Raw genomic sequence first — 57,671 nt, 5'->3', positions numbered from 1 at the left:
GCCCGGCGAGAACCTCACCGAGCGCGTCGACGGCAAGGTTCTCCACGTCGGCGATCACCGGCACCGCACCGGTGGCCGCGACGTCGGCGGCATGGTCGGGATTACGGATGATCCCGGTGACCTCGTTTCCCGCGGCGGTCAGGATCCGCGCCGCACGCAACGCGATCTTGCCGTGTCCACCGATGATCGCTATCCGTGACAACAGTTCTCCTTCGGTCAATCGTCGATGCCGTCGAGGTGCCCAGTCACACTTTGCTGCGACCGCGGACCAGCCCGACGATCCAGATGAGCAGGCAGGCACCCGCGAGGCAGGTGACGAAGCTGAAGATCCATCCACCGCCACCGACGTCAACCCCGAACAGTGCGAGCAGCCAGCCACCGATGAGGCCGCCGATCACGCCGACGACGATGTTGAGGATGATCCCCTGCTGCTCATCGGTCTTCATGATCTTCGAGGCGATCCAGCCGGCGAGCCCGCCGATGATGATCCAGCCGATGATGCTCAGTGACAGCATGATTCCTCCACTCGGACGAGATGTGTACCGATTCCAACGCTACGCGGCGACCTCCGGTCCGGACCGGAGTTACACCGCCGAGACGGACACGATTCCCACTCTGTGACATTACCGTTCGATTACTTAGTATCTAGCAACTAATAATCGGGCACATGCCTCCCGAGCGTTCGACAGCTACCGCCGACGCCGCGCTGGTCTACCACCGGCTGGCGCAGATCACCCGCGCGCTGCGTACCCGCGGCGGTCAGGGCGGCCTGACCGCCGGCGCAGCCGCGACCCTGTGGACCATCGTCAAACACTCACCGATCCGGCTGTCCGCACTCGCCCAACGCGAATCGGTGACCCCGCCGACGATGTCCCGCATCGTCGCCTCACTCGAGGAACAAGGCCTGGTCGAGCGGACCGTCGACCCCGACGACGCCCGCGCCCGGCTCTTCTCGGCGACCGAGGTCGGCGTCGAACTGATCGGGAACGCCCGGTCGGCCCGGGCATCGCTGGTCGCCGACGCCCTCGAGCGGCTCAGCGAGGCCGATCGCACCACCGTCGGCAAGGGGCTCGCCCTTCTCGCCGACGCCTTCGGGCTGGACGAGGCGTGCATCTACGACATACCGGCCGGGGACGCGCCAGCGGAGAAGACCGCAACCCCGGAAAAGACCGCAGCGGCTCCTTGAGCGCCGCAGGCAATCAGTACGGGACGCGCCAGAATCAATCGAACCAGGACGAGATGACAACGACACCCGCCTCCACCGCCACGGCTGCTGCCACCCACGACGACAGCTACAAGTGGATCGCCCTGTCCAATACGACACTCGGCATGCTGATCGCCACCATCAACTCGTCGATCGTGCTCATCGCACTGCCCGACATCTTCCGCGGCATCCACCTCAACCCACTGCTGCCGGAGAACACCAGCTACCTGCTGTGGATGATGATGGGTTTCCTGGTCGTCACCGCGGTGCTGGTGGTGAGCTTCGGCCGACTCGGCGACATGTTCGGCCGCGCCCGCATGTACAACCTGGGTTTCCTCATCTTCACCATCTCGTCGATCTTCCTGGCCATCACCTGGTTCGACGGCTCACCGGCCGCCATCTGGCTGATCTTCTGGCGTGTCGTCCAGGGCGTGGGCGGTGCATTCCTGATGGCGAACTCGTCGGCGATCCTCGCCGACGCCTTCCCCGCCCATCAACGCGGACTGGCACTGGGGATCAACGGCGTCGCCGCCATCGCCGGATCCTTCCTCGGCCTGCTGGTCGGCGGCATCCTCGCCCCCATCCACTGGCATCTGATCTTCCTGGTCTCGGTCCCCTTCGGCATCGTCGGCACCGTGTGGGCCTACCTCAAACTGCGCGATACCGGTGTCCGCACGCGCGCCAAGATGGATTGGTGGGGCAACGCGACCTTCGCCGTCGGCCTGGTCGCGGTTCTCGTCGGCATCACCTACGGCATCCAGCCATACGGCGACCACGCGATGGGATGGACGAGCCCGTCGGTGCTCACCTGCCTCATCGGCGGCACCCTGGTCCTGGCCGTCTTCGTGATGATCGAGACACGCGTCGAAAGCCCGCTGTTCAACCTGTCCCTGTTCGCCAACCGCTCTTTCACGTTCGGCAACGTCGCCAACCTGATGGCCTCGATCGGCCGCGGCGGTCTGCAGTTCATCCTGATCATCTGGCTGCAGGGCATCTGGCTGCCCCAGCACGGGTACAACTTCGAACAGACGCCGCTGTGGTCGGCCATCTACATGGTGCCGATGACGATCGGCTTCCTCCTCGTCGCACCGGTGTCGGGGGCGCTCTCCGACCGGCTGGGCACCAAGTGGTTCACCACCATCGGCATGCTCATCACCGCGGGCACCTTTGCCGCGCTGATCGCGATGCCGGTCGACTTCTCCTACCCCGCCTTCGCAGCGGTCCTGGCGCTCAACGGCATCGGTATGGGCCTGTTCTCCTCCCCCAACCGCGCCGAGGTGATCAACAGCCTGCCCGTCGACGCCCGCGGTTCCGGCTCGGGCATGATGACGACCTTCCAGAACGCGGCGATGGTGCTGTCCATCGGCGTGTTCTTCAGCCTGATGATCAGCGGCCTGTCCGCACATCTGCCGGACACCATGAACGCCGGACTGACCGCGCACGGAGTGCCGGCCGATCAGGCGGCGGAGGTCGCATCACTGCCGGCGGTGGCCGTGCTGTTCGCCGCGTTCCTCGGCTACAACCCGGTCAAGGAGTTGCTCGGCGATCACCTGTCAAGCGTGCCGCCGGCCGACCAACATGCCCTGACCGGACTCGACTTCTTCCCGCACCTGATCAGCGATCCGTTCGCCGACGGACTGTCCGCGGCGTTCACCTTCGCCATCGTCTGCTGCATCGTCGGCGCGATCGCGTCCGTGTTCACCAGCCCGAACAGGACCGCGCCGACCGGGCCGGCTGTCGCACCGGACCCGACCGGCGAGCCGCAGGCGGGCGCCGCGTCCCCACATGTCTCCGTCGGCGAGAATCTGGCCGCGGTGGCCGCCGAGTCCTCGGGCGAGTCGCCGAGTGAACTGATCGACTACAGCGGGTCACGGCGTCCCTGAACTGCGGGTCCCTGAACTGCGGGTCCCTGAACTGCGGGTCCCTCACCCACGTGCAGGGTCAGGGGCAGGTCACCTTCATCTCGAAGGGTTTGGTGAGCTGTTGGGTCGGGTTGGCGGGATCAATCCCGGTGAGCTGTCCGGTCAGCGTGTAGGTGCTGCCGTCCTTGGTCGCCGATGCGTTGGCGCCGGGCGCGGCCTTCGCATAGCCGTACAGGATGCCGTTGGTTGCGGCGATGCCGACCGACACCACCTCCGGGTTGTCACCCTCGGTGACCACCGCGCCGATCCCGGCGCGCCCGGTCTGCGATCCGACCGCGATGTTGACGTTGCCGCCGTTGCTCACACAGGCGACCTTGTTGTCGGTCAGCTGCACCGGTTCGCCACCGAGGCTCACCGACGCATCACCGCTGGCCGGTGAACCGCCGCTCGAATCGTTGTCATCGTCGGAACATCCCGCGACCGCGAATGCGATTCCCACCGCACCGATAACCGACACCGCTTGCATCATGCGCTTCATAGCCAACTCCACAGGTGAATCGGATCAGTCCCGCCGGGCGACGCGACCATGACGGAAAGTAGTCCGTCCACCTGCATCGATACCGCCGATTGGGCAATCAGACACCATCTTGAGATCAATAGCCCGCGCGGCGCGCCTATCCCGATCGCGAGCGCAACAGGGTGAACGCGCCGTAGGCGGCGAGTGCGATGAGAGCGATCCAGAACAGACCCTTCAGCAGCGGCACGATGATCGTCAACGCGAGGATGACGAGCACGATGATGCCGAGGATCTTCCAGAAACCGAGTCCGTTGGAGGTGTTCGTTGTCGTGGTCATGACTCCACTGTGAACCCGATCGCGACGTATTTCACCAGCCCAGAGCCGATCTCCGGCAAAGTTCAGGGTTCCCCCTGAGGCACCGGCCACCAGGTGTGCTGCGAGATCGGTGGATGCCAGGATGACCCCATGCCGATTCCCGAATTCATCCGTGATCTGCGCGCCCACATCGGCCACGCACCGCTCTGGCTGTCCGGGGTCAGCGCCGTCGTCACCAACGCCGACGACGAGATCCTGCTGACCCGTCGGGCCGACACCGGACAGTGGGCCGTGGTGTCCGGCATCCTCGAACCCGGCGAGGAACCCGCACCCGCCGCACTGCGCGAGATCGCCGAGGAAACCGGTATCCACGCCGAGATCATCCGCCTGACCAGCGTCGACGTCACCGGACCGATCGTCTACCCGAACGGCGACCAGACTCAATACCTCGACGTCTGCTTCCTCGCCCGGCATCTCGACGGCCAGGCGATCGTCGCCGACGACGAGAACACCGCCGTCGGCTGGTTCAGCCCGGATGCCCTTCCGGCCGACCTCGCCGACACCTCACGGCTGCGCATCGCCAAGGCCCTGCGCGCCGAACCCGAAGCCTGGTTCCGGCCCGCCTGAAACCCGGGGATGAACAACCCGTCCCCCACTTTCGGCACGATCCACCCCGCCACCGGCCGCGCAGGACGCAACGGGAGAAGATGGATTCATGAGGATCTCCCGACGGGCCGAACGCGTCGCCCCCTTCTACGCCATGGAGTTCGCGAAGAAGGCTGCCGCGCTGCAGCGGCAGGGGCATCACGTGATCACGCTGAACATCGGCGAACCCGACTTCGGGGCACCACCCGCATTCCTCGACGCCGCGCGCGAACTCACCGACGGACGTCCGCTCGCCTACACCGGTGCGCTGGGTCTACCGGAACTGCGCGCTGCGATCGCCGACTTCTATCAGCATCATTTCCGCGCGCAGGTGACACCGGACCGGATCGCGGTGACCTCAGGCGCGTCGGCCGCCCTGCTGCTGGCCTGTGCGGCGCTCGTCGATCCCGGTGACGGCGTGATCATCGGCGACCCCTCCTATCCGTGCAATCGCCAGTTCGCGGAGAGTTTCGGCGCGCAGGTGACCCTGGTCCCCACAACCGCCGACACCCGGTTCCAGCTGACTCCGCGCGCGGTCGCCGACCACTGGACCGCAACCACCCGCGGCGTCGTCGTGGCCACCCCCTCCAACCCGACCGGCACCTCGATGCCCTACGACGACCTGGTCGCCATGTGTGATCTCGTCGCCGAACGCGACGGCTGGGCGATCGTCGACGAGATCTATCTCGGCCTGTCCGATCCCGGCCCGGACGGGCATCCACCCCGCAGCGTGCTCGCAGATCCCGGTCCAGGAGCATCGAATGCCGTTGTCATCAACAGCTTTTCGAAATACTTCGGACTCACCGGGTGGCGGCTCGGCTGGTGTATCGTGCCACCCGACCTGGTCGACGTCCTCGAACGACTCGCCCAGAACTACTACGTCTGCCCGTCGACACCGGCACAACTGGCCGCATTGAGTTGCTTCACCCCGGAGTCGCTCGCCGTGACCGAACAGCGCCGGATCGAATTCGCCAACCGTCGCGAACTCGTCGTCGAGGGCCTGGCGAGTATCGGACTCGACGTCCCGGTGGTCCCCGACGGCGCCTTCTACGTCTATCTCGACGTGTCCTCGACCGGCCTGACGTCGGCCGAATTCTGCGACCGCGCGCTGCAGGAGGCACATGTCGCGCTGACACCCGGGAAGGATTTCGGCGTCCACGGCGCCGACCGGTATGTGCGACTGTCCTATGCCGCATCGACCGCCGAGCTCACCGAGGCGATCGACCGGCTGGGCACCTTCGTCGCGAGCACCCGCTGACGCCGACCGGATAGACGCCGACCACCCAAACGCCGACACCCAAACGCCGACCGGCGAGAGGAAATCAGATGTCCCCCAAGATCATTCACCCCGACCGAATCGCCGAGGCCGCCCAGTCGGCGTTGGACGCCGCAGTCACCGGCACCGACCGGGTACCGGGCGTCGTCGCCGGCATCACCACCGCCGCCTCGACCATCCATCTCGGCGCGGCGGGCCGCAACGCGATCGGCGCCGATACCCCCATCGGCACCGACGCCGTCTTCGGGATCTTCTCCACGACGAAGGCGCTCACCGCCACCGTCGCACTGCAACTCGCCGAACAGGGACACCTCGACCTCGACGCCCCGGCCCGCGACTACGCCCCCACCCTGGGCGATGTACAGGTCATCACCGGCTTCGACGACGACGGCGCCCCCCGCCTCCGACCGCCGGCGTCCCCGCCGACCACCCGCCAATTGCTCACGCATACCGCAGGTTTCGGCTACGCATTCTTCAACGCCACCTATCGTCGATACGCGAAGGCGGTCGGCGTGCCGCCGGTGGATCGCGCGACGATGGCCGCGCTGCGGACCCCGCTGCTCTTCGATCCCGGCACCCGCTGGGAGTACGGCGCCAACCTGGACTGGGTGGGTCTGGTCATCGAAGGGGTCACCGGACAGTGCCTGTCGGCGACCATGACCGAACGCCTGCTCGCCCCGCTCGGTATGTCCGACACCGGTTTCACCCTCACCGGGGACATGGGTGTGCGCCGCGCGATGATGCACACCCGCCGCGACGGCGAGCTCGTCGAACTGCCCGGCTGGGCGCAACCCGCCGAACCCGAGATCGACATGGGCGGACAGGGTTTGTACTCGACGGTCGGCGACTATCTGAAATTCATCCGGATGTGGCTGCGCGACGGAACTTCGGATTCGGGCATCCAGATCCTGTCGCCGCAGACCGTCGCGAACGCGGCCACCAACCAGATCGGCGATCTGCGCGTCACCAAGCTGCCCGGCGTCATTCCCGCCGTCTCCCATGACATCGAGATGTTTCCCGGCATCCCCAAGTCGTGGGGGTTGTCGTTCATGATCAATGAGGCCGACGCCCCCACCGGACGGCCCGCCGGTTCGCTCGGCTGGGCGGGGCTGGCCAACCTGTACTTCTGGATCGACCGGCGCAACGGGATCGGCGGATTCTGGGCGACGCAGGTATTCCCCTTCGGTGATCCCGGCGCCTTCGCCCATTACACCGACTACGAGTCCGCGGTCTACCGCGCTCTCGCCTGACTCGCGGCTCAACCAGGTAGCGTCGACCAGGTGCGTTTTGCAGAGCAACGGACCGCGCTGGCCAAGGCGGCCGCCCGCCTCGCCGCCGGTGGCCTGACCCACGGCAGCGGCGGCAATCTGTCGGTCCGCGCCGACGATCTGGTGATCCTGACACCGTCGGGCTGCGCACTGGAGACGGTGACCGCCGAACAGATGGTCGTCGTCGATCTCGACGGCCGCGTCGCCGAGCCGACCCCGTATCGTCCGACCTCTGAACTGCGTATCCACCTCGACATCTACCGCACCACCCCCGCCCGGGCAGTCGCTCACGCCCACCCGGTCGCGTCGATCGCGGTGGCCAACACGGCCGACGAACTCCCCGCGGTCCACTACACCGCGGCGATGCTCGGCGGTGCAATCCGGGTCGCCCCGTACGCCGTCTTCGGCAGCGACGAACTGCGTGACGCGGTCCGCGACGCACTCCGCGACCGGACCGCTGCCCTGATGCGCAATCACGGGTCGGTGGCCTACGGCGATACCCTCGACATCGCCTGCGCCCATCTCGAACTCGTCGACTGGCTGGCCCGCATTCACCTGGCCGCACCGGGCGGCGCCACCCTCGACGCCACTGCGCTCACCGAGGTCGTGCAGACTGCGCTCGCCCGCCACTACACCCCGTTCGGCCCCGAATCGACAACCCCAGCCGGGAGCGACCTATGAGACTGGTGACCTTCGGCGCGCATGTCCTCGACGTGCTCGCCCACCCCGTGGACACGATCCCCGACGGCCAGGGCGCGGCCCTCGTCGGGCAGATGCGGATGTCGGCGGCCGGACCGGCCGGTGGCACGGCGATCACGATGGCCAAACTCGGAGCCGAGGTGTTCACCGTCGGCGCGATCGGCGACGATGACGCCGGCACCGTGCTGACCACGGCGCTGAATCGGTTCGGCGTGGTCACCGACCATCTGCGGCGGGTCGAGGCGGCCACCTCGATGAGTGTGCTGCCGATCCGGTCCAACGGCGACCGGCCTGCGCTGCACATGCCCGGAGCGAACCTCGCCTACCCGCTGCCGGACGCCCCACTGGAGTTGTTCACCGGCGCCGACCACGTCCACCTCGGTGCCCCGGAACTGCTGAATCCGCCCGAACTCGCGCCGCTCCTCGACGACATCCGGGCAACGGGGACCACCATCTCCGCCGACCTGCTCGCCGACGGCGATCCCGGCGTCCTCGCCTGGCTGAGCCCGATCCTCGAGCATCTGGACTACCTGCTGCCCAACGCCGCCCAGGTGTACGGGCTGACCGCGCAGCCCGATCTGATCTCCGCGTGCCGCAGCCTCATCGACCTCGGTGTCGGCTGTGTCGCCGTCACCGACGGTGGCGACGGCGCCCACGTCGTCACCGCCGACGACGCCGAACACGCGCAGGCAACCGCGGTAGACGTCGTCGACACCAGCGGCTGCGGGGATGCCTTCTCCGCCGGTTTCCTGGTCGCCCGCGGACATGACCGGTCCCTCCTGGAGTCGGCCCGCATCGGCTGTGCGGTCGCGGGCATCGTCGCCGGTGGACTGGGCAGCGATCACGGCGACTTCACCTGGGGTGACGTCGCACCCGATCATCCGACCGCGGTGGTCTGACCCCGGTCATCCCGAACCCTTACCCAGTCCGACCACCAGGAGGAACCGTGGCCACCCCGATGTCCCGACGCGATCTCGACTTTCTGCTCTACGAGTGGCTGGACGTCGAGGCGTTGACCTCGCGCGAACGTTTCGCCGAACACTCCCGCGAGACCTTCGACGCCGTGCTGTCGCTGAGCGCCGATATCGCCACCAAGGTCTACGCTCCCGGCTACAAGATCGGCGACCAGCAGGAACCGTCGATGAATGCCGACGGCTCGGTGACATTGCCACCCGAAACCGCCGCCGCGGTACACGAATACCGCAAGGCCGGGCTGTTCGCCGCCTCCTTCGACGAGGAACTCGGCGGAATGCAACTGCCGACCACGGTCACCCAGGCGAGCAACGTGTGGTTCCAGGCCGCCAACGCGGGCGCGTCGTCCTACTCCTTCCTCACCATCGGCAACGCGAATCTGCTCGCCGCCTACGGCAGTCCCGAGCAGATCGACACCTGGGTTCGGCCACTCGTGGAAGGCCGCTGCTTCGGCACCATGTGCCTATCGGAACCGCAGGCCGGGTCGTCGCTGGCCGACATCACCACCAAGGCCGTCCCCGCCGGTGACGGCACCTATCGGGTCACCGGCACCAAGATGTGGATCTCGGCGGGCGAACACGATCTCGCGGAGAACATCGTCCATCTGGTGCTGGCCAAGGCCCCCGGCGGTGGACCCGGCGTGCGTGGCATCTCGCTGTTCATCGTGCCGAAGTTCCTGCCCGACGGCACCCGCAACGACGTCGCGCTCGTCGGCCTCAATCACAAGATGGGGCAGCGTGCCACGACCAACACCCTGCTCAACTTCGGCGACGGCACCCATTCCCCGGCAACCGAATCCGGTGCGGTCGGCTACCTCGTCGGCGAGGAGCACCGCGGCCTTTCCTACATGTTCCACATGATGAACGAGGCCCGCATCGGTGTCGGGATGCTGGCCACCGCGCTGGGCTATGCCGGCTATCAGGCGTCGCTGGAATATGCCAGGGTGCGCACTCAGGGACGCCCGGTCACGACCAAAGACCCGTCCGCGAAGCCGATCCCGATCATCGACCACCCGGACGTCCGGCGAATGCTGCTGGCGCAGAAGGCCTATGCCGAAGGCGGGCTGGCCCTCGGGCTGTACTGTTCGCGGCTGGTCGACGAGGCCGACACCACCACCGGACCCGATCACGACCGGGCCGCACTGCTCCTCGATGTGCTGACCCCGATCGCCAAGAGCTGGCCGTCGCAATGGTGTCTGGCCGCCAACGACCTCGCCATTCAGGTGCACGGCGGCTACGGATACACCCGCGAGTTCGACGTCGAGCAGCTCTACCGCGACAACCGGCTCAATCCGATCCACGAGGGCACCCACGGCATCCACGGTCTGGACCTGTTGGGCCGCAAGATGATCATGAACGACGGTGCCGGACTACGACTGCTCGCCGAGACGATCACGGCCACCGTCGTCGCAGGTGGCCAGGCCGGCGGCGCGGCGGCGGACTACGCCGCGAGTCTGCAGGCGATCCTGGACCGGCTCATCGAGACGACCACCGCGGCCTGGTCCGACGGCGATCCCACGACGGCACTGGCCAATGCCACCGCCTACCTGGAGGCCACCGGACATGTGGTGGTGGCCTGGTTGTGGCTGGCCCAGCTGCTGGCGGTCGGGGAGCACACCGGCAACTTCTACGACGGCAAACGTGCTGCGACACAGTATTTCTATCGCTACGAGCTGCCGAAGGTCGGACCGATGCTGGATCTGGTGTCGGCGCGCGACCGCACCACCCTCGACCTGAACCCCGATTGGCTCTGAGAGTCCTGGCAAGGGAGAGGACACCATGGTGATGACGCTGCGCGAACCCGCGCATCTGGTCGACTCGCGCGCGCGGACACTGTGGCGCATCCCTCCCCTGGTGGTCGGGATCCCGATCGTCGTCGCCGCGATCGTGATCGCCGCTGTCCTCGCGGACCTCCGCTGGCCGATGGTCGCCGTCGCGCTGCTCGCCGCGGCGGCCTGCGCCCTCGGCGCGGGTGTGGTCCCGCAGTGGCGCTACCGTTTTCACCGGTGGGAGGTCGGCGAGGAGGCCGTGTACACACAATCGGGATGGTTCACCCGGCACCGGGTGATCATCCCGATCGCGCGTATCCAGATCGTCGACACCGAGGCCGTACCGCTCGATCAGCTACTCGGACTCGCCACGCTGACCGTCACGACCGCATCCTCGGCGGGCACCGTCCGGATCGTCGGACTCGACGCCGAGGTGGCCCGGCGCGCCGCCGCCGACCTCACCGCGCGCACCCAGGCACATACCGGCGATGCGACCTGACGAGTGGCGGCGGCTGTCGCCGTGGATGATGGCGGTAAAACCGGTCGAGCAACTCCCCCAGCTCGTCCCGGTGCTGATCGCGCTGGTCTTCGCCGGTCAGGGTGCACCGTTGTTCAGCCTCGTCGCCACCGTCGTCATCGTGCCGATGGTCACGGTGGTGCCCTGGCTGACCACCCGCTACCAGGTCACCGACGAGCATGTGCGGGTCCGCAGCGGCCTGCTCACCCGGAAGGTCGCGACGGCCCGGCGCGACCGCATTCGCGGCGTCGACCTGACCGCCTCCCCAGTGCACCGGATCCTGCGGCTGCAGAAGGTCACGATCGGCACCGGCGGCGACAAGGGGTCGACGGTCGAACTCGCCGCCGTCCCCACCGCCGAGGCCCGGGTACTGCACGGTGAGCTGATGGCCGCCGGCGCGGCGGCAGGCCCGCGCCCCTCATACCCGGGCACCCCGTCGGAGTATCGGCCCACACCGCCACCGCCGGTACTCATCTCGCGCTTCGACACCTCCTGGTTGCGTTTCGCACCCTTCTCGGCGGCCGGCTTCGCGACCGCCGCCGCCGCGATCGGGCTCGCCACCCAGAGTGCCAACGAGGCAGGAGTGTTCGACCGTGGCGTGGGCGGCGCCGAACAAGTCGCCGACTCGGCGCGCGAGGTTCCCGTCGGACTGGTGGCCGCGATCGCGCTACTCGTCGTCCTGGCCATCGGCACCACCCTGTCGGTGGCCGGATATGTGTTCAGCTATTGGGGTTTCACCCTCAGCCGCCACGGCGACGGCACGCTGCGCACCGAACGCGGATTGCTGACCACCAACGCGGTCAGCTTCGACGAGGCGCGTATTCGCGGCGTGCACCTGCACGAGCCGCTGCTCATGCGGCCGGTGCGCGGCGCCCGGCTGCACGCCATCGCCACCGGATCGCACAAACATCCGATGCTGCTGCCACCCGCGCCGCGCGCCGAGGCGCTGCGGGTGGGCAACACCGTCGCCGGCGAGGGCGCCGAGCTGACCGCGCCGCTGGCCCGTCATCCGCGGGCGGCATTGCGGCGCAGACTGACCAGGGCGGCCTGGCCCGGTATCGCGATCGTCGCGGTGGCGATCGTCGCGGTGATCGCCGGAGCGTCCGCCTGGTTGCTGCCGCCAGCCGCGGTCCTCGCGGTGGCACTCTGCCTCGTCGGCATACCCCGATACCGCAACCTCGGCGGATTGCTCACCGCCCGGTCGGTGGTGATCGCGCCGCCGCGCGTCGCCCGACATCGCCAGGTCGTCGGGCGCGACGGGATCATCGGCTGGACCTCACGCACCTCCTGGTTCCAGCGCCGCGCGGGCGTGACCACCCTGACCGTTGCCACCGCCGCAGGCGCGCAGGGCTACGCCGCCGTGGACATCGACCCCGACGACGCGACCGCCCTCATCCGCTCCGTCAGCCCGACCTGGATCGGCGAGTTCCTCGTCGACCCGGACCACCCCGTCTACCCGAACCACGCTGGGACACCGGCCGACTGACACCTCCCGCCGGGATGTCCGAGTGGGACGGCCATGTGGGACGTTTGGCCGAATTCGTCTACCTGGCCCATTGTGACGTGGTACACATCACAGTCATAAGAGTCAGACCTGACCGGTTTGGGATGAGTCGAGGGGGACACTATGACCGAGCACGGCCGTCACACCACCAGCATTCGCAGCCGGGCAGATCACGACGGGGCAGATCAAGACGGGGCAGATCACGACGGGGCAGATCAAGACGGGGCAGATCAAGACGGGGCAGATCAAGACGGGGCAGGGCGCGAGAGCGGCCGTCCGAGTACCGGCGACGGGGTGGCTCGACGATCGGTGCTGACCGGAGCAGCGGCCGCCGCCGTCCTCGCCGGCTCCGCCGTCGCCCTGCCCGGTGTCGGGGTGCCGAGTGCGCGGGCAGTTCCCCCACCGCCACGCCGCCGACGGGACGTCGCGGTCTTCGGCGGCGGCATGGCCGGCCTGGCGACCGCCCACGAACTGGTCGAACGCGGCTTCGAGGTGACCGTCTACGAACCCGCCTACCTCGGCGGGAAGGCGCGCAGCCACGACGTCCCCGGTACCGCTCGGGGCGGCCGCAAGGCGCTACCCGGCGAACACGGCTTCCGCTTCTTTCCCGGCTGCTACCAGCACGTCACCGAATCGATGCAACGAATTCCGTTGTCCGGCGGGGGAAATGTCAAGGACCGCCACCTCGTCAACGTGGAGACTGCGGTGGTCGCCTTCGACGACGCAGGCTACGCACCTACTGTCGCACCCGCGTCGATCATGGGATTCGTCGAACATGCCGGCGCCATCGTCACCCTGGACAACCTCCGCAACGCATTGATGACCGGGCTGAAGTTCGTCGTCGATGTACCGCCGTGGGAGTTGGCCTACTTCGTCAACCGCGAGCTCATCATCGCGACCAGCTGTACCGAACGAAGGCTGGGCCAATGGGAGAACCAGTCCTGGATGCAGTTCGTGAAGGCGAAGGGCAAATCCCCGGCGTATCAACGCTATCTGGCCGGCGCCCTCACCCGCGCGCTGGTCGCCGCGAAATCCCACACCGCCTCCGCGCGCACCATCGGGCAGATCGGACTCGCGCTGGCGACCTCGGCCACCGGCCTGATCGGACACTACGACGCGGGCCTGGTCACCGGCGGCGTCGATCGGATTCTCAACGCGCCGACCAACCACGCCTGGATCGATCCGTGGGTGGCCTATCTGCGCGCGCGCGGCGTGCGGTTCGTGATGGGCGAAGGAGTGTCCAGCTTCCAGGTGTCCGGCCGTCAGATCACCGGCGCGACACTCGCATCGGGTCAGTCGGTGTCCGCGGACTGGTATGTCGCGGCGATGCCCCTCGACCGGCTGCGCCCGCTCCTCTCCCCGGATCTGTTGCGCGCCGACCCGTCCCTCGGTGGAATCCGCCGCCTGCAGGACGACTGGATGGTCGGAATCCAGTACTTCCTCAACCGCAAAACCGATCTGCCACCGGGCCATATCGCCGCACTCGGTACACCGTGGGCACTGACCGGCCTCTATCAGGCAGGCGCGTGGGGCGGGAATTTCGCCCGCACCTACGGCGACGGGAAGGTGCACGACGTGCTGTCCATCGACATCTCCGACTGGGAGAAGCCGGGCATCCTCTACGGCAAAACTGCCAAGCAGTGTTCGAAACAGGAAGTCGCGCGCGAGGTCTGGGCGCAGATGAGCCGCGCGATGAACTCCGGCGGCCGGCGGTTGCTGCGCCGCGAGGACATCGTCACCTGGTCACTCGATCCCGGCATCACCTGGTCGCCGACGATCGCCAACGCCACCCCGTTGATGGTCAACACCGCGGGCAGTCATCGGCATCGACCGACCGCCGACACCGCGCTAACCAACTTCTTCATCGGCGGTGACCACGTCCGCACCAACATCGACCTGGCAACCATGGAGGGCGCCAACGAATCCGGGCGTCGCGTGGCCAACGCGATCATCGCCGCATCCGGGTCGTCGGCGCAGCCTGCTCCGGTCTATCCATTGTGGGAGTTGCCGATGCTCGAACCCTTCAAGGCCAACGACCGCGACCGCTACCGGGCAGGGCTACCCCACTTCCTCGACTTCTGAGCGCCAGCACGAGTGCCGGACCAATGCGGGACAGTGCTTCTGCGAAAGGAACAGGCTTCTGCGGGAAAGGAACAGGCTTCTGCGAGGACACATGACGCATTCCGGACCGCACCGCTTACCATTCCCCCGGTGAGTACCGTGCCCGCCGGGAACGCCACCATCCGCACTGCTCGCCAGCAGCGCAGCGACGTGACCCGGACCACCGTGCTCGACGCCGCCATCCGTGTCCTCGTGGAACGCGGCTATGCGGGTGCGAGCACCGTGGCCATCCAGACCGAGGCTGGGGTCAGCCGCGGGCGGATGCTGCATCATTTCCCCAATCGCGACGCCCTGCTGATGGCCGCGGTCGGGCACCTCGCCCGCACCCGGATCGAGGAGTTGCCCGCGCAGGTGCGATGGCCCGACGACCCGGTCGAGCGGATCTCGATGGCCACCGACATCGGCTGGTCAACCTTCCACCAACCGTATTTCGTCGCGTCGATGGAACTCTGGATCGCGGCCCGCACCAATCCACGGTTGCAGGCGGCCCTGCTGCCCACCGAACGGGAGATCGGTCAGACCGTACGGCGGGCCGTCGCCGGCTTCCTCGGCCCGGAACTGACCTGGCGACCGCGCTACCCCGAGCTGTACCCGATTCTGCTGACCAGCATGCGCGGGACGGCGTCGACCTATCTCATCGACCGACGCGATCCCACCACGGACCCGATGCTCGACCTGTGGAAGTCGATGATCGCGACTTACCTGCTCGACTGACCGGCCAGCGCGTCGAGCAGGCGGTCCACAAAGGGGGTCTGTGCCGGGTTGAGTTTGCGGCGGGCCGTGTCCGGATCGCACCACTGCACGCGGTCGATCTCCGGAAAGGACTGCATCCGACCCGAGCGCGGCGGCCACATCATCTCGAAGGTGTTGGAGTGGACAGCCTCGGCGTCGAGGTCACCTTCCACACCGAAACCGTGCACCCGCTTGCCGCTCTTGAGCCGCACCTCACCGAGATCGAGATGGACGAGATCGAGATGGAGGGGGTCGAGACCGGGGTCGGCGATGTGCGTGCCGGTCTCCTCGGCGAACTCGCGGAGCGCGGTCGTCCACTCCGATTCCCCGGCCTCCACGAGTCCCTTCGGAACGGACCAGACCCCGTCATCCTTGGCCGCCCACAGCGGGCCACCGGGATGAGCGACGAGCACTTCGACGGTATCCGGTGCGCGCCGACGGTAGAGCAAGATGCCCGCACTCCTCCGACCGGTCGGCGCCATGGCTCCATCATCACCCGAAATCTGGCGTCGATCGGCTTATCGTGGAGGTATGTCGCCCAGCCCGGAGTACATCCCCGCCGAATCCACCGACGATCCCGACGTCCCGCACGACGAGCCGCATACGCCAGCCTTCGCCTTCGAGGACAGCCAGCCCATCGGCGAGACCGACCGGATCATCCGGGAGAAGGCCGTCTACGAGGCGGCCGGACACGGCAACGATCTCAACCGGGGACATGCCCTCGGCGGCAGCAGCGGGACGACCGAGGGCCAGTAGATCATCGTGGAGGTCCTCACCAGTCGGGTCCTGTTGCGCTCCGCCGACCCCGAACGCCTTCAGAACTTCTATCGCCATCAGCTGCGACTCGCGGTGGCCCGCGAATATCCGGGTGGCATCGTCTTTCACGCGGGCAACGGGCTGATCGAAGTCCCGGGCCATATGGATGCCGAGGTCGACGGCGCACCGTCGGCGGTCATCTGGCTGCAGGTCCGCGACGCCCACGCCACCGAGCGGGAGCTGCGCTCGGCCGGGGTGCGGATCGCCCGCGAGCCGATGACCGAGCCGTGGGGCCTGATCGAGATGCATGTGACGGACCCGGACGGGCGGCTGCTCATCGTCGTCGAGGTCCCCGGCGACCATCCGCTGCGTCTCGACAATCGGTGAGCGCCTCGTCGGCGCTCCCCACCGGCCATGAAAGACTGGTGCCCATGAGCACCTGGAGTGCCCCGGTCGCCGAGGGCCCCGTCGACGCGACGGTGGAATTGCCCGGTTCCAAGTCGATCACCAACCGCGCCCTGGTCCTGGCCGCGCTGGCGGACGGTCCGTCGACCGTGCGCGGCACGCTGCGCAGTCGCGACACCAACCTGATGCTGGACGCACTCGGCGCACTCGGCGTGGGGGTCCGCGTGGATCCGGCGCAGGACACCACCGTCTCGATCGAACCGGCTCCCCTGCACGGCACGGCCATCGACTGTGGACTGGCCGGCACGGTGATGCGCTTCCTGCCGCCGCTGGCCGCACTGGCGAACGGTCCGGTCACCTTCGACGGCGACGCGCAAGCTCGCCTCCGGCCGCAGACCACGATCCTCGATGCACTGCGCGAACTCGGTGTCGGCGTCAGTGGTGACGCATTGCCGTTCACCGTGGACGCCGTCGGCTCGGTCCGAGGCGGCGAGGTCACGATCGACGCATCCGGATCGTCGCAATTCGTGTCCGGACTACTACTCTCGGGCGCACGTTTCGACGACGGCCTGACGATCCGCCACGTCGGCCCGCCGGTGCCGAGCACCCCGCACGTCGACATGACCGTGGAGATGCTGGCGACGGCCGGCGTCACCGTGGACACGTCCGAACCGAATACCTGGCGCGTCGGTCCCGGCCCGATCCGGGCGGTGGACTGGACCGTCGAACCCGACCTGTCCAATGCGGCTGCTTTCCTGGCCGCGGCCGCCGTCACCGGCGGTGAGATCCGGGTCCCCTACTGGCCTGCCGTCACCACTCAACCCGGTGTGCAGATCGCCGATGTCCTGGCTGCGATGGGCGCAACGGTCGAACTGCTCGACGGCACGCTGTCGGTGCGCGGGCCGCGCACCTTGTCGGCGGTGTCGCTGGACCTGCGTGACATCGGCGAACTGACCCCGACCATCGCCGCGTTGTGCGCGCTGGCCGAGGGCACCTCCGAACTCAGCGGGATCGCGCACCTGCGGGGACACGAGACCGATCGGCTGGCCGCGCTGACCACCGAGATCACCCGGCTGGGCGGTGACTGCACCGAAACCGAGGACGGCCTGCGCATCACCGGCGGCGCGCTGCACGGCGGTCACTGGGAGTCCTACGCCGACCACCGGATGGCGACCGCAGGCGCGATCATCGGACTGGTCGTCGGCGATGTCACCGTCGACGACATCGAGACGACCGCCAAGACCCTGCCCGATTTCCCCGGGATGTGGGCCAGGATGCTGGGCCGTTCGTGAGCGGCACCCGACACCCGCGACGGCGCCGTTGAGCCGGCGGCCCCAGAGCTATGACGAATCCGATGTGCGGGTTCGTCCGGGTAAGGGCAGCCGTCCACGGACCAAGCAGCGGCCGACCCATGACGACGCTGCCGACGCCATGGTCGTGTCGGTGGACCGCGGCCGATGGGGCTGCGTGCTCGACGGCGACCCCGAACGCCGGGTGGTCGCGATGCGTGCCCGCGAACTGGGCCGCACGCCGATCGTGGTGGGGGACAAGGTCTCCGTCGTCGGCGATCTGTCCGGGCGGCCGGACACCCTCGCCCGTATCGTCCGGGTCGCCGAGCGGACCACCGTGCTGCGGCGCACCGCCGATGACACCGACCCGTATGAGCGGATCGTCGTCGCCAACGCCGACCAATTGCTGATCGTGACCGCGATGGCCGATCCGCCCCCACGCACCGGCTTCGTCGAGCGAGCCCTCGCGGCTGCTTATGTCGGCGGATTGTCGCCGATTTTGTGCCTGACGAAGTCCGATCTCGCCGACGCCACCGAGTTCGCCGCCGCTTTCGCCGATCTCGATCTGCCGATCGTCGCCGCCGGGCGCGACGATCCCCTCGACGCGGTATTGAGAATCCTGGACGGGCACCTCACCGCATTGATCGGCCACTCCGGGGTCGGGAAGTCGACGCTGGTCAATCGCCTTGTGCCCGAAGCGGATCGGGCGACCGGTGTGGTATCGGGTGTCGGCAAGGGACGTCACACCTCCACCCAGTCGGTCGCGCTGCCGCTGCCGGGCGATTCCCGGCCGCGCACCTGGGTGGTGGACACCCCGGGCATCCGCTCCTTCGGCCTCGCCCATGTCAGTGCCGACGACATCGTCCACGCCTTCGGCGATCTACGCGACGCGATCGAGAACTGCCCGCGCGGTTGCACTCATCTCGGCCCGCCCGCCGATCCCGAATGTGCCCTCGACGGACTCGACGGCCACTCGCACCGGCGGGCGATGGCTGTCCGCGGACTGCTCGCCGCGGTGAGCTCAGGGGCCGCGCCCACCGACGCCCCAGTTGCCGACACCCCAGCCCCCGACACCCCAGCCGACCCGGAAACCGACCCCGCCGGCTGAGCGGGGCGTGGTGGCACCCGCCATCGGCCACTGCCTCATGCTCCCCTCCGCATCTCCCAGGACATGTTGTACTCGGCGGCCAGGTTCATCGCCGCCAGCAGCACCGGAATGAGCCGTTCCAGCACACCAGTCCGGTGCGGGTCGGCAACCGTTGTGCCCAGCGCGATCTGGTGATGACAGATCCGTGCGTAGCGACGCAGCAACGGAGCGTTGGCGTGGGTACGGCGCATGAGTTCCTCCGGGGTCAACACACCCGGGCGGGCGGCGAACTCATCGGCCAGAACGGCGAGTCCGTCGGGTATCGCACCGTCGGGTGAGTCGTACTGTCCTTCGAGATCGGGATGCAATTGTTCGACGATGTCGACAGCACCCGCGCCGCAGAACAGGTTCCACGCGCGGATCGCAGCCATCAGGTTCGCCGGATGGTACGTGGAACATTCCAGTGCACGCACCGCGAAGACATGGTTCTTGGTGACGACGATCGACACATCCGGCCAACGCGACGAATGCTCGGCGACCACCGCACCGAGTAGGTCCATGTCGGGAATACCGTGCCCGACAACGGTGCAGAACTCCAGCCGCATCGCATCCGGCGACACCAGACACTTGGTGTACAAACCGTCCGCCGTCCAGAAGGAGATCACCCCGTTCTCGATCTCGACCTTCTCGGCGGTGACGGCCGCAAACGTCTGGCGCACCAACTCCAGGAGATGCCCGGCGTCATCGGGAACGATACCGGGAGAGGCGATTCCGCCGAGCGCGACAACTCCCTCCAGCTGATCGCCGGGGCGGGAGTGGTCGGTGTCCAGGACCGCGGGATGGCCGATCCCCCATACCTCGCGCAGGGCCCGCGTCGCGGCGGCGGCGAGTTCGTGAACGCCGCGCTTACCCGATTCCCGGATGTAGACGCCGGAGCGCAGGCGCCGCCAGCCGAGGCGCCCGAGTGCGGCCCGCTCGGCCCGGGCGACCGGCCCCTGCTCGGGCGGCCAGTACGCGGTGAGCGCGGCGCTCTCGACGGTTGCCCGCACCCGGCCCGAGCCGGTCACCGTGATGGTCAGTGCCGGGAAACCGACGCCGCCGGGCCGGGCGATCTCCACCGCCTCGCCACGGTGAAGCGCCGCGATGCGGATCGTCAGGGCGTCGGTGAAACTCGTCCAGGCCTCCGAACTGCTCTGTGCACCACCGCCGTCGCCCGTCGCACCACGTGCTGGATCGTCTGCTGCCATCTCGTCTCCCCGTGCCGTCGGCCATCGTCGATGACCTTGTGCCGCCCACCATAGGAAGGTGCCCTGACAGTCCGCGGGTGCCCGTCCCGGGTTGTCCACAGGCTCCCGGCCCCTGCGCCATGTCCGATTCGCAAACCCGCCCCGCGGCGCGGCCATGGATGCAACGATCGGTCTGAGCGACGGCCGTCCAGAGGCTGGGCGGACATGACTGAGGAGTTTCTCGATGCTGAGCACCATGCAGGACGCACCATTGTCCATCGCCCAGTTGCTGCGCCACGGCAGCACGGTCCATGCCGACGCCGAGGTCGTCACCTGGACTGGTACCGCGTCCCGCCGCCGCACGTTTGCCGAAGTCGGGCAGCGCTGCGCGGCACTCGCTCATGCACTCCGCGGCCTCGGTATCACCGGTGACGAACGGGTCGCGACCTTCATGTGGAACAACGCCGAACACCTCGAGGCGTACCTGGCGGTGCCGTCGATGGGTGCGGTGCTGCACACCCTCAACATCCGACTGTTCCCCGAACAGCTGATCCACGTCGCCAATCACGCCGAGGACCGGATCATCATCGTGGACCCGACCCTGCTCCCCCTGCTCAATCCGCAATTGGGAGCACTGACCACCGTCGAGCACATCATCGTCACCGGAGACTCGACAGACGGGGTGCAGGCCCCCGACGGAGTTCAGGTGCACGCGTACGAGACGCTGATCGCCGGGCAATCCACCGAATTCGACTGGCCGGCGACCGACGAACGGTCGGCAGCCGCGATGTGTTACACCTCCGGCACCACCGGTGACCCGAAAGGCGTTGCCTACTCCCATCGTTCGATCTACCTGCACTCGATGCAGGTGTGCATGACCGAGGGGCCCGCACTCAAACAGGGTGACCGCGCATTGGCGATCGTGCCCCAGTTCCACGCCATGTCGTGGGGGCTGCCGTATGCGGCGTTCATGATCGGCGCTTCCCTGATCATGCCCGATCGCTTCCTCCAACCCGAGCCGCTGGCCGCGCTCATCGCCGCCGAACGCCCGACCTTCTCCGCCGCGGTACCGACCATCTGGCAAGGGCTGCATCAGTATCTGGAACAGCATCCCCAGGACATCTCATCGATGAAGGAGGTGCTGATCGGCGGATCCGCGGTGCCGCCGTCACTCATGCACACCTTCGCCGACGATCACGGCATCCAGATCCTGCAGGGCTGGGGCATGACCGAGACGTCCCCACTGGGCGCGGTGGCGCGCCCGCCGGCGGGCACCGAGGGCGAGGAACGCTGGCGCTACCACTACACGCAGGGACGGTTCCCGGCATCGGTGCAGACACGGCTGGTCGACGACCTCGGCGACGAGGTGCCCAAGGACGGCAAGAGTATCGGCGAGTTGGAGATCCGTGGCCCGTGGATCACCGGCGCGTACTACGGCATCGACGCCGCCGACAAGTTCCACGACGGCTGGTTGCGCACCGGCGACGTCGGATCCATCACGCCCAACGGCTATCTCACACTCACCGACCGCACCAAGGACATCATCAAGTCGGGCGGCGAATGGATTTCGTCGGTCGACCTGGAGAACGCCGTCATGGCGCACCCCGACGTACTCGAGGCGGCGGTCATCGGCGTGCCCGACGCCAAGTGGGATGAGCGCCCCCTGGTTGCGGTCGTCCTTCGCGAAGGGTCCACCGCAGGCGTCGAAGATCTCCGGGAGTTCCTGTCCGACAAGGTCGCCAAGTGGCAGCTGCCGGAGAATTGGACGATGGTCAACGAGGTCCCGAAGACCAGCGTCGGCAAGTTCGACAAGAAGCGCCTGCGTTCCCAGTACCACGACGGCGATCTGTCGGTCACCCGGATCTGAGAGATCCAGTACTCGCCTTGCAATTCCCTCCGGCCCGACCTAGTATCGAACATACGTTCGATACTAGGTCGGGGGTGAGTTCATTGACAGGCGTCTCGTTCGACCCAGACCATGCCGGTGAGCTGTATGCGCAGTTGCACGTGCTCCTCGACCAGATCGACGCACTCGACACGACGCCGACCTCCGATGTCGGCGTGGCCCGGATCGCCACCGAACACGAGCGGGCCGCCCGGCGTATGGCGTCGATCGGGCACCGGCGGGTGATGGACGTATCCGACCGTGCCGCATACCGATCGGTCGGTGCCGCGTCGTTACGGCAGTTCATGGACGACCAGTTACGCATCACCGATATACGACGGCGCATGGAGCAGATGTCGGCCGTGTCGACGATGACGTCATTGCAGGGCGAGACACTGCCGCCACCGCGACCACATCTCGCGGAGGCGATGGCCCAGGGCGCCATCGGCCCCGGACACGTACAGGCGGTCCTGGACGTACTGAAGAAGATCCCGGCAGCCGTTCCCGCGGATATCCGGGACGCCGCCGAAGCCGAGATCGTCGGGCACGCACGGGACTACAACCCGAAGATCATCACCCAGCTGGGTGTTCGCCTCCTCGCCCACCTCGACCCGGACGGCTCGCTGACCGACGATCGCGACCGCGCACGCCGACGTGGAGTGTCACTCAACGATCAAGACCCGCAACTGATGTCAAAGATCAGCGGCCAGCTCAATCCACTCACCCGAGCCATGCTCGACACGGTGCTCGCCGCCTGGGCCGCGAAGGGTATGAACAATCCCGACGACGAAGCACCCCTACACGGATCCGCCGACGACATCTCCTCCGAAGAGCTGACCGAAGCCGCCGAACGCGATCAGCGCAGCACCGCGCAGCGCAATCACGACGCGCTCGCCGCACTGTTGCGTGCCGCTCTCGACGGTGGGCTGCTCGGCGCCTCCAACCACGGACTGCCACCGCACGTCATCGTGAAGATCACCGAGCACGAGTTGCACGAACGAGCCGGCATCGGTCGCACCGCAACCGGAACCGACCTGCCCATCAAGGATGTGATCGAACTGGCCGCGCGGGCACAGATGCACCTGGCCGTCTTCGCCGGTCACACCAACCAGCCTCTGTATCTCGGGACCGCCCGGCGATTGGCTTCGCGCGCACAACGATTCATGTTGTTCGCCCACCACGACGGCTGCACCTGCCCAGGCTGCACCGTGCCCGCCGTATTCGTGCAGATTCACCATGCCCTCGCCGACTGGGCCGACGGAGGCACCACCGACATCGACACACTGACCCCGGCGTGCGGACGCCACAACCGGATGGTCGGGCCAGAGCCGGGGCAGTACACCACCACGGTGATCACCGACGGCCCCGATGCCGGACGGACCGCCTGGACACTCAACAATCAAACCGGCGCGCCGGCAAATCCGGCTCGCATCAATAGGGCCCACGATCCCGGTGAACGGCTGAAACGTGCCCGCCGAAAACTCGATTCGCCAGGACCGGCCGAGAAGACCGAACCACCCCCACCCGACGATCTGCACGATCTGCACGATCGGCGGCTGATCGCGGCGGGCTGGCGCGTGAACCGCCTCCACCTACCCCAGAGCGCCTGAGGCGCAACTGCGGACACACCGGAGGACTACCAGTCGTAGGCGATGTCCCCCAACGGAATAGGCTGCGGATTGTCGTCCACCCAGGCGACGACCAACTCACTCAGTCGATACATCTGCGGTTTCGACGCCCGCCCGGCGCGCAGAGCTGACCAGACGACGTACCTCGGCACTGGTTGCGTCCGTTATCCGCCCTGTCGCGAGATGGCCCGGGACGGCATCGGCCATGTCACGAAAGTGGCTGTCCCAGTTCATCGCAGACAAGTCCAGGATCTCGTGCGACAGCTTGCCGCAGATCCGGATCACCTCACCCTGCACGGTGGCCGCAGGACCGTCGATCGGCACCAGTAGATGCCACAGCGCATCGAACTGCTGTCGCCAGCCGCCGGCCGGAACCTCGATCGGCGACTGCCCATCATGGATGCGCCGAGGCTCGACCGGAGTCACATCGAACAGCCGGTACAACGTGGCGAGTCCGGCCTCACAGTCGGACAAACGATCCGGCGCGATCGCCGCCCGGCCGAATTCGAAGCGTGCCCCGACCCTGGTCACCACCTCGGCCATCTCCGGAAATATGCTCGCGCCCGCGCCGATCAGCATGGTGGAAATCTGCGCTGCCCGTGTGATCGTCAGGTTTTCGGCACTGTTGATCGCGCACCTCAAGGGCGTCGTATCGAAACGGTCGAGCACATCGACGTCGGCGCCCGCGTCGATGAGGAGCCGAACCCCCGCCACATTGAGTGTCCGAGCCGCCTCGTGCAACGGCGTCCGCCCCCAGCCGTCGCGGAGATCCAGATCAACCCCCAGCGCGACGAAGGTCGCGAGTTGGCCCTGCCCGTTCGCTTTCGCATGCCGGTGGATCGGCGGGGCGCCCCACCGATCGGGTGCCGCCACGTCTGCACCCGCCTGCACAAGCCAGCGGACCAGGTCTTCCGGACATTCGACGAACCCTAACGCCGTCCGCCCGGTAGACGGGTCGACCGCGTCGAGACCTACACGATCGACGACCTCAGTCAGCGTTGCCAGGTCGCCGTCGACCAGCATCTCCGCAAAGTCCGCAGGCAACGTCCGGCGCCTACGCCGCCACATAATCCCCACCCCCAGCCGCGGCCGAGTCAGCGCCGGCGGCGACGTGCGCGCAGTTCGGCGATCGCCGTCTTGAGTCCGCGGGTGCGCGGCATCCCCGCGAAGCGTCGTTCCGAGGCGGTTTCCGGTGCGTCATCGGCGGTATCCCACAGAAGCTGATCGGGCAGCGCGAGCTTGTTGATGGTCCGCAGCGTCTGCAGATACTGCACCACGATCGACCCCGTCGTATACGGCAGGTCGTACTTCTCGCACAGCTCACGCACGCGAACGGAGATGTCGGCGTAGCGGTTGCTGGGCAGATCCGGGAACAGATGATGCTCGATCTGGTAGCAGAGGTTGCCCGACATCAGCGCCATCGCGGGACCGGCGTTGAAGTTCGCGGTACCCAACATCTGACGCAGATACCACTGTCCCTGAGTCTCGTTCTCCAACGATTCGACGGTGAACTTCTCCGCACCGTCGGGAAAATGCCCGCAGAAGATGACGACATACGCCCACAGATTGCGGACCAGATTGGCGGTCAGGTTCGCGGTCAAGGTGTGTGTGAAGTTCGGTCCGGTGAACGCCGGGAACAGGACATAGTCCTTGGCGACCTGCTTGCCGATCTTGCGCAGGAACTCCTTGACCTTGGGGACCGCCTCCTCCTTCGGGATCTCGCCTTTGATGACCTCTTTCAGATTGAGGTCATGCAGGCCGATACCCCATTCGAAGGTGGCCGCGAGCATCACGTTGAAGAACGGCTGCAAGATGCGCCGCGGCTCCCACGGTTCGTCTCGCGTCACGCGCAGGATCTTGTAGCCCACGTCGTGATCCATGCCGACGACGTTGGTGTACTTGTGATGGATGTAGTTGTGCGAGTGCTTCCAATGCGGCGACGCGCACACCATGTCCCACTCGTAGGTGGTCGAATGCACCTCGGGATCGTTCATCCAATCCCACTGGCCGTGCATCACATTGTGGCCGAGCTCCATGTTCTCGATGATCTTCGAGAGCGAGAGCGCCCCGGTGCCGAGTAGCCACAGCGACCGCTTGTTGCTGCCGAAGAGCGCCGCCCGACCGATCACCTCAAGGGTGCGGTGGGCGATGAGCGTACGACGCAGGTAGCGCACATCCCGAGGGCCGCGATCGGCTTCGATCTCGCGACGCAGCGCATCCAGCTCAGCGCCGAGCGCCTCGACGTCCGCCTCGGTGAGATGTGCGTACTCATTGATGTCAGTGATGGCCATTGCTACCCATTATGCCCGTCACCCGATAACACATACCGGCGAGGACCGACGACACCGGATCCCGCCGAGTGGACGGACCGCCGATCTCCTCCGGACACGCCTCAGGCCGCGCGATCGTCGCCCCCGACCACATCCCTACCGACCACAGTCCGCGCGACCACATCCCGGCCGGCACCGGCGCGCCCACCCCGACGTCGGCGCCCGAGCCCGGCGATGGCCGAGACCAGTCCACGACGACGGCCGGTGGCCGGATCGAGGGTCGAGTGCAGACGGCCATCATCGGGCAGCCCCTGCTTGAAGCGACGCTCGGACGCGGTCTCGGGCGCGTCGTCGGCGGTCGCACTCAGGTACTTGTTCGGCAACGACAGCTTGGCGATCGTGCGCCACGACTTCGCGTACTGCATCGGGAACGACCCGGTCGTGTAGGGCAGATCGTATTTCTCGCACAGGGCCTGCACCCGCACCGAGATCTCGCGCAGCCGGTTGCTCGGCAGGTCCGGGTAGATGTGGTGCTCGATCTGGAACGACAGGTTGCCGCTCAGGAAGGCCAGTACCGGTCCGGAACGGAAGTTGGCGCTGCCCAGCATCTGTCGCAGATACCACTGCGCCTGGGTCTCGCTGTCGATGTCCTGCTTGGTGAACTTCTCCGCACCGTCGGGGAAATGCCCACAGAAGATGACCGCGTTGCTCCACACGTTCCGAATGACGTTGGCGGTCGCATTGGCCGACGCCGCCTTACCGAAGGCACGCAGGTAACCGGTACGGCGACCGGTGGTCGCGGCGACCATCGCCGGGTAGACGACGTAGTCCTTGCCGGCTTGCTTACCGATCTTGGTGGCGACATCGCGCAGGTCACGGCGGAACTGCTCACGGTCTTCTTCGGTCCGGCGCTTCTTGCCCAACTCGAGGTGCTGCACCGCGACGCCGTACTGAAAGGCCAGCGCCAGCAGCGTGTTGTAGGCGAGATTGCCGAGGTTGAAAGGACGCCACCGCTGGTCACGCGTGACCCGAAGCAGGCCGTAGCCCACATCGTCGTCCATCCCCAGCACATTCGTGTACTTGTGATGGACATAGTTGTGGGTGTGCTTCCAATGCGCCGAGGGGTCGGTGTTGTCCCACTCCCAGGTCGACGAATGCACCTCGGGATCGTTCATCCAGTCCCACTGGCCATGCATGACGTTGTGGCCGAGCTCCATATTCTCGACGATCTTCGCCACACCCAGGGCGCCGGCGCCCGCCAGCCACAGCGGACGCTTCGTCGAACCGAAGATCAGGCCGCGTCCGACGAGTTCCAGTGCTCGCTGGAATCGGATCGTATTGCGCAGGTAGCGAGCGTCGCGCTCACCGCGGTCGGCCTCGATGTCGGCACGGATCGCATCGAGTTCGGCGCCGAGAGCCTCCACGTCGGAGGCAGACAGATGCGCATATTCGGGGATGTCGGTAATCGCCATCGTGGAGAGCTCCCTTTCGCCGCGTTCCGTTTCCTACGTTTCCGTAACTTACGCAAGCGTAGGTTGGTGCGCACCGACCTGTCCACCCGTTCCCCGAATCGCCCATGTGATCCACAACACTCTGCGGTACGGACCCAGAATTCCGGCGCTCGCGTGAATGCCGACGCCCGGTAGTCGAAGTCCGCCCGTCAGCGATCAGCGAGAAGTTCGTAACCGACGAGATCCTCGAAGACACCACCGGTACGGGCCGCGCTTTCCTGCACCCCGATCACGCGGAATCCGGCGGCACAGGCCAACGCCTTACTCCCGGCATTGCTGTCCGCGGCGAACATCGTCAGCCTGCGCAGCCCGAGCTCGCCGAAGCAGTGCGGCACCACCGCGCCGAAAGCCTCGCGCAGCACACCGCTCCCGCGGGCGTCGGGATGCGTATAGAAGCCCGCCTCAGCGCCGGTCACGTCGTCGATTCCGAAGATCGAGATGTCGCCGAGATACCGGTCGGTGTCCTTGTCGGCGACCGCCCAGGTACACGTCTCACCGCAGGCCGCCGTCCACCACTTGCGGGTCCGTTCGGCACCGGCATCGGCGAGGGTGAGCGGATCGGGCCGGCCGAAGAGGTACCGCCGCGAGATCGGGTCGTCGAGTGTTTCCCGGATCCGCGGGTCGTCCGCCTCGACCAATGGCCGGAGCCGGAATCGTTCGGTGCTGAACGTCGTGGCCCGCCACGTCGACTGCGGGCTACCGAGGTGCTCCGGTCGCAGGGTCCCCACCCAGGCATCGCGCAGTTGTTCGTGCCACGACAGCCCGTCCCGGATACGCGCCTGCAGGGTGAACCCACAGGCATGAGCGACGCGCAGACTCCCAAGATTGCCCTCGAACGCCCGCCACTCGACCACGCGCACACCGAGCACCTCGAACGCATGGCGCGCAACCATTTCCACGGCTCGACGCATCACGCCCCGGTCGCGAGCGGCGGGATGCAGGCCGAATCCGATACCCGCGCGCGGACCGTCGAGCCGCAGATCGACGTTACCGGCGAAGTGACCGTCGACCTCGATCGCCCAGCGCAGATCGCTGCGGCTGCGCCAGCCCGCAGGCACGGTCTCGAACACGAAGCGGCGCGCATCAGCCCGGCCATACGGATGCGGAATGGTGGTCCAACGCAGAGTGTCCGGGTCGGCGGCGAATTCGACGATCCGGTCGAGGTCGTCGAGTTCATGCGCTCGCAGCGTCACCACGCCGTCGGTCAGCACCGGGACTTCCCGCGGGAAGTCGAAGTCCCGTTCGTCCTCTGTCAGCCCGGCCGCGGTGGACATGTCGACCAGACTAATGGCCGATCCGCTTCCCTTCGACCCGATTTGGTCACACCGCAGCCCGCCGACGCCGGATCAGACGTCGAGCGTGCAATCTCCGGCCGCCGCGCTGATGCACGTCTGGATACGTTCGCCCTCGACATGTTCGACACCCGAACGAAGGTCGCGCACACACCCCTTGTCGACCATCACCACGCAGCTCTGGCAGATACCCATCCGGCAGCCGAACGGCATGATCACCCCGGCAGCCTCGCCCGCCTCCAACAGCGTGGTCGCGCCATCGATCTCGGCCGTCTTGCCGGTCCGGCCGAAGGTGACCGTACCGCCCTGCGCGCCGACCAGGCCGCGTTCGAGCGCGAACCGCTCGATATGCACCCGGTCCTCCAGACCGGCGTCGCGGTAGAGGTGATGGATCAGATCCAGGAATCCGCCGGGACCGCAGGCCCAGGCCGTCCGCTCGCGCCAGTCCGGGCACAGCTCGCCGATCCGCACGGGGTCGAGCTTGCCATCGGTGCGGGTGTGCTGCACATGCAAGTCGATCAGCCCGTCGGCCGCCATCTCCGCCAGTTCGTCGGCGAACAGCAGGTCGTCCGGCGTCGGGGTCGAGTGCAAAACCCGAATATCAGTGCGCTGCTTACGGTGTCGCATCATCCGTAGCATCGAGATGATCGGGGTGATACCACTGCCCGCGGTGACGAACAGAATCTTGGCCGGAACCGGGTCGGGCAACACGAACTCGCCCTGCGGCGCCGCCAGCCGGACCACGGTGCCCGGCTGCACACCGTTGACCAGGTGGCTGGACAGGAAACCCTCCGGCATCGCCTTCACGGTGATGTCGATGGTCTTGTCCGCGGAACTGGTGTGCGGCGTAGAGGTGAGCGAATAGGACCGCCATGTCCAGCGACCCTCCATCAGCACACCGATGCCGATGTATTGGCCGGGCGCGTAGTCGAAGGAGAAGCCCCAGCCCGGCCGGATGCGGATCGTCGCGGTGTCCTCGGTCTCGCGCTCCACCGCCACGACCTTGCCGCGCAGCTCCCGCGCCGACCACAGCGGATTGGCGAGATGAAGATAGTCGTCGGGCAACAGCGGGGTGGTGATCCGGGTCAGCGCTGCGCGCGCCCACTGCGCCCCTTTGCTCCGTGCCGCGACATCCGCGACCGGCGCCTCGAAACGCTCCAGGAATCCCATGCCGATACCGCCTCGTCTGCGCACCGGCAGCGCCCGTGCGGCCTGCCGTACCAACTCTCCGCAACGATAACCTACGGAACCGTAGGTTATCCAGACCCGCAGGTCAGTAGACCGACTGAGTCACAAGAGTTCTAACAAAAAGGGTAGTTCCTGCGTCGCATACCAGGCGAGGTCGAAATCCTCTATATCCCCGATCGCGAGCTCGGCGTCGAGATCACCCATGTCGGCCGCGTCGACCACCACGACGGCGGCGCGCACCTTGTCCTCCGCCTCGGCGATGTCGACGTGCACCGATGCGATCGCCGCCCGCGTCACCGGCGAGGACACCTTGACCACCGCATCATCGAGGTCGGGCCGCAACGTCACCTCATCCACATCTGCGGCGACCACCACCCGACGCGGCGGCAGGCGTGGGGTATCACCAGGCTTCGTGACCTCGGCGTCGGCAGCCAGGTCGGCCGCGGCGGCACGGTCGCCCGCCTCGGGCGCCTCACCGGCCAGCAGACGCAGCGACGCCCGCGCGGCCTCCCGCATCGCGACCTCGGCGAGTTCCTCGTCGTCCCCGGCCAGAAAGGACTCCCGCAACGCCGGGGTCAGCGCGAAGGCGGTACCCCCGATCGGCCGGAACTCGCCGGTCTCGTTGAGTTCCATCAGCATCGCCAGGGTCGCCGGTAGATACACCCTCATCGTGCCGCTCTCCTCATAGATATCCCGCACCCGCACCAGGGCTGATCCCCCGCCGGTGCTGCCGTCGACAACTGTACGCAGAAACCGCGTCGGCCCCTGGCGTCCGGCGCGTCCGGTCAGGAAGTCGTGAGTTCGTTGTAGGACTCCAGCACGTAGTCGGCCATCGCAGGCAGGTCAGCGATCACGCCGCGGTCGGCGACGAAACCGAAGTGCAGGTGGTCGTCGTAGTCGACGACACTGATCGCCAGCGCCCGCTGATCCACCAACACCGGCACCGTGTACAACTCCTCGACCGCGTGACCGGCGACATACCGGTCGGCGACCGGACCGTCGCCGATCGACACCGGCACGTTGAAGCCTCGGGTGTTCAGCGACCGGAAAGCCCGCGAACTCAGTTCCGGGAACGGCACAACGCCCAGTTCGGGAAACAGCGGTCGGGCCCCCATCGACACCCGGCGCGGGGATTGCGCGTAGCGATTCGCCAGACCAGCAACCTGCGCGAGCCGCACGGTCGGATTCGCTTCGCCCACCGGGAGGTCGGTGAGGAAGCTGGGCTTGCCGAGGCCGAACCAGCCCGGGTCGGCGACGATCAGGTCGACGCCCGGATCACGCGCACCGAGCGGGACGGCAGCGCGAACGGTGTCGCCTGCGGCCACCGGATCCACCGACAGAATCCATTTGCGCATGACACCGGTGATGATGGCCAGTTCGACGTCGTTGACGGTGCAGCCGAAACGGTCGGCCACCTTCGCGCACCCGCGGCGGGGCACCCGCGCTGCGGTGAACATCCGCGTCGACGTACTCCCCGAATTGAGTGGGCTCTGCGGGGCCGAGTCGGTCAATTGCTGCACCACACCGCCGACTCGACGGGCGGAGGTCTCCACCATCGAGCGAATCCCCGCGACGACACCGTTGCCGTTGACCATCGTGTCGACCAGGTCGCCCGGACGGGAGAACGCCTCGGCCATGGCGTCGATGAGCAGGCCGGTCCCCCGCACCGGTGGCCCCGGCATCCAGACGTCGTCGGGCAGCCGCGTCGCGTCGGGCACCTCGTCGCAGATCACCTGACTGATCTCGCGAACGTCGGAGATCTCCTCGTCGGCCAGCAGGCAGCGGTGGGATTTGGTCAGGATGGCCAGCTTGCCGTCCGCGAGGCCCTCGATCAGGTACATCTCCCACAGCGGACGGGTCCGGTCGAGCGGCCGCGACATGATGCGCGACACCAGATCGGCGAGATCGTCGGCAGTACCCGGTCGGGGCAGGCCGGAACGGCGGATGTGGAAGTTGATGTCGAAGTCGAGGTCGTCGGCCCACACCGGGCGGGCCAACCCCAACGTCACCTCGCGCACCACCTGCCGATAGCGCGGCGCCAGCTGCAGGCGATTCTCGACGAGGTCGACCAGTCCTGCGTAGTCCAGCGTCTGCCGGTCCGATGAATCCTGATCCGACGCATCCGGCCCGGCCGGGGAATGTGGGGTCGGCTCGAGAATCAACAATGCACCCAGATGCGTCGTCGAGTGCGACTCGTCCAGGAAGTAGAACATCGCGTCACGCGGAGACAGGCGATTGACCACGGAACCGATCCTAGTGCGCGTCGGCCCCATTCCAGGCCCGCATCACGCGAGCGTCACCTCGACGAGTTGCCAGCGATACTCCACCCTGCCCAACACCGGAGGTCGGGGCCAACCCGCCGCACCCGCGCGTCCGGAACGGCACCCCTCGTCGACGCGGACTCGGCGGGGCAGACATTCGATGCGGGCGGCGAAGGCCCGCACCCGCTCACCGGTGGTGTAGCTGCCGAACACTTCGGCGGCCGTGGCGTCACACAGTTGCACATGCACTCGCCGCAATGTGGTCACCGACAGTCCGCTGCCCCGAAAAGCGTTATGCCGCACCAATCCGGCCACCTGGTCGACCACCGCCGCCGACGCGGTGCCGGTGAGCTGACCGATACCCCGGCGCCCTTCGACCACCTCGAACAGCACGCGGCACGCCCCGATGGCGAAACAGTGGGCGTCACGAGCGGCCCCCGCCGTCGAGGAACGCCCCGGACCCGGCGACGTGGGCCCGCGAGGGGTCTCCGGTACCCGCCGCGCAGCGTCTGGCCCGCGCACCGATGCGGCCAGCGGCACCGGCACGCGCATACCTGCGGGATGTTCATACGGCGGCGCCGGCCGGACCCGGACTTTCGTGATCTCCATGTAGAACCGACGCAGCGCATCCCGATCCGGTTCCACTTTCGGCGATCACCGCAACGCCCGACGCCCGCGACAACGCCTGACGCCCACCGCCGGCGAACGGCGGTGGGCGTCAGGAGCGTGGATCGGGATTCGTCAGACCACGGCGACGGTCGCGGTCAGCGACGCTTCTTCTTCGCCTTCGGCGGCTTGGGTCCGCTCTGCCTGGTGCCGGCCCGGGCCGCGGCACGGCGTTCACGCCGAGTCGCCGACTCGGCGGCGCCGAGTTCTTCCTCGGCCGAGTGCACGACGCGTTCGCCCTGCTCGCCGGGACCGGAAAAGGTCATCGGCACCTCGCCGTCGGCTGCCCCGGACGCCCGCAGCGCGGCCGGGACCTTGGCCCGTTCCGCGGCGGCGGCCTCATCGGCGGCCGACGCGGCGGCCGCCGACCGGACCGCCTCCTTGAGCGCCGCGGCGGTCGGCAGGGGCGGCTGCTCGGCGGGCTGCTCGGTCTGCACCTGAGCGTTGAACAGGATGCTCAGCGTCTCTTCCTTGAGACCGTCGAGCATGCCGGTGAACATGTCAAAACCCTCACGCTGGTACTCCACCACCGGATCCCGCTGGGCCATCGAACGCAGGTGGATACCTTCACGCAGGTAGTCCATCTCGTAGAGGTGATCACGCCACTTACGATCGAGTACCGACAACAGGACGCTGCGCTCGAGTTGCCGCATGGCGCCCTCACCGGCCATCTCGTCGATGTCGGCCTCACGCTTCTCATAGACCCTGCGCGCGTCCTCGATCAGCGTGTCCTTCAGCTCTTCGGCGGAGATGTCGTCGCGCTCCCCGTATTCGGTCTCACCGACGACCTCCTTGGCGTCCAGATCGATCGGATACAGCGCGCGCAGCGCGGTCCACAACTCGTCGAGATCCCAGTCCTCGGCATAACCCTCGGCGGTCGCACCGTCGACATAGGCGCCGACGACGTCATCGACCATCTCCTTGACCTGGTCATGATGATCCTCACCCTCGAGGATCGTGCGGCGCTCGCCGTAGATGATCTTGCGCTGCTCGTTCATGACCTCGTCGTACTTGAGGACGTTCTTGCGGACCTCGAAGTTCTGCTGCTCGACCTGGGTCTGCGCGCTGCGGATGGCCTTGGTGACCATCTTCGCCTCGATCGGCACATCGTCGGGCAGATTCACCCGGTTCATGATCGCCTCGAGTGCGGCACCGTTGAACCGGCGCATGAGTTCGTCGCCGAGCGACAGGTAGAAGCGGGATTCGCCGGGATCGCCCTGACGGCCCGAACGGCCGCGCAACTGGTTGTCGATACGGCGCGACTCGTGACGTTCGGTGCCGAGCACATACAGGCCACCGGCCTCCTTGACCGCCTCGGCTTCCTCGGCAGCCTCGGTGCGGGCGAGGTCGATCGCCTCCTCCCACGCCGCCTCGTATTCGTCGGGCGTCTGCACCGGATCGAGACCGGCCTTGCGCAGCCGGGTGTCGGCGATGATGTCGGGGTTGCCGCCCAGCACGACGTCCGTGCCTCGACCGGCCATGTTGGTGGCGACAGTCACCGCGCCCAGCCGGCCCGCCTCGGCGATGATCTGCGCTTCCTGCTCGTGGAACTTTGCGTTCAGCACGTTGTGCGGAATGTCGCGCTTCTTCAGCTGACGCGACAAATACTCCGAACGCTCGACACTGGTCGTACCGATCAGTACCGGCTGCCCGAGCTCGTGCCGCTCGGTGATGTCGTCGACGACCGCGGCGAACTTCGCCTCCTCGGTCTTGTAGATCAAGTCGGTCTGGTCCTTGCGGACCATCGGACGGTTGGTCGGGATCGGCAGCACGCCGAGCTTGTAGATCTGGTCGAACTCGGCGGCCTCGGTCTCGGCCGTACCGGTCATTCCCGACAGCTTGTCGTAGAGGCGGAAATAGTTCTGCAGCGTGACGGTCGCCAAGGTCTGGTTCTCGGCCTTGATCTCGACATGTTCTTTGGCCTCGATGGCCTGGTGCAGGCCCTCGTTGAACCGGCGTCCGTCGAGCACACGGCCGGTGAACTCGTCGACGATGAGCACATCCCCGTTGCGGACGATGTAATCCTTGTCGCGCTGGAAGAGTTCCTTGACCTTGATCGCGTTGTTCAGGTAGCTGACCAGCGGCGAATTGGCCGCCTCGTACAGGTTGTCGATGCCGAGCTGATCCTCGACGAATTCGACACCGGCCTCGTGCACGCCGATGGTCTTCTTCTTGATGTCGACCTCGTAGTGGACGTCCCGCTCGAGCAGCGGGGCGATCCGCGCGAACTCGACGTACCACTTGCTCGATCCCTCGGCCGGGCCGGAGATGATCAGTGGCGTACGAGCCTCGTCGATGAGGATGGAGTCGACCTCGTCGACGATGGCGAAGTTGTGCCCACGCTGGACGAGGTCGTCGAGCGAATGCGCCATGTTGTCGCGCAGGTAGTCGAACCCGAACTCGTTGTTGGTGCCGTAGGTGATGTCGGCGGCATAGGCCTCCCGACGCTGGTCGGGGCTCTGCCCGGTCAGGATCACCGCGGTCTCCAGCCCGAGGAAGCGGTGCACGCGCCCCATCCACTCGGAGTCGCGCTTGGCGAGATAGTCGTTGACGGTCACCACATGCACGCCATCGCCCGACAGCGCGTTCAGATACGCGGGGAGCACACAGGTGAGGGTCTTGCCCTCACCTGTCTTCATCTCGGCGATGTTGCCGTAGTGCAGCGCCGCACCGCCCATGATCTGCACGTGGAAGTGTTTCTGGTCCAGGACGCGCCAGGCCGCCTCCCGGGCGACCGCAAAGGCCTCCGGCAGCAGTTCGTCGAGCGTCTCTCCGTCGGCAAGACGTTTCTTGAACTCGTCGGTCTTCGCACGTAGTTCGGCGTCGGAGAGCGCTTCGATCTCGTCGGACAGCGCCTCGACATGCGAAGCGATGGCGTCGAGTCGCTTGACCATGCGGCCTTCACCGACACGGAGCAGCTTGTTGAGCACTGGGCAATCCTCTTGGTTGTCGACACAGGGTTACCGGCTGCGACAGCCCCCGCTCTCCCGCGGTGACCGACAGACCTCTTGACATGGTACGGGCACAAACAACCAGGGGTTGCAGCCGGAGCCGCGAGCGGGGCGGCGACGGGCCGCGACTGCATCGCAGTCGCGGCCCGTTGTCGGGAGATGGGGCGGCCGGTCAGGCCAGCCGGATCAGCCCATAGTCGAAGGCGTGCCTGCGGTACACCACCGACGGTTTGTCTGTCTCCTTGTCGTGGAAGAGGAAGAAGTCGTGGCCGACGAGTTCCATCTCGTAGAGCGCGTCGTCCACGGTCATCGGGACCGCCGGATGCTCCTTGATACGCACCACCTGGCCGGGGGCGTAGTCGGCGACGCCGTCGTCATAGGTCTTCTCGGTGATCGCCGAGCGTCCGGGATCGCCGACGAATCCGTCGACCGACAACTGGTCCTCACGCAGCGGGGGCGCACCGATCTCGGTCGCCTCGGCCACCGAGATCGGCCTACGGGTGCCGTGGTGCACCCGCCGACGGTCTTTGACCCGACGCAGCCTCGCCTCGAGACGAGCCAACGTATTCTCAAGTGCGGCATAGAAATTCTCACCGCAGGCCTGCGCACGCACGATCGGCCCCTTGCCGGTCGCGGTGATCTCCACCTGCTGGCAGGCCTTGGCCTGCCGTCGGTTGCGTTCGTGATAGAGCTCGATGTCGAAGCGGTAGATCGACGGATCGAATCGTTCGAGACGGGCGAGTTTGTCGCCGACGTACACGCGATAGTGGTCAGGGATCTCGACGTTGCGACCGCTGAAGTTGAGGGCGGCATCGGGTTGAGCGGGATCTTCCGACTCAACGGTGCCGGGCGGGAGGACGAACGCGAACTCCGGATCGTAGGAGTCCTCGGAACCCTGCGAATCGGGGGAAGCCTGCGCATCGGGCAGGTCTGCGGCACGCACGTCGCCGACCTTGGACTCGCGCTGGCCTTTGCGGTGGATGACTGTCGACATTCAACTACCTCCTGGAAAGAACTCCCCGACCCCGATCGGTCTGCCGTGATCTTTTGTCGCACTGACAAATCCGTCGACATCGGGAAAAGTGGCCATGCCAACCGATGGCTGGCACCCAGTTGCAGGGGCATCACCTCCTCGCCGGCCGGTCCGCCTCTCGCGAGAACCCTGAAGTCGAGAACTCCGAGTCGAGATGAACTCCGAGTCGAGATCGACCTTGTAGTCGCGGGCAACCGGCTATACCCCCGACCGTAGCCGGAAGTTCGCCGCGCGGCCACGTTTCCACGCACCGCGCGCCGAGATATTCGATACAGGTCTTTGGTCCCCCGTGCTCGCGCGATTTCCCTGTGGACAGCCGTGCGCCGATCCCCCGGCCGGCGGCTACCGTCGGCAGCGATGGACGAGGACCGAGGACCACGCGCACTGTTGAGTGCCACCATGCGGGCGGGCGCCGACCTCGTCGTGCCAGTGACCTGTGGTGGTTGTGGGCGTGCCGGCCGACACTGGTGCGCCCGCTGTGCGCGCCGGTTGTCGGATACCCCGATCGAATGTGTCCCGCGCGTGTCTCCGCATGTGCCGGTGTGGGCGCTCGGACGCTACCGCGGACCGCACCGGCACGCAGTCATCGCGCTCAAGGAACACGGCAGGCGCGACCTCGCCGAACCACTCGGGCTCGCCCTGGCCCGCGCCATCACCACCCTCGCCCGGTGGGCCGAACTACCCGATGCCGCCCGGCTGCTCGTCGTCCCCGCCCCCACCCGACGTCTTGCCGCCCGGCGCCGCGGTGGCGACCCGGTGCTGACCATCGCTCGGCACGCGGCCGAGGCCCTCGGAGCCGGGGTACGGCTCCAGCCGACGTTGATGATCGCCGCCGGTACGCGCGATTCGGCAGGCCTCGACGCACGAGAACGGGCCCGTAACCTACGCGGTGCGGTACGGCCGAGCCCGTCGGCCCGAGCGCCGGGGGCGGACGATGTCACCATCGTCGTCGACGATGTGCTGACCACCGGGGCGACCGTCGCCGAATCGGTGCGGGTGCTCACCACAGGCGGTCACCGGGTGGCGGCCGCGGTGGTGATAGCCGTGGCGTGAGCGGCCGATGGTGAACCGATCCGCCCGGTCAGGGCAGCAGCGGGACCGCACCGGGGATCATCGCCGGTTCCACCTCGGTCCAGTACTGGTCGGGCTGGCCGTTGGTACTGCCCAATCGCAACACCCCACGCTGGTCGCCGACGTACACCGTCGTCGAATTCGCCGCGACCGCTCGCACCGGCGGAGACACGTTGCCGCTGAGCAATCCCACCGCGGGAGTGCCGTTGACGGACAGTTGCACAACCGGAGAATCCGGGGCTTCGCGCGCCACCATCAAAGTGGTCGACGACGCCCAGGCGATCGAGACCACACGATTGCCGATGTTGTAGGCGGCGATCCGTGGACTGGTCAACGACACCTGACCGTCGGCATTCATCGACACGACCGCGAAGACGACCTGCCCGGCAACCAGGAGCGCCGCTCGCACGCCGTCCGGCGCGATCTGCAGCTCGCCGATGTCGCCGCGCACGGCACCGGCGACCGCCGAGGTGTCGACCGGCACCATCGAGGTGCCCTGGCCGTCGCGCAGCCAGCGCATCGGCCGCCCGTCGACCACCGCCCACACCGTGTCCGGACCGGCGCCGAAGGACGGGCGGGTGATACTGCGCCCGGCGATCACCTCCGCGACGTCGCCGCCGTAGTCGCCGATGGACAACCGGTATCGAGGTGTGCGCCCGGGGACCCCCGACACCGCGGCGACGCGTGTGCCGTCGGCCGAGATGTCGGCCGAGACGACATCGCGTGCGACCCCCAGCGGCCCCGGAACCGGTGTCGTCGCGCTCTCCGCGACCGCGAGTAGCGCACCGCCACTGACGATGTCGAGACCGACCTCGGTGGCCGGTACGGCCGTCGGGTCGAGTGCACTGACGTCGGCCGTCTGCCACCCCGACGCCCGCTCGGCGACCAGCGGCGCGCCGTCGGCGTTGATCACATAGGGGCCGCTGACCTCGGCACCGGACAGGGTCCAGACGATCTGTGCGGCGAGCGTCGTCCGATCACGGTTGGACGGATTGCCGAGCCCGGTCAGCTCGATCCGGACACCGCCACCGGACAGCGGCGTCACCGGTCCGCGCAATGCTGTTCCCGGCGGGAGCGCGTTGCCCACCGCGCCGGCCAGGTCGGTCGACGGGCCGGCGATCAGCCGGTTGACCAGAACTGTCGGATCACTGTTCTCACCGGCGTACAGCCACCGCGGATCGGGCACCAGGTGCTGAGCAGCCCGATCGGCGAAGTACAGCGACACCGGTCGGTATGACGCCTCGAACTGATCACGGTCGACCATCGAGCCCCGCGGGAGCGCGCCGTCGATTCGCCACTGGCCGCGCACCCGCACCAGGCTGATGCTGGTTTCCACCCGACCGTCCGCGGGGATGAGCTGACCGTTGGCGTGCAGGGTGCCGTAGTTGTCGCCGATCACGCGCATCCGCACCACATCTTCGTTGCGCTGATCGACGAAAATGCTGATCTCGTCGAGAATCAGGGCATCACCGCGGTCGTCCCACAGCTTCGAGGACGCCGGTGTCAGGAATTTGCGGGCCGCGCGATGTCCCGACTTCGGGTCCGCGGTGGCCTTGAGGAAGGACCGGACCAACGCCTCGGGATCCATGTCGGATTGCGGTACCGGGACCGCGTCGGTCGGTCCCTCCCGCTGGAACGACTTGATCGGCTGCGGCGAGGAGTTGTTGGGGACCGCACCGCAACCGGCGACCAGCATCGCCACCACGACGATCACCCATCCGACACCGGTGATGCCGAAGGCGCCCCGTCGCGCTCGCGGCTCACACATCGTCGGCCCCTGTCGACGGAGACCCCGACCGCCCGGCGCGGGTACCGGGGTTGCGGGTGGCCGAACCGACCGGCTTGAGCGGCAGCGGTGAACCCAGCACCTTGTGTCCGCGTACCAGCGGCAACGTCAGCCGGAAGCAGGCTCCGTTGCCGGGTTCACCCCACGCCTCCAGCCTGCCCTGATGCAGACGTGCGTCCTCGATACTGATCGCCAGCCCGAGGCCGGTGCCACCCGAACGCCGGAATCGCGACGGATCCGAACGCCAGAACCGGTTGAACACCAACTTTTCCTCCCCCGGACGCAATCCGATGCCCTGATCGCGGACCGTCAGCGCGACGGCATCGCCGTCGGACCGCATCGTCAGCGTCACCGGTCGGCGTTCCCCGTGGTCGATGGCGTTGGCCAGCAGATTGCGCAGAATACGTTCGACGCGACGCGGGTCGATCTCGGCGATGACCGGCTCGTCGGGCAGGTCCAGCACCAGCTCGGTGCCGGTGTCTTCGGCCAGATGCCGGACGGTTGCGAGTGCTCCGTCGATCGGGATCCCCATATCCATCCGCTCGGCGGCCAGTTCGGCCATACCCGCGTCGTGGCGGGAAATCTCCAGCAATTCGTTGAGCAGTGTCTCGAACCGGTCGAGTTCCTTGTCCAACAGTTCCACCGACCGCTTGCGCACCGGGTCGAGATCTTCGCGGCCCTCGTAGAGAACGTCACTGGCCATCCGCACCGTGGTCAGCGGCGTACGCAGCTCGTGACTGACATCGGAGGTGAACTGACGCTGCAGACCACCGAACTCCTCGAGGTGGGTGATCTGTTTGGACAGGCTCTCGGCCATGTCGTTGAAGGACATCGCCAACCGGGCCATGTCGTCCTCGCCACGTACCGGCATCCGCTCCTTGAGCCGGCCGTCGGCGAAACGCACCGCGATCCGGGATGCCGACCGCACCGGCAGCACCACCTGCCGGGACACCAGCCAAGCGATCGCGGCGAGAAGGCCCAGCAGCACCACGCCACCGGTCAGCAGGGTGCCGCGCACCAGGTCGACGGTGTTCTGCTCGTTGGTCAGCGGGAACACCAGATACAGCTCAAGTCCCGACACCGACGCGTTGGTCGGCGACCCGATGATCAAGGCCGGCTGATGCCCACCTCGACCGTCGGAGACCGAGGTGTACTGATAGGCGACCTGTCCGCCCTGCACCATGTCGCGCAGCGTCGCGGGCACCTCGTCGATCGGCCCCACCCCGGACGCCGCAGACGCATTCGATCCGTTCAGCAGCAGCACCGTGTCGAAAGTGCCCACCGCACCAGAGCTCTGCGCCGAGTCGGCGTCCCGGTCGGTCAGTAACGACCGGGTCTGCCGTAGCCGATTCTGCACCGACATGTTCCGGTCGGCGGTGGACAGATCGCGTTCGACGGCGACGCGCGCACGATCGATCTCCTCGGTCGCGGCGGCGAGCTTGACGTCGAGCAGGCGATCGGTGATCTGACTGATCAGCACGAAACCCAGGATCAGGAGTACGACAAACGACAGCACCAACGTCGAGACCACGACGCGCAGCTGAAGAGATCGGCGCCAGATGTGGCCGAAACTCCGGCCGAGGGCGCCGGCCGCGCGGGTGAACCGTCCGAAGGTGCTGTTGACGCGTCGCCGAGATCGACCGATCACGGCGGGCCGGCCTTGTAGCCGACCCCCCTCACCGTGAGGACCACTTCGGGATTCTCCGGGTCGGTCTCGACCTTCGCCCGCAACCGCTGGACATGCACGTTGACGAGTCTAGTGTCCGCCGGATGCCGATAACCCCAGACCTGCTCCAACAGCACGTCGCGGGTGAAGACCTGGCGCGGCTTGCGCGCCAGCGCGACCAGCAGATCGAATTCGAGCGGGGTCAGCGAGATGGGCGCGCCGTCCCGGGTGACCTTGTGCGCGGGGACGTCGATCTCGACAGGTCCGATCGACAGCAGTTCGGCAGGCTCCTCGTCGGTCCGGCGCAGCCGGGCACGCACACGCGCCACGAGTTCCTTCGGCTTGAACGGCTTGACCATGTAATCGTCGGCACCCGATTCCAGGCCGAGGACGATATCGACGGTGTCGGACTTCGCGGTGAGCATCACGATCGGCACACCCGAATCTGCACGGAGCACCCGGCAGACGTCGATCCCGTTCATGCCGGGCAGCATCAGATCCAGCAGCACGAGGTCGGGCCGGATCTCACGGACCGCGCTCAACGCCTGCGTACCATCACCGACCACGAAGGGCTCGAAACCCTCACCGCGCAACACGATCGTCAGCATCTCGGCGAGAGCGGCGTCGTCGTCGACGACGAGAATGCGGGGCTTCATACCTCTTATGGTGACACTCCCGTGATCGAACCGTGGTGATCGACGCGCCCAGAGCTGCGGATGTCGAGCCTGCGGCAGGTCGCAACCACCCCCGTCGACCCGACGTGGATATGCTGCCCTGCGTGGGAGAGCTGATCGCGGTCGAAGGGCTCGACGGGGCGGGGAAGAACACTTTGGTGACCGGTCTCGTCGACCGGTGGCGTGGCGCGGGGGCGGTGGTGACGACGCTGACCTTCCCGCGTTACGGCGCCTCGGTCACCGCAGATCTGGCCGCCGAGGCCCTGCACGGTGAACACGGCGATCTGCGCGAGAGCGTGTACGGAATGGCCCTGTTGTTCGCCCTGGACCGGGCAGGCGCTGCCGCCGACATCGAAAAGGCCCGACACACAGCCGATGTGGTGATCCTCGATCGCTATGTGGCATCCAACGCCGCCTATAACGCCGCCCGACTCGGGCAGGACGCCGACGGCGAGATGACCCGGTGGGTCGCCGATCTGGAGTTCGGCCGCTTCGGCATGCCCGTCCCAGACCGTCAGGTCCTCCTCGGCGTCCCGGTGGAACTCGCGCGGGCGCGTGCCGCCGCGCGCGCCGAGGCCGACGCCGCACGGACGCGGGACTTCTACGAACGTGACGACGACCTACAGACCCGCGTCGACGCCGTCTACCGGCAACTCGCCGCACGTGGCTGGGCGTCACCGTGGATCGAGTTCGACGGCCACGACATCGCGGCACTGGCCGCCGATCTCCTGCCTGAATGACTGGCGGGGTGATGTACCCGAACAGCACGACTAGCCTGGAAGCGATGACTTTCGCGGAGGTGGAGCGATGACCTATCAACCCGGCCCAGGGGGCGGTATGACGCCCGGTGGGCAGCCGGGCGGATATCGACCGGCTCCGCGGCCTTATCCCCCGCAGTACCCCACCGCGCCACCGAACCCGGGCCACCGTGCACAACCCGGACCTGTTGCCAACCAACCGGATCCGCGTCTGACAGGTCAGTACCGACCGGGCACTCCCCCGGGCGGCGGCTACTACAGTGCAGGTGGATACGGTGCAGGCGGGTACGGCGGCGGTGGGTACGGTGGCGGTGGGTACGGTGGCGGTGGGTACGGTGCGCCACAACCTCCGCGCCGCAAGGGACCGAAGGTGGCCGCCGTCGTCGGCGGACTGCTGGCCATCGGCGCGATCGTCGCGGTCGTGGTGACACTGTTGGTGACCAACTCCGGGTCCTCGGACGACTCCACCGATACCGCCGCATCGTCGACGACCCCATCGAGCCTGTCCGACGACTCCAGCACCCTGACCTCGCCGTCGGACACCTACACCTATCCGTCCACGCCCGGCACCTACCCGACCGTGCCACCCGGCGGCAGCACCGACTCGATTGCCATCCGCCAGGCGCTGCAGAACTACGTCGATGCGATCAACTCTCGCGACATCACCCGCATCCGGGCCACCGTGTGCAGTGAGAACCGTACGCAGGCAAAGGCACCCACCCGCGAGGGCAACATGGTCATCGACGCGGTCCTCGCCCCGACGATCGACGGCAACTTCGCCAAGGCACGGGCCCTGGTGCATCTGGAGGCGGGCAGTCGCCGATCCGAGGCCGAGCCTGCCGACGTCCGGTTCCTCAAAGAGAACGACCAGTGGCTGTACTGCCAGGGGGCAGAACCCGACATCGGAACCTGACATCGGGACCTGACATCGGAACCTGACGTCTGAACCGAACTGCCGGAAAAGCGACAGCCGGGCCCGAACGGATGATTCCGTTCGGGCCCGGCTGTTCGTCAGTGCTGTGCGTCGGCGCTGTTTGTCAGCTCAGTACCGGTAGTGCTCGGGCTTGTACGGGCCGTCGACGTCGACGTTGATGTACTCGGCCTGCTCCTTGGTCAGCTTGGTGAGCGTGCCGCCGAGCGCCTCGACGTGGATGCGCGCAACCTTCTCGTCGAGGTGTTTGGGCAGACGGTAGACCTCGTTGTCGTATTCGTCGTTCTTGGTCCACAGTTCGATCTGGGCGATCACCTGGTTGGAGAAGCTGTTGCTCATCACGAACGACGGGTGACCGGTCGCGTTGCCGAGGTTGAGCAGACGGCCCTCGGACAGCACGATGATCGAGTTGCCGTTCTCGAAGATCCACTGATCGACCTGCGGCTTGACGTTGATGCGCTTGGCACCTGAACCCTCCAGGCCGGCCATGTCGATCTCGTTGTCGAAGTGACCGATGTTGCCCAGGATGGCCTGATTCTTCATCTGCCGCATATGTGCGAGCGTGATGATGCCCAGGTTTCCGGTCGAGGTGATGACGATGTCGGCGTTGCCGATCGCCTCCTCGACGGTCACCACGTCGTAGCCGTCCATCAGCGCCTGCAGCGCGTTGATCGGGTCGATCTCGGTGACCTGGACGCGTGCGCCCTGGCCGGCGAGCGACTCGGCGCAGCCCTTACCGACGTCGCCGTAACCGCAGATGAGGACCTTCTTGCCACCGATGAGGACATCGGTGCCGCGGTTGATGCCGTCGATGAGCGAGTGGCGGGTGCCGTACTTGTTGTCGAATTTGGACTTGGTGACCGAATCGTTGACATTGATCGCCGGGAAGGCGAGATCGCCGGCAGCCGCGAACTGGTACAGCCGCAGCACACCGGTGGTGGTCTCCTCGGTGACGCCCTGCACCGACTCCGAGATCGCCGACCACTTACCCTTGTCCGCCTCGAAGCTGTTACGCAGCAGTTCCAGGAAGACCTTGTATTCGGCGGAGTGGTCGTCGTCGGTGGGCGGAACGACGCCGGCCTTCTCGAATTCGGCGCCTCGCAGCACCAGCATGGTGGCGTCGCCACCGTCGTCGAGGATCATGTTGGCAGGCTCGCCCGGCCAGGTCAGCATCTGCTCGGCCGCCCACCAGTACTCCTCGAGCGTCTCACCCTTCCAGGCGAAGACCGGCACACCCTTGGGCTCGTCGATGGTGCCGTGCGGCCCGACGACGATCGCGGCCGCGGCGTGGTCCTGGGTGGAGAAGATGTTGCACGACGCCCAGCGGACCTCGGCGCCCAGCGAGACCAGGGTCTCGATGAGGACTGCGGTCTGCACGGTCATATGCAGCGATCCGGAGATCCGCGCCCCCTTGAGCGGCGCGACGTCGGCGTACTCGCGACGCAGTTCCATCAGACCGGGCATCTCGTGCTCGGCCAGCTCGATCTCCTTGCGGCCGAAGTCCGCGAGGGACAGGTCGGCGACCTTGTAGTCGATACCGTTGCGGTTGTCTGCCTGCGGTGTGGAGGCCGGCGCAGTCGTCATCTGATCCCCTTGTCATTCCCGTTGATCAAGTCATTCACGTTGATCAGTTCATTCACGCTGATTGGTCGTTCGCGTTCGTGTGGTGGGTGTCGTTCGCTGCCCAGCAGCACGCCATACGTTCGGACTAGAGGCTATCGGACCGCGAACATGACGCGGCACACACCACCGGTGTGGGGATAAGGGCAAGCTAATAATGCCTGGGTGTCAACTATCGTCGGCACCGGCGGCAGCCACCGTCGACGTAGAACCGCCGACCGCTTCGCGCTCCCGTTTCCCGACCATGGAATGACGCATGCCGTACAGGAAGTAGACGCACACCCCGATCACCATCCAGACCAGGAACCGAATCCAGGTCAGGGCACTGAGGTTCAGCATCAGCCACAGACAGGCGATGATCGCCAGCACCGGGATGATCGGCCCACCCGGCACGACGAACCCGCGTTTGAGGTCGGGCCGGGTGCGTCGCAGCACCATCAGACCACCGGCGACCACCACGAAGGCGAACAGGGTGCCGACATTGACCATCTCTTCGAGCCGGTTGATCGGGAAGAAGCCTGCGACGACCGCCACCACCACCCCGATCCCGATCTGCAGCCGATACGGTGTGCCATAACTGCGGTGGGTCCTGGCCAGCCGTCGCGGCAACAGCCCGTCGCGCGACATCGCGAACAGCACACGCGATTGACCGAGCATCAACACCATGACGACGGTGGTGAGACCGGCGAGCGCACCGATGGCGACGACACGTTCGACCCACTCCATCCCATTGATGCCGAAGACGTAGGCGAGGTTCTTCGGTTTGCCCTGCCACTCCCCTTCACCGGCCGCGGTGGACAACTCGGTGTACTTCGACATACCCGTCACCACGATGGTCACCGCGATGTAGAGAACGGTGACGATGATGAGTGAACCGAAAATGCCACGCGGGACGTCACGCTGCGGATTCTTGGTCTCCTCCGCCGTCGTCGCGACCACGTCGAAGCCGATGAACGCGAAGAAGACGATGGACGCGGCGGCGAGGACGCCATACCACCCATAGCTTTCCCCGCCCGATCCGGTCATCAGGGAGAACAACGAGGATTCGATACTGCCATCGGAATCGCCGCCGCCCTCCGCCTTCGGCACGAACGGCGAGTAGTTGTCGACTTTGATGTGGAAGGCGCCGACGACGATGATGAGCAGCACCACGGAGATCTTGATGGCGGTGATGACCGCCGACACTCCGGCCGACAGTTTCGTGCCGATCACCAGCAGGATGGTGAGCACGGCGATCACCGTGATCGCGCCCCAGTCGACGTCGATTCCACCGACGGTGACGATCCCGTTGACCCCGTCGCCGAACACATTCGTCAGATAGCTCGACCAGGCCTTCGCCACCACCGCCGCACCGACCGCGAACTCCAGGATCAGATCCCAGCCGAGAATCCACGCCAGGAACTCACCGAAGGTGGCGTATCCGAAGGTGTAGGCGCTGCCCGCGACCGGAACAGTCGACGCGAACTCGGCGTAACACAGGGCGGCCAGACCACAAGCGATCGCCGCGAGGACGAAGGACAGTGAGATCGCCGGCCCGGCCTTGTCACCGGCCTGACCCGCGGTGACCGAGAAAATACCTGCGCCGATGACCACCGAGACACCGAAGACCGTCAGGTCACGCCAGGTGAGATTCTTGCGGAGTTTGGTATCCGGCTCGTCGGTGTCGGCCAGCGATTGTTCGACGGATTTCGTCCGCGTCAACGGGTTTGCCATCAGACCTCCCGGCACTTCGTGGTCGGTCGTCGTGAGGACACCTCGATGAGCCTCGTGACGAATGCTCGATGCAGGGACGCTCGCCGGGTGTGACCACCCGAGGAAATCTCCCGATAGTGAACGCTAGCGAAACATCTCGACGACGACACCGGATCGGGCCGAAAGCCCTGCGCCGGCCCGCGTGTCGGCGGTGACCGACCGGCCTACGCGCTCGGTCCGCGGTCGATATCGGGTTCGAGGTAGATCACCCGCGCCTGCGGCAGCGCCGCCCGCACACGTCCTTCGGCGGCGTCGATGGTGTGCGCAATCGTCACCGCATCGGCCCCTGCCGGGATGGCGATCTTGGCCGCGACCAGCATCTCCTCCGGGCCCAGGTACTGGGTCTTCATATGGATGACGCGGTCGACCCCATCCGACTGCAGCGCCGTCAGCAGCGTCGCCTCTTCGTCCTCGGTAGCGCCCTCGCCGATGAGCAGACTCTTCATCTCCACGATCAGGATGATCGCGATGACACCGAGCAGCGCGCCGATGCACAGCGTGCCCACACCGTCCCACACCGCGTTCCCGGTCGCCATCGTCAGTCCGACACCACCGAGGGCGAGCACCAGACCGATGAGCGCACCGCTGTCCTCGAGCAGCACAACCGGCAGTTCCGGGCTACGAGAGTTGCGGATGAACCGCCACCAGCTGGCGCGCCCCTTCAACGGCTTGGACTCACGGAAGGCCGTCGCGAAGCTGTACCCCTCCAGACCGATGGCGACCACCAGGATGACGATCGCCACGATCGGCGAATCGAGACCGTGGTCGTCGGAATGTCGGATCTTCTCCACACCCTCGTAGATCGCGAACATCGAACCGAGGGTGAACAGCACCAGCGCCACGATGAACGAGTAGAAGTACCGGGTCCGGCCGTAGCCGAACGGATGTAGCTGATCGGCCTTGCGGCCAGCCTTCTTCTGCCCCAGCAGCAAGAGCCCCTGATTGGACGTATCGGCGACCGAATGCACCGCCTCGGCGATCATCGATGACGACCCGGTCACCAGGAAGCCGACGAACTTGGCGAGCGCGATGCCCGCATTCGCGAGCAGTGCCGCGACAATGGCCTTCTTCGATCCCTCTGCGGACACGTGCACCCTTCCGTGATGCCCGCCCACGACAGACCGGCTCTCAATCAAGAGACTGTAAAGGACTTGGGGGCAGGAGACTCGCCGACCCACGCCCCACGTGCCGGTTGGCACGCGGAGCGCGGGCCGGGTGTGGCTAGATGATCGATCGCATCGCCGCCCCGATAGTGCTGTCACGTTCGGCCATGATGCGGCTCGCGTTCTGCACACCACGTTTGAGTCCGTGCAGTTGTTCACGCGAGTTGGCGAAAATCTGGTCGAACCGTGCCTGCGCGTCGTCGTAGGCGAGTTTGGCGTCCTGCGAACTCCAGTTCTCGCCGAGCGAGGCGACCTGCTTCTTCAGTTGGGCGTTGAGCGTCTCGAGACGCTCGAACGAGGCGCCCAGGCCGCCGCTCAGGTCTCCGAGCGAGGCGAAGTCGTAACGGATGGGTTGTGACATGTGCACTGTCCCTTCGGTGTCGGGATCGGATGGGTTGAGATGAATTGGATTCGCGCGCGCCGTCCGGCTCAGATCGCGGTGGCGTTGCCGAGGGCGGTGGCCGCGCCCGCGTCCTCCTCCTCGTAGCCGGTGAACCCGGAATTGAGCTGGCTACGGATGGCGTCGAGCAGATTCGCCATCGTCAGCGCCGCCTTGTTCCAATCGGTGTGGGTACCGCCGAACGAGCCGGCCGCAGCGCCCGTCCAGCTGTCCAGACCGGTCGAGGCCTGCTGCGCGATGACCTTGATGACCTCCTGCATCTCGTCGACGGTCTTGCCGACCGATGCGGCGGTCGCGAGCCCCGCGTTGACGTCGACGGCGACGTGGGATCCGCCGCCGCCCGCGCCGATGCCGGGGAGATTCAATCCAGCAACCATGTTGGTTCCTCCTGTGTTTCGGCACCGACAGACGATGCCCCCTCAGGTACCCGTGGCGCGGATACCTCTGACCGTGATGCCCCACCGAGGTGGAGACCCCCGAACGCTCAGGCGAACCATCGTCCGTCGGGTAGGGTCTCGACGAGCAGCGCGACCGCCTGCCCGATGCGATGTCCCGAACCCGGCGACAAGGTGGTCCACACCTGACCGTCGAGAGCTTTGCCGGGGCCGGCGATCAACCGACCACGGTCGGTGTCGAAGATCGCGACGGCACCCGAAGACTGGGTGAGCGAACCATCGTCGTGTGCGACCGCAACGATCTCGGTACGCGCCCGGCACCCGCGCAGCGCCGCCGAGATCAGGGTCGCGTCGGCCGCACTCGCGCCCATCGCGTACAGCGCGTCGGTTGTCTCGACACCGGCGGCGCACCGCCCGAGCCGATCGATCAACGCCGCACTGGGATAGCTGAAACCACGTACCGGACAAGGCTTCTGGTCGACGAATCGGGAGCAGACCACAGCCGCCAACGCGCCGGTGTCGGCGACGTCGACGATTCGTATGTCGATCGTGTCCGCGACTCGGCTCGCCAGGACGTGCACTCCACCGCGGCGCGCGACGCACTGCCGGACCACACCGGCGTCGTTGTAGGTCCGCAATTCCAGCTCACGATCCGGCCGCGACAGCACATCGACGACGGTGCGCGTCCATGACGACGGCTCGTCGTCGGCGATCATCCCGGACCGCGCGATCAGCACGTCCGCGGCGGCTGCTGAGTCGGCCGTCGATGTATCCGGCGGGACAACGATGCCCTCGACGTCGAGGACGACCGGCCAGGTCTGCACGTCGAGTTGTTGTCCCAATCGCCGCAGCACCGCGACATCGAGTGTGCGCGGGGCATCCGGGGCGGTCGGGCTCGTCGTCATCGGTTGTCCTCCTGCCCGAGCAGCAAAGTCTCCGTGAAGTAGCGCGGGTCGACCACCGGCCCGATGACCGGACGATCGGAGACCGCCACCTCCGCCCAGGTCGATGGAACGTCGACGGCGGCGGACGCCTGCGCCGCATCCCCGGCACCGCGATCGGCGACCCGGATGCTGCGATCGGCACCGGCACCGGCACCCGCGCCCGTCGCACCGGGCGGCACGACAGGTGCGGCCGGATGCCCCTCGCCGCCTGCGGGTTCCGCCTCCGGCAGATGCGGAGGTGGGGTGGGGCTGGTGGCAGCGAGCCGCGTCGGCACATATGCCTGCTTCTGCACCGGCGTAGGCCGGTATCCGGCCACCCCGGCGGTCGTCGGCGCGTCGGGCGTCGTCCCCGGCTTCAGGTGGACGGAATCGGTCCGGTTCCGGGCCTCGGCCAGCCGAAGCGGCACGTCGGACGCGACGGCCGGCGCGCGTAGCGGCGAGTGCCACGGCGTCGCGGCCGGTTCGGTTGCCGTCTCGTACATGGACATCACCCGGGCAGCGCGCATCCGCTGCTGATGCAGGGCCCGCTCCACATGTGCAGCCGCGCCCCCGATCAGCGGGGCGACGGCCGATGCGGTGGCGACGAGATCGTGCAATGAATCGACGAGCTCGACCTCGGCGGTGTCGGGCATGCTCACCCGGGCAACCGCGGTGGCCGCCGCCTGAGCCTCAGCGTGGGCGGCGTTGCGTGCCGCAGCTGCGGCCGCATCGGCGAACCACCCGAGAAGTCCGGTCAATGCGTCGATAGCGGACTTCGCGTGCGGAGAATCCCACTGCACACCCAGCCGGCCGAGGACCGCACCGTAGTCGGCGCCGGCCCGCGCGAGTTCCTCCGACAGCATCGTCCATGCCTGCCCGGCTTCGGCGAGCGGGCCCGGCCCCCGACCATCGGTGAGATCGGCGGTGAGCTGACGGGTCGTACGTGCGTCCCAGACGACGCCGGTGAATCCGGTCATCTTCTCCTCCTAGGACTGATCTCGTGTATCGCACTGCGGCGGGCCGGGGTCGAGCGGTCACGGTGCAACGGCCGGGCGGCTCAGGCTCTTAAGCCCCGGGCTGCCGCCTCCTCGTCGGCCGCGAAGCCGTCCCCCTGTGCGCGCAACACCGCGGCGATCTTGCGCAGTTCGCGGATACCGGTCGCGGTGTCGGCACCAAATCGTCGAGCCACCTCGGTGAAGCTGTGTGCGGCGGCCACCGACACCTCGTCGCGCCCCGCGGGCTCGACCGGCAATGTGCGCCCCGCCCCGACGAGCGCCTGTTCCAGACGATGCACGATGACGTCGATGTCACCTGCCGCGGAAGCCAATTGCGCCGGATCCACTCGGAGTACGGAATCGTCCACGAGGCTCTCTTTCCTGAGTCGAGTTCTGGTTGTGGTTCTGGTTCTGGTTCTGCGGTACGCGATAAGTGATCGGAGTCAGATCGGCTCGCGGTCGGGGGCGACCACCACCGGAATCGGCGGGCCCAGCCGGAGTTCGATGTCGGGGGCGGGCGGGGCATCGTGGTCGTCGTCGCCGATGACGGCGGGCACCGACTCCGGTGTGGTCCCGACCAGGTGCTGTCCGTTGAGTTCACTGATCAGATAGTCCGGAATCGTGTGGTGCTCACCCGATCCACCGGTGCCGCGGACCGCGGCACCGGCGATCGGCGCCCCGCCCACCGGCATCGCCGTCGGCGTGGTGAGTGCACCGCGTGCGCCCGGCGGTACCGAGATCCCGGTCGATTCGACCGATGCGACGGTGGTGACGACATTCGGTTTGGCCGCACCGAGCGTGGCCGGCGCACCACCACCGGTCATGCCGAACGCGCCGACGCCCCCAGTACCGCCGGTGGCCATGGCCGCCCTGGTGCGCCCGTCTCGATCACCATCGGGGCCGACCGAATCCGCGTGGGCCCCACCATTGTGTGGCGCCGTGGCGGCGGGCCGAGGGCCGCCGAGTTCGAGCATCTTGGTCACCGGCGTCATCAGCGTGGCCGGTAGTTCGGTGGCTGTCGACAGCGCGGGCGAGACGGCGTCGAGTACCGCGCCGGCGAGGGCGAACGGCGATTGTCCGGGTGCGGGACTGGGTGCGCCCGGCATCTTCGTCACCGGAACCGGGGCGCCGTTGGTGGTCATCCGGGCCGTCGGACCCAGCAGCGCGGCCCGCGTCGCGGCGACCGCCGCCGTGGCCTCCGTCAGTCCGGTCGCGGCGAATCCCGATGCCATCGCCAGACCCGCCCCGACGGCGGGCGAACAGATCAGCGGGACGGCAGCACCCAGGATCGCCGCGACCGTCTTCGCGATGATCGCCTGCACCGCGGCCAGTCCCTGCCCCACGATCGCGGCGGCTGCGTTGATGTCGATATTCATCCCGCTGCCCTGTACCGAGAGGGCGGCACCATTGGCGCCCGCCTGCACCGTCTTCTGGGTGGCCCCGGCCGCGGCCTGCCCGCTCCACAGCTTGTCGCCGAGGTCCAGCGCCGCCTTCCCGGTCGCCAGCGCGGTGTCGAGCACCGTGGAGAGCGCGTCGAAGACAGCCGACGGATCGAATCCCCCGGCGCCGAGGTCACCGGTACCGAAACCTCCGAGTAGATCTGTCATCGGCTTGATCAGCTGATCGAGTGGTGGAATCTGGATCGGCGGTAGTCCCGGCAGAGGCGGCAGCGGCGGCAGGACCGGCAGCGGCGGCAGTCCGAATCCGGCGAGCACCTCGGCGACCGGCCGGTCCAGGATGGGACCCAGCGGCGTCGCCTCGATCATCTGCTGCACCGTCATGTCGGCGCACGACCGTGGGCCGGGCACCACCGGCGGCACACTCACAGGACCGAGCCGATGACGGCCGCACTGCCCGCATCGGTCACCTGGAAGTCGGCGAGCGCGCCGAGTGTCGAGGCGGCGGTGGCCGCGTGGACCATGGTCAGCTCCGCGACCGAAGCCAGATGATTGCCCTGGGCGGCGATGAAGGACGCCAGGAACTCCTGCCCGATCAGCCCGAAGACCGGGACCATCACCGCGGTGTTCGCCGCGGCGTTGATCGTCCCGGCAGCACCGATCGCGGTGGCGATCGACGCATGGGTCGCCGCAAAGGATTCGAGGACCTCGGGACTGGCGGAGACCCTGTCCCCACCGATCCCACCCGGCATCGTCTCGCTCATCGAAGATCCTCCCCATCTCGGTCGTCGCTGTGTGGATGTTCCCGGCCGGAAAGCAGTTGGCCGGGGATGGCGGGTGAGCGCGTGGCCAGCAACTCACCGAAGGTCTCGGTGAAGTTCTCGGTAGCCACCGCGACCTGCGCGAAGGCACGCTGCGCGGCCAGCGCGGCGGTGTTCACGATGTGCTCGCCGAGTTGCCGTGTGCCGAGATCGTTGGCGCCCGGCGCCAGCCACAACCCGACGAGCGCCCCAGCGGCATCCACTTCGGCGGTGACGAGGCCGTCCGGCGAACTCGTCCGCACCGAGATACCTTGCAGCGCTTCGTTGTACTCGTGGATTCGGTCCAGCTGCGCCTGTGCGCGCTCTTCGAGTTCGTCCATCGCCCAGCTCATTCGCTCCCCTGTCATCGGTTCGGAATCTTCTCGACTGCCGATCTAGCGAGGCGCGTCAGCCTCGGCGCAGCCACGACGCCGGCGCGTCGGCCGCGGCATCGTCGGCGTATTCGGTGCGTGCCAGATCGTCGGCTCGAGGCAGCGCCATGGTGTCGACGAGATCGCGATCGACGCCGGCCGCCAGTAGATCGGCGCGCAACGCCACCCCCGCCGACATCGCCGCTCGCCGGCACAGCCGGAGAACTTCGGTGGCCAGCACCGCCGGGTCCTTACGAAGTTCGGACGTCTCGATCCGCACTGCCAGCGGCAACCCCTGTGCCGTCGTCGTCACCGACACACCACCGGACCGGGACCGAGCATGCGCCGGCCGGTGCACTGCCTGCCACGGCCCATGATCGGGTTCGGCACCGGTGTCGGCGTCCTGTGCTGTGTTGGTCATATGTGCCCCCTCCACTCATATGACGCAGCCCGGCCCAGTTCGGATCCATCGACTTTTCGCGACGCATGAGATCGCCCCGCAGACCCCCCGATGACCCGCACCCGGCCACTGTCGGCAATCGGCGAGATGGAGCCAGATCTTGCCACAGGATCGTGACCCCCACCACACACTTGCGAACACTGCTCACCGGCGACACGTGCGGCCGCCTCGGGACCCGACCGGCAGCCACTCGACCGACACGACGCGTCGGCTTCGGTAGACTCCCTGCGAGGCTGTCGGCCTACGTCGCGGATTCCGTCTTCGGACACCGTCCGCGGCCACCGTCACACCGGCAGCAGCGACGATCCACAGGGGGATTTCCCGCGATGAGTCAAGACCATTCGGCTGCCGAAAGCACGACGACAAACACCGGTCCGGGACCGATCGAGCAGCCCACCCCGCCGCCGTGGCTTCAGTTCGCCTCGATGGAGGGTGGTGAGACCTCGATCGTGAATCCGAGCGGACCGACGCCGGACGCACCGGCGGCGCCTGCCCCGAACGGTCCGTCTGCCCCAGGCACCCGGTCGGGACCGATCGAACAGCCCGCGGCCCCGTTCGGATACTCCGACACCCCCGGATTCGGAACCCCGGGAGCCGATGCCCCCGCGCCGGAAGCGGCCGGCGCACCGCAGCAGTCCGGGCCGCATGAACACTTCGGTGCCGCCCAACCGGTCGGAGCACCACCTCACCTCGGCGCACCCCAGCAGTTCGGCGCACCGCAGGGCGAGCCCCAACAGTTCGGCAGCCCACCACAGTTCGGCGCACCCCAGCAGTTCGCCCAGCCCCAACAGTTCGGCGCACCCCAGCCCTATGGCCAGCCGGGGCCGGGCGGTCAGCCCGATCCTGCGTTCGTCGGCGGACCGGGCGTGCCCCCGCCTGGCGGCCCCCAGTTCGCCCCCGGCTACCCGGGACCCGGCGCCCAGCAGGGTCCCGGTCTCGACGAGGTCGCGCTGCTACGCAAGGCCCGCCGGGCACCCAGCCGCGGCTGGCGACGCGCCGTCCACACGCTGTCTGCGGGTGCGATCAACCCTGGTGAGTCCTCGGGCGACATCGAGTACCAGCGGCTCCTCGAACGGGTGAATCGACCGGTTCGCGGCGACTACCGGATTGCAGTGCTGTCACTGAAAGGTGGGGTCGGCAAGACCACCACCACCGTCGGGCTGGGCTCGACCTTCGCCTCCCTGCGCGGTGACCGGGTGATCGCGGTCGACGCCAACCCCGACCTCGGTACCCTCGCCCAGCGCGTACCGCAGCAGACCGCGTCGACGGTCCGGGATCTACTCGCCGATCAGAACGTCTACCGCTACTCCGATGTCCGCGCACACACCTCGCAGGCCCCGAGCCGATTGGAAGTCCTTGCTTCCGAACGTGATCCGGCGATGGCCGAGGCGTTCAGCGAGGAGGAGTACCGCGGTGTCGTGACCATCCTGCAGCGGTTCTACAACATCATCCTGACCGACTGCGGTACCGGTCTGAGCCACTCGGCGATGCGCGGTGTGCTGGACCTTGCGAACGCGATCATCCTCGTCAGTTCCCCCGCCCTCGACGGAGCCCGCAGCGCAGGCGCGACCCTGGACTGGCTGGAGGCGCACGGCTACGGACACCTGGTGTCACGCGCCGTCGTCGTCCTCAGCAGTTCACGTCCCGGTTCGTCGACCATCGACACCGATCAGCTCGGCCAGCACTTCCTCACGCGATGCCGGGCGGTCCACGCCGTTCCGTTCGACGATCACCTCGCCGAGGGCGCCGAAGTCGACCTCGACCTCGTCAGCAAGGGCGCCAAACGGGCACTCGTCGAACTCGCCGCGACCATCGCCGACGACTTCACCGGTCCGCCGATGCGCCAGGATCCGTTCTACGGCTGAACCGCCCGGCGTGACCGCCAGCGGCGCGCCAGGTGGATGAAGGTCGGCACCACGATCGTCAGCACCGATCCGATGATGAAGATCTCGATGTTGTCGCGGATCAGTGGCACATTGCCGAGGAAGTAGCCGAGGAGCACGATCCCGCACACCCACGCGAAGCTGCCCAGCACGCTGAAGAGGGTGAATACCCGGTAGGGCATGCCGCTGAACCCGGCGACGATCGGCGTCAGGGTTCGCACGATCCCGATGAAGCGACCGAAGAACACCGTGAGCGGGCCGAACCGGTCGAAGTAGGCGTGTGTGCGGTCCAGATATGCGGGGCCGATCGACGTCATCAGCTTTCCGTCGAGCACACCCCGCCCGAGCCTGCGGCCGATGAAATAGCCGCATTGGTCGCCGATGATCGCCGCGACCGGAATCGTGACGCACAGCAGCCACACCGGCGCGAACGGGTCGGGCTGGGCCGCGAACACCCCCGCGGTGAACAGCACCGAGTCCCCCGGGAACACGAAACCGATCAGCAGCCCCGTCTCGACGAAGATCAGGACGCAGAGTCCGATGAGTCCACCGGTGGCCAGAAACGAGTCGACGTCGAACGGGTTCATCGTCGTCCAGACTAGCCGCGCATCATCCGACCGATTCCGCCGTGCCCTGGGACATCGGAGCAGGTCGGGAGGAATTCACGCAATCGACATCGCAGGCTCGCCGGGCGGTCGCGTTAACTTGTTGCAACACAGCGCGCAAATCGTCCCAAGGTCGGGTTTACTCGCAGAGGAGAGCGGCGCCCGACCGCGACGATCCGCCCGCGTACACGACGCCGTGACGATTCGAGGAGACTTCCGTGCCGACCAGACGAGTGTCGACGACACCCACGGCCCCGATGCTGCGACCGGTCAACACCGACACCGAGATGCGCATCGAATACCACACCATCCACGGGTACCGGCGTGCATACCGGATCGCCGGAAGTGGTCCTGCTCTGCTGCTCATCCACGGCATCGGCGACAACTCATCGACCTGGAACGAGGTCATCCCCCTCCTCGCCCAGCACTACACGGTCATCGCGCCCGACCTGCTCGGACACGGTCGCTCGGACAAGCCGCGTGCGGACTACTCGGTCGCCGCCTTCGCCAACGGGATGCGTGATCTGCTGGTCGTTCTTGGCCACGCCAAGGTGACCGTCGTCGGGCATTCGCTGGGCGGCGGCGTGGCCATGCAGTTCTGCTATCAGTTCCCGCGTTTCGTCGACCGGCTGGTGCTGGTCGCGTCCGGTGGTGTGACCCGCGACGTCAATCCCGCGCTGCGTCTGATGTCGCTACCAGCGGTCAGTCAGGCGTTGTCGTTGCTACGGCTGCCCGGCGTCGTCCCTGGCCTCAAACTCGCCGCCAAGGCGATCGCCGGGTCACCGAACCCACCGGGACTTCCCGCGGCCTGGACCCCAAAGCACTATCTGAGGGATCACGACGACCTCGTGCGCGTGATCGCCGATCTCGCCGATCCGCACGCGCACGCCGCGTTCCTGCGCACCCTGCGCGCAGTGGTCGACTGGCGTGGACAGTCGGTGACCATGCTCGACCGCTGCTATCTGACCGAACGGCTACCCGTGCTCTTGGTGTGGGGTGACGAGGACAATGTCATCCCGCACGGTCACGCCGAGATCGCCCATGCCGCGATCCCCCACTCCGAGCTGGTGACCTTCCCCGCTTCCGGCCATTTCCCCTTCCACGACGACCCCGAGCGATTCTGTCGGGTCGTCATCGACTTCTTGAGCAGGCACGAGCCGATCGTCTTCGAC

General features: G+C 67.2%; 55 protein-coding genes (2 of these 55 cut by a window edge). 23 read left to right on the top strand and 32 right to left on the bottom strand.

Annotation, left to right across the window (positions count from 1 at the left end; all coding sequences use genetic code 11):
- Positions 1–202 carry the beginning of an SDR family oxidoreductase gene (locus QSJ18_RS08415; RefSeq protein WP_286325908.1) on the bottom strand. 452 nt of this gene lie to the left of the window's left edge, so 202 of the gene's 654 nt are visible here — the first part of the coding sequence; it begins with the start codon at positions 200–202; the stop codon falls past the left edge of the window.
- A gap of 43 nt (positions 203–245) precedes the next feature.
- Positions 246–515 carry a GlsB/YeaQ/YmgE family stress response membrane protein gene (locus QSJ18_RS08410; RefSeq protein ID WP_286325907.1) on the bottom strand — a complete coding sequence of 90 codons (270 nt, stop codon included), beginning with the start codon at positions 513–515 and terminating at the stop codon, positions 246–248.
- Positions 516–667: 152 nt separating this feature from the next.
- Here QSJ18_RS08410 and QSJ18_RS08405 point away from each other — a divergent pair, with 152 nt between their 5' ends.
- Both QSJ18_RS08405 and QSJ18_RS08400 read left to right on the top strand, forming a co-directional pair.
- Positions 668–1,186 (top strand): MarR family winged helix-turn-helix transcriptional regulator, encoded by a 519-nt coding sequence (locus tag QSJ18_RS08405; protein ID WP_286325906.1) that lies wholly within the window; start codon positions 668–670, stop codon positions 1,184–1,186.
- A 53-nt stretch (positions 1,187–1,239) separates the two neighbouring features.
- Positions 1,240–3,087, top strand: coding sequence for an MFS transporter (locus QSJ18_RS08400; protein ID WP_286325905.1), 1,848 nt, complete (start codon positions 1,240–1,242; stop codon positions 3,085–3,087).
- Between the two features lie 58 nt (positions 3,088–3,145).
- Here the strand turns inward: QSJ18_RS08400 and QSJ18_RS08395 are convergent, their stop codons facing one another.
- Together QSJ18_RS08395 and QSJ18_RS08390 are read right to left on the bottom strand one after the other, a co-directional pair.
- Positions 3,146–3,604, bottom strand: a complete 459-nt coding sequence (locus QSJ18_RS08395; protein ID WP_286325904.1) for a lipoprotein LpqH — start codon at positions 3,602–3,604, stop codon at positions 3,146–3,148.
- A gap of 136 nt (positions 3,605–3,740) precedes the next feature.
- Complete coding sequence (locus tag QSJ18_RS08390) at positions 3,741–3,920, bottom strand: hypothetical protein (protein ID WP_286325903.1); 180 nt, start codon at positions 3,918–3,920, stop codon at positions 3,741–3,743.
- Between the two features lie 129 nt (positions 3,921–4,049).
- Here QSJ18_RS08390 and QSJ18_RS08385 point away from each other — a divergent pair, with 129 nt between their 5' ends.
- The 10 genes from QSJ18_RS08385 (at position 4,050) to QSJ18_RS08340 (ending at position 15,383) form a co-directional block, all read left to right on the top strand.
- On the top strand, positions 4,050–4,526 hold the full coding sequence (locus tag QSJ18_RS08385) for an NUDIX hydrolase (RefSeq protein ID WP_286325902.1): 477 nt from the start codon (positions 4,050–4,052) through the stop codon (positions 4,524–4,526).
- Between the two features lie 88 nt (positions 4,527–4,614).
- On the top strand, positions 4,615–5,802 hold the full coding sequence (locus QSJ18_RS08380) for an aminotransferase class I/II-fold pyridoxal phosphate-dependent enzyme (protein WP_286325901.1): 1,188 nt from the start codon (positions 4,615–4,617) through the stop codon (positions 5,800–5,802).
- A gap of 68 nt (positions 5,803–5,870) precedes the next feature.
- Positions 5,871–7,070 carry a methyl acetate hydrolase AcmB gene (gene acmB, locus QSJ18_RS08375; RefSeq protein ID WP_286325900.1) on the top strand — a complete coding sequence of 400 codons (1,200 nt, stop codon included), beginning with the start codon at positions 5,871–5,873 and terminating at the stop codon, positions 7,068–7,070.
- Between the two features lie 30 nt (positions 7,071–7,100).
- Positions 7,101–7,769, top strand: a complete 669-nt coding sequence (locus QSJ18_RS08370; RefSeq protein ID WP_286325899.1) for a class II aldolase/adducin family protein — start codon at positions 7,101–7,103, stop codon at positions 7,767–7,769.
- Positions 7,766–8,686, top strand: coding sequence for a carbohydrate kinase family protein (locus QSJ18_RS08365; RefSeq protein WP_286325898.1), 921 nt, complete (start codon positions 7,766–7,768; stop codon positions 8,684–8,686). The genes QSJ18_RS08370 and QSJ18_RS08365 overlap by 4 nt, the downstream gene beginning before the upstream one ends.
- A 47-nt stretch (positions 8,687–8,733) precedes the next feature.
- A complete protein-coding gene (locus tag QSJ18_RS08360; RefSeq protein WP_286325897.1) occupies positions 8,734–10,512 on the top strand; it encodes an acyl-CoA dehydrogenase in 1,779 nt (592 codons plus the stop codon).
- Positions 10,513–10,537: 25 nt separating this feature from the next.
- Positions 10,538–11,026 (top strand): PH domain-containing protein, encoded by a 489-nt coding sequence (locus QSJ18_RS08355; protein ID WP_286325896.1) that lies wholly within the window; start codon positions 10,538–10,540, stop codon positions 11,024–11,026.
- Positions 11,016–12,530 carry a PH domain-containing protein gene (locus QSJ18_RS08350; RefSeq protein WP_286325895.1) on the top strand — a complete coding sequence of 505 codons (1,515 nt, stop codon included), beginning with the start codon at positions 11,016–11,018 and terminating at the stop codon, positions 12,528–12,530. The genes QSJ18_RS08355 and QSJ18_RS08350 overlap by 11 nt, the downstream gene beginning before the upstream one ends.
- A gap of 312 nt (positions 12,531–12,842) precedes the next feature.
- Entirely contained in the window at positions 12,843–14,630 is a 1,788-nt protein-coding gene (locus QSJ18_RS08345; RefSeq protein ID WP_286325894.1) for a hydroxysqualene dehydroxylase, read from the top strand.
- A gap of 138 nt (positions 14,631–14,768) precedes the next feature.
- A complete protein-coding gene (locus tag QSJ18_RS08340) occupies positions 14,769–15,383 on the top strand; it encodes a TetR/AcrR family transcriptional regulator (protein WP_462476025.1) in 615 nt (204 codons plus the stop codon).
- Here the strand turns inward: QSJ18_RS08340 and QSJ18_RS08335 are convergent.
- Entirely contained in the window at positions 15,368–15,883 is a 516-nt protein-coding gene (locus QSJ18_RS08335) for an NUDIX domain-containing protein (RefSeq protein ID WP_286325892.1), read from the bottom strand. The two genes, QSJ18_RS08340 and QSJ18_RS08335, sit on opposite strands and share 16 nt — an antisense overlap.
- A gap of 49 nt (positions 15,884–15,932) precedes the next feature.
- On the opposite strand from QSJ18_RS08335, the gene QSJ18_RS08330 reads away from it, so the two are divergent.
- Genes QSJ18_RS08330 through rsgA form a run of 4 tightly spaced genes read left to right on the top strand, consistent with a single transcriptional unit; the run spans position 15,933 to position 18,959 of the window.
- On the top strand, positions 15,933–16,157 hold the full coding sequence (locus QSJ18_RS08330) for a hypothetical protein (protein WP_286325891.1): 225 nt from the start codon (positions 15,933–15,935) through the stop codon (positions 16,155–16,157).
- A gap of 6 nt (positions 16,158–16,163) precedes the next feature.
- On the top strand, positions 16,164–16,544 hold the full coding sequence (locus tag QSJ18_RS08325; RefSeq protein WP_286325890.1) for a VOC family protein: 381 nt from the start codon (positions 16,164–16,166) through the stop codon (positions 16,542–16,544).
- A 44-nt stretch (positions 16,545–16,588) separates the two neighbouring features.
- Positions 16,589–17,854: a 3-phosphoshikimate 1-carboxyvinyltransferase gene (gene aroA / locus QSJ18_RS08320; protein WP_286325889.1), complete on the top strand. Its 1,266-nt coding sequence runs from the start codon at positions 16,589–16,591 to the stop codon at positions 17,852–17,854.
- 28 nt (positions 17,855–17,882) lie between these two features.
- The gene (gene rsgA / locus QSJ18_RS08315) at positions 17,883–18,959 is read left to right on the top strand and encodes a ribosome small subunit-dependent GTPase A (RefSeq protein ID WP_286325888.1); all 1,077 of its coding nucleotides are present in this window, start codon (positions 17,883–17,885) and stop codon (positions 18,957–18,959) included.
- A gap of 35 nt (positions 18,960–18,994) precedes the next feature.
- Here the strand turns inward: rsgA and QSJ18_RS08310 are convergent, their stop codons facing one another.
- The gene (locus QSJ18_RS08310) at positions 18,995–20,185 is read right to left on the bottom strand and encodes a TY-Chap domain-containing protein (RefSeq protein ID WP_286325887.1); all 1,191 of its coding nucleotides are present in this window, start codon (positions 20,183–20,185) and stop codon (positions 18,995–18,997) included.
- Between the two features lie 223 nt (positions 20,186–20,408).
- Here QSJ18_RS08310 and QSJ18_RS08305 point away from each other — a divergent pair, with 223 nt between their 5' ends.
- Both QSJ18_RS08305 and QSJ18_RS08300 read left to right on the top strand, forming a co-directional pair.
- The gene (locus tag QSJ18_RS08305; protein ID WP_286325886.1) at positions 20,409–22,031 is read left to right on the top strand and encodes a long-chain fatty acid--CoA ligase; all 1,623 of its coding nucleotides are present in this window, start codon (positions 20,409–20,411) and stop codon (positions 22,029–22,031) included.
- A gap of 74 nt (positions 22,032–22,105) precedes the next feature.
- Complete coding sequence (locus tag QSJ18_RS08300; RefSeq protein WP_286325885.1) at positions 22,106–23,659, top strand: HNH endonuclease signature motif containing protein; 1,554 nt, start codon at positions 22,106–22,108, stop codon at positions 23,657–23,659.
- Between the two features lie 96 nt (positions 23,660–23,755).
- On the opposite strand, the gene QSJ18_RS08295 is transcribed toward QSJ18_RS08300, so the two are convergent.
- The 10 genes from QSJ18_RS08295 to hpf all read right to left on the bottom strand — a co-directional run bounded on the left by QSJ18_RS08295 (position 23,756) and on the right by hpf (position 36,810).
- A complete protein-coding gene (locus QSJ18_RS08295; protein WP_286325884.1) occupies positions 23,756–24,700 on the bottom strand; it encodes an ankyrin repeat domain-containing protein in 945 nt (314 codons plus the stop codon).
- A 71-nt stretch (positions 24,701–24,771) separates the two neighbouring features.
- Positions 24,772–25,968, bottom strand: coding sequence for a fatty acid desaturase family protein (locus QSJ18_RS08290; protein WP_286325883.1), 1,197 nt, complete (start codon positions 25,966–25,968; stop codon positions 24,772–24,774).
- Positions 25,969–26,069: 101 nt separating this feature from the next.
- The gene (locus QSJ18_RS08285; protein ID WP_286325882.1) at positions 26,070–27,419 is read right to left on the bottom strand and encodes a fatty acid desaturase family protein; all 1,350 of its coding nucleotides are present in this window, start codon (positions 27,417–27,419) and stop codon (positions 26,070–26,072) included.
- A gap of 188 nt (positions 27,420–27,607) precedes the next feature.
- Positions 27,608–28,732 (bottom strand): GNAT family N-acetyltransferase, encoded by a 1,125-nt coding sequence (locus QSJ18_RS08280; protein WP_286325881.1) that lies wholly within the window; start codon positions 28,730–28,732, stop codon positions 27,608–27,610.
- Positions 28,733–28,804: 72 nt separating this feature from the next.
- Positions 28,805–29,920 carry a ferredoxin reductase gene (locus QSJ18_RS08275; protein WP_286326000.1) on the bottom strand — a complete coding sequence of 372 codons (1,116 nt, stop codon included), beginning with the start codon at positions 29,918–29,920 and terminating at the stop codon, positions 28,805–28,807.
- Between the two features lie 120 nt (positions 29,921–30,040).
- A complete protein-coding gene (locus tag QSJ18_RS08270; RefSeq protein WP_286325880.1) occupies positions 30,041–30,607 on the bottom strand; it encodes a DUF6912 family protein in 567 nt (188 codons plus the stop codon).
- A gap of 116 nt (positions 30,608–30,723) precedes the next feature.
- Positions 30,724–32,181 carry a wax ester/triacylglycerol synthase domain-containing protein gene (locus tag QSJ18_RS08265; RefSeq protein ID WP_286325878.1) on the bottom strand — a complete coding sequence of 486 codons (1,458 nt, stop codon included), beginning with the start codon at positions 32,179–32,181 and terminating at the stop codon, positions 30,724–30,726.
- Positions 32,182–32,223: 42 nt separating this feature from the next.
- Positions 32,224–32,808 (bottom strand): Rv3235 family protein, encoded by a 585-nt coding sequence (locus tag QSJ18_RS08260; RefSeq protein WP_286325876.1) that lies wholly within the window; start codon positions 32,806–32,808, stop codon positions 32,224–32,226.
- A gap of 155 nt (positions 32,809–32,963) precedes the next feature.
- Positions 32,964–35,795, bottom strand: coding sequence for a preprotein translocase subunit SecA (secA, locus tag QSJ18_RS08255; RefSeq protein WP_286325875.1), 2,832 nt, complete (start codon positions 35,793–35,795; stop codon positions 32,964–32,966).
- A gap of 193 nt (positions 35,796–35,988) precedes the next feature.
- Positions 35,989–36,810: a ribosome hibernation-promoting factor, HPF/YfiA family gene (gene hpf, locus QSJ18_RS08250; RefSeq protein ID WP_286325874.1), complete on the bottom strand. Its 822-nt coding sequence runs from the start codon at positions 36,808–36,810 to the stop codon at positions 35,989–35,991.
- Positions 36,811–37,206: 396 nt separating this feature from the next.
- Here hpf and QSJ18_RS08245 point away from each other — a divergent pair, with 396 nt between their 5' ends.
- On the top strand, positions 37,207–37,902 hold the full coding sequence (locus QSJ18_RS08245; RefSeq protein ID WP_286325873.1) for a ComF family protein: 696 nt from the start codon (positions 37,207–37,209) through the stop codon (positions 37,900–37,902).
- 28 nt (positions 37,903–37,930) lie between these two features.
- Here QSJ18_RS08245 and lpqB read toward each other — a convergent pair whose 3' ends face one another.
- Genes lpqB through mtrA form a run of 3 tightly spaced genes read right to left on the bottom strand, consistent with a single transcriptional unit; the run spans position 37,931 to position 42,028 of the window.
- Positions 37,931–39,688, bottom strand: coding sequence for an MtrAB system accessory lipoprotein LpqB (gene lpqB, locus QSJ18_RS08240; protein WP_286325872.1), 1,758 nt, complete (start codon positions 39,686–39,688; stop codon positions 37,931–37,933).
- On the bottom strand, positions 39,681–41,354 hold the full coding sequence (gene mtrB, locus QSJ18_RS08235; RefSeq protein ID WP_286325871.1) for an MtrAB system histidine kinase MtrB: 1,674 nt from the start codon (positions 41,352–41,354) through the stop codon (positions 39,681–39,683). Before mtrB ends, lpqB begins: the two co-directional genes overlap by 8 nt.
- Positions 41,351–42,028 carry an MtrAB system response regulator MtrA gene (gene mtrA / locus QSJ18_RS08230; protein ID WP_462476024.1) on the bottom strand — a complete coding sequence of 226 codons (678 nt, stop codon included), beginning with the start codon at positions 42,026–42,028 and terminating at the stop codon, positions 41,351–41,353. The genes mtrB and mtrA overlap by 4 nt, the downstream gene beginning before the upstream one ends.
- 122 nt (positions 42,029–42,150) lie before the next feature.
- Here mtrA and QSJ18_RS08225 point away from each other — a divergent pair, with 122 nt between their 5' ends.
- A complete protein-coding gene (locus QSJ18_RS08225; RefSeq protein WP_286325870.1) occupies positions 42,151–42,786 on the top strand; it encodes a dTMP kinase in 636 nt (211 codons plus the stop codon).
- Positions 42,787–43,174: 388 nt separating this feature from the next.
- Entirely contained in the window at positions 43,175–43,717 is a 543-nt protein-coding gene (locus QSJ18_RS08220) for an Rv0361 family membrane protein (protein WP_286325868.1), read from the top strand.
- A gap of 129 nt (positions 43,718–43,846) precedes the next feature.
- Here the strand turns inward: QSJ18_RS08220 and ahcY are convergent, their stop codons facing one another.
- The 12 genes from ahcY to QSJ18_RS08160 form a co-directional block, all read right to left on the bottom strand.
- Positions 43,847–45,319, bottom strand: coding sequence for an adenosylhomocysteinase (ahcY, locus tag QSJ18_RS08215; RefSeq protein WP_286325866.1), 1,473 nt, complete (start codon positions 45,317–45,319; stop codon positions 43,847–43,849).
- Between the two features lie 204 nt (positions 45,320–45,523).
- Positions 45,524–47,068, bottom strand: coding sequence for an APC family permease (locus QSJ18_RS08210; protein WP_286325865.1), 1,545 nt, complete (start codon positions 47,066–47,068; stop codon positions 45,524–45,526).
- A gap of 203 nt (positions 47,069–47,271) precedes the next feature.
- Positions 47,272–48,195 (bottom strand): cation diffusion facilitator family transporter, encoded by a 924-nt coding sequence (locus QSJ18_RS08205; RefSeq protein ID WP_286325864.1) that lies wholly within the window; start codon positions 48,193–48,195, stop codon positions 47,272–47,274.
- A 133-nt stretch (positions 48,196–48,328) separates the two neighbouring features.
- Complete coding sequence (locus tag QSJ18_RS08200) at positions 48,329–48,631, bottom strand: WXG100 family type VII secretion target (protein ID WP_286325863.1); 303 nt, start codon at positions 48,629–48,631, stop codon at positions 48,329–48,331.
- 68 nt (positions 48,632–48,699) lie between these two features.
- Complete coding sequence (locus tag QSJ18_RS08195; protein WP_286325862.1) at positions 48,700–49,047, bottom strand: WXG100 family type VII secretion target; 348 nt, start codon at positions 49,045–49,047, stop codon at positions 48,700–48,702.
- A 107-nt stretch (positions 49,048–49,154) separates the two neighbouring features.
- Positions 49,155–49,970, bottom strand: coding sequence for an ESX secretion-associated protein EspG (locus QSJ18_RS08190; protein WP_286325861.1), 816 nt, complete (start codon positions 49,968–49,970; stop codon positions 49,155–49,157).
- Positions 49,967–50,965 carry a PPE domain-containing protein gene (locus QSJ18_RS08185; RefSeq protein ID WP_286325860.1) on the bottom strand — a complete coding sequence of 333 codons (999 nt, stop codon included), beginning with the start codon at positions 50,963–50,965 and terminating at the stop codon, positions 49,967–49,969. Before QSJ18_RS08185 ends, QSJ18_RS08190 begins: the two co-directional genes overlap by 4 nt.
- Before the next feature lie 80 nt (positions 50,966–51,045).
- The gene (locus QSJ18_RS08180) at positions 51,046–51,351 is read right to left on the bottom strand and encodes a PE family protein (protein WP_286325859.1); all 306 of its coding nucleotides are present in this window, start codon (positions 51,349–51,351) and stop codon (positions 51,046–51,048) included.
- A 75-nt stretch (positions 51,352–51,426) separates the two neighbouring features.
- Positions 51,427–52,809 (bottom strand): hypothetical protein, encoded by a 1,383-nt coding sequence (locus tag QSJ18_RS08175; protein WP_286325858.1) that lies wholly within the window; start codon positions 52,807–52,809, stop codon positions 51,427–51,429.
- Positions 52,806–53,144 (bottom strand): type VII secretion target, encoded by a 339-nt coding sequence (locus tag QSJ18_RS08170; RefSeq protein ID WP_286325857.1) that lies wholly within the window; start codon positions 53,142–53,144, stop codon positions 52,806–52,808. Before QSJ18_RS08170 ends, QSJ18_RS08175 begins: the two co-directional genes overlap by 4 nt.
- Positions 53,141–53,548, bottom strand: coding sequence for a YbaB/EbfC family nucleoid-associated protein (locus tag QSJ18_RS08165; protein ID WP_353507208.1), 408 nt, complete (start codon positions 53,546–53,548; stop codon positions 53,141–53,143). Before QSJ18_RS08165 ends, QSJ18_RS08170 begins: the two co-directional genes overlap by 4 nt.
- Positions 53,549–53,588: 40 nt before the next feature.
- Positions 53,589–53,972 carry a hypothetical protein gene (locus QSJ18_RS08160; RefSeq protein ID WP_286325856.1) on the bottom strand — a complete coding sequence of 128 codons (384 nt, stop codon included), beginning with the start codon at positions 53,970–53,972 and terminating at the stop codon, positions 53,589–53,591.
- 365 nt (positions 53,973–54,337) lie between these two features.
- Between QSJ18_RS08160 and QSJ18_RS08155 the strand changes: the two genes are divergently transcribed.
- Positions 54,338–55,876, top strand: coding sequence for a MinD/ParA family ATP-binding protein (locus tag QSJ18_RS08155; protein ID WP_286325855.1), 1,539 nt, complete (start codon positions 54,338–54,340; stop codon positions 55,874–55,876).
- Here QSJ18_RS08155 and QSJ18_RS08150 read toward each other — a convergent pair.
- Complete coding sequence (locus tag QSJ18_RS08150; RefSeq protein ID WP_286325854.1) at positions 55,867–56,481, bottom strand: DedA family protein; 615 nt, start codon at positions 56,479–56,481, stop codon at positions 55,867–55,869. The genes QSJ18_RS08155 and QSJ18_RS08150 overlap by 10 nt on opposite strands.
- A 275-nt stretch (positions 56,482–56,756) precedes the next feature.
- Between QSJ18_RS08150 and QSJ18_RS08145 the strand changes: the two genes are divergently transcribed.
- Positions 56,757–57,671, top strand: the 5' portion of a protein-coding gene (locus QSJ18_RS08145) for an alpha/beta fold hydrolase (RefSeq protein WP_286325997.1). The gene runs 117 nt beyond the window's last position; the window shows 915 of its 1,032 coding nt (coding positions 1–915); its start codon is at positions 56,757–56,759; the stop codon falls past the right edge of the window.

Origin of the sequence: Gordonia heveisoli, from assembly GCF_030315745.1 — a bacterium.
In the GTDB taxonomy this organism is placed as follows: domain Bacteria; phylum Actinomycetota; class Actinomycetes; order Mycobacteriales; family Mycobacteriaceae; genus Gordonia.
Note: the sequence above shows the minus strand (reverse complement) of the source record. Positions and strands in the feature narration are given on the sequence as shown.

Bases quoted from the DNA above. Each gene is read 5' to 3' on its own strand.
- QSJ18_RS08410 (WP_286325907.1), bottom strand. From the start codon at position 515: ATGCTGTCACTGAGCATCATCGGCTGGATCATCATCGGCGGGCTCGCC.
- QSJ18_RS08405 (WP_286325906.1), top strand. From the start codon at position 668: ATGCCTCCCGAGCGTTCGACAGCTACCGCCGACGCCGCGCTGGTCTAC.
- QSJ18_RS08400 (WP_286325905.1), top strand. From the start codon at position 1,240: ATGACAACGACACCCGCCTCCACCGCCACGGCTGCTGCCACCCACGAC.
- QSJ18_RS08395 (WP_286325904.1), bottom strand. From the start codon at position 3,604: ATGAAGCGCATGATGCAAGCGGTGTCGGTTATCGGTGCGGTGGGAATC.
- QSJ18_RS08390 (WP_286325903.1), bottom strand. From the start codon at position 3,920: ATGACCACGACAACGAACACCTCCAACGGACTCGGTTTCTGGAAGATC.
- QSJ18_RS08385 (WP_286325902.1), top strand. From the start codon at position 4,050: ATGCCGATTCCCGAATTCATCCGTGATCTGCGCGCCCACATCGGCCAC.
- QSJ18_RS08380 (WP_286325901.1), top strand. From the start codon at position 4,615: ATGAGGATCTCCCGACGGGCCGAACGCGTCGCCCCCTTCTACGCCATG.
- acmB (WP_286325900.1), top strand. From the start codon at position 5,871: ATGTCCCCCAAGATCATTCACCCCGACCGAATCGCCGAGGCCGCCCAG.
- QSJ18_RS08365 (WP_286325898.1), top strand. From the start codon at position 7,766: ATGAGACTGGTGACCTTCGGCGCGCATGTCCTCGACGTGCTCGCCCAC.
- QSJ18_RS08355 (WP_286325896.1), top strand. From the start codon at position 10,538: ATGGTGATGACGCTGCGCGAACCCGCGCATCTGGTCGACTCGCGCGCG.
- QSJ18_RS08350 (WP_286325895.1), top strand. From the start codon at position 11,016: ATGCGACCTGACGAGTGGCGGCGGCTGTCGCCGTGGATGATGGCGGTA.
- QSJ18_RS08335 (WP_286325892.1), bottom strand. From the start codon at position 15,883: ATGGCGCCGACCGGTCGGAGGAGTGCGGGCATCTTGCTCTACCGTCGG.
- QSJ18_RS08330 (WP_286325891.1), top strand. From the start codon at position 15,933: ATGTCGCCCAGCCCGGAGTACATCCCCGCCGAATCCACCGACGATCCC.
- aroA (WP_286325889.1), top strand. From the start codon at position 16,589: ATGAGCACCTGGAGTGCCCCGGTCGCCGAGGGCCCCGTCGACGCGACG.
- QSJ18_RS08310 (WP_286325887.1), bottom strand. From the start codon at position 20,185: ATGGCAGCAGACGATCCAGCACGTGGTGCGACGGGCGACGGCGGTGGT.
- QSJ18_RS08305 (WP_286325886.1), top strand. From the start codon at position 20,409: ATGCTGAGCACCATGCAGGACGCACCATTGTCCATCGCCCAGTTGCTG.
- QSJ18_RS08295 (WP_286325884.1), bottom strand. From the start codon at position 24,700: ATGCTGGTCGACGGCGACCTGGCAACGCTGACTGAGGTCGTCGATCGT.
- QSJ18_RS08290 (WP_286325883.1), bottom strand. From the start codon at position 25,968: ATGGCCATCACTGACATCAATGAGTACGCACATCTCACCGAGGCGGAC.
- QSJ18_RS08285 (WP_286325882.1), bottom strand. From the start codon at position 27,419: ATGGCGATTACCGACATCCCCGAATATGCGCATCTGTCTGCCTCCGAC.
- QSJ18_RS08280 (WP_286325881.1), bottom strand. From the start codon at position 28,732: ATGTCCACCGCGGCCGGGCTGACAGAGGACGAACGGGACTTCGACTTC.
- QSJ18_RS08275 (WP_286326000.1), bottom strand. From the start codon at position 29,920: ATGGGATTCCTGGAGCGTTTCGAGGCGCCGGTCGCGGATGTCGCGGCA.
- QSJ18_RS08270 (WP_286325880.1), bottom strand. From the start codon at position 30,607: ATGAGGGTGTATCTACCGGCGACCCTGGCGATGCTGATGGAACTCAAC.
- QSJ18_RS08260 (WP_286325876.1), bottom strand. From the start codon at position 32,808: ATGGAGATCACGAAAGTCCGGGTCCGGCCGGCGCCGCCGTATGAACAT.
- hpf (WP_286325874.1), bottom strand. From the start codon at position 36,810: ATGTCGACAGTCATCCACCGCAAAGGCCAGCGCGAGTCCAAGGTCGGC.
- QSJ18_RS08245 (WP_286325873.1), top strand. From the start codon at position 37,207: ATGGACGAGGACCGAGGACCACGCGCACTGTTGAGTGCCACCATGCGG.
- lpqB (WP_286325872.1), bottom strand. From the start codon at position 39,688: ATGTGTGAGCCGCGAGCGCGACGGGGCGCCTTCGGCATCACCGGTGTC.
- mtrA (WP_462476024.1), bottom strand. From the start codon at position 42,028: ATGAAGCCCCGCATTCTCGTCGTCGACGACGACGCCGCTCTCGCCGAG.
- ahcY (WP_286325866.1), bottom strand. From the start codon at position 45,319: ATGACGACTGCGCCGGCCTCCACACCGCAGGCAGACAACCGCAACGGT.
- QSJ18_RS08210 (WP_286325865.1), bottom strand. From the start codon at position 47,068: ATGGCAAACCCGTTGACGCGGACGAAATCCGTCGAACAATCGCTGGCC.
- QSJ18_RS08200 (WP_286325863.1), bottom strand. From the start codon at position 48,631: ATGTCACAACCCATCCGTTACGACTTCGCCTCGCTCGGAGACCTGAGC.
- QSJ18_RS08195 (WP_286325862.1), bottom strand. From the start codon at position 49,047: ATGGTTGCTGGATTGAATCTCCCCGGCATCGGCGCGGGCGGCGGCGGA.
- QSJ18_RS08190 (WP_286325861.1), bottom strand. From the start codon at position 49,970: ATGACGACGAGCCCGACCGCCCCGGATGCCCCGCGCACACTCGATGTC.
- QSJ18_RS08185 (WP_286325860.1), bottom strand. From the start codon at position 50,965: ATGACCGGATTCACCGGCGTCGTCTGGGACGCACGTACGACCCGTCAG.
- QSJ18_RS08170 (WP_286325857.1), bottom strand. From the start codon at position 53,144: ATGAGCGAGACGATGCCGGGTGGGATCGGTGGGGACAGGGTCTCCGCC.
- QSJ18_RS08165 (WP_353507208.1), bottom strand. From the start codon at position 53,548: ATGACAGGGGAGCGAATGAGCTGGGCGATGGACGAACTCGAAGAGCGC.
- QSJ18_RS08160 (WP_286325856.1), bottom strand. From the start codon at position 53,972: ATGACCAACACAGCACAGGACGCCGACACCGGTGCCGAACCCGATCAT.
- QSJ18_RS08155 (WP_286325855.1), top strand. From the start codon at position 54,338: ATGAGTCAAGACCATTCGGCTGCCGAAAGCACGACGACAAACACCGGT.
- QSJ18_RS08150 (WP_286325854.1), bottom strand. From the start codon at position 56,481: ATGAACCCGTTCGACGTCGACTCGTTTCTGGCCACCGGTGGACTCATC.